General features: G+C 71.0%; 51 protein-coding genes and 1 pseudogene (1 of these 52 cut by a window edge). 22 read left to right on the top strand and 30 right to left on the bottom strand.

Going from position 1 to position 55,240, the window contains the following annotated elements:
- Nucleotides 1–1,217 carry the 5' portion of a glutamine--tRNA ligase/YqeY domain fusion protein gene (locus H0E84_RS09905; protein WP_180678489.1) on the bottom strand. Its footprint begins 571 nt before the window's first position, so only the first 1,217 of its 1,788 coding nucleotides appear in the window; the start codon lies at nt 1,215–1,217; its stop codon lies off the left edge, out of view.
- A 200-nt stretch (nt 1,218–1,417) separates the two neighbouring features.
- On the opposite strand from H0E84_RS09905, the gene H0E84_RS09900 reads away from it, so the two are divergent.
- Nucleotides 1,418–3,601 carry a diguanylate cyclase gene (locus H0E84_RS09900; RefSeq protein ID WP_180678488.1) on the top strand — a complete coding sequence of 728 codons (2,184 nt, stop codon included), beginning with the start codon at nt 1,418–1,420 and terminating at the stop codon, nt 3,599–3,601.
- 64 nt (nt 3,602–3,665) lie between these two features.
- Nucleotides 3,666–4,589: a DMT family transporter gene (locus tag H0E84_RS09895; protein WP_180678487.1), complete on the top strand. Its 924-nt coding sequence runs from the start codon at nt 3,666–3,668 to the stop codon at nt 4,587–4,589.
- 31 nt (nt 4,590–4,620) lie between these two features.
- Here the strand turns inward: H0E84_RS09895 and H0E84_RS09890 are convergent, their stop codons facing one another.
- The 6 genes from H0E84_RS09890 to H0E84_RS09865 form a co-directional block, all read right to left on the bottom strand.
- On the bottom strand, nt 4,621–5,265 hold the full coding sequence (locus H0E84_RS09890; protein ID WP_180678486.1) for a hypothetical protein: 645 nt from the start codon (nt 5,263–5,265) through the stop codon (nt 4,621–4,623).
- A 3-nt stretch (nt 5,266–5,268) separates the two neighbouring features.
- Nucleotides 5,269–5,682: a nucleoside diphosphate kinase regulator gene (gene rnk / locus H0E84_RS09885; RefSeq protein ID WP_180678485.1), complete on the bottom strand. Its 414-nt coding sequence runs from the start codon at nt 5,680–5,682 to the stop codon at nt 5,269–5,271.
- Between the two features lie 104 nt (nt 5,683–5,786).
- Entirely contained in the window at nt 5,787–6,731 is a 945-nt protein-coding gene (gene oxyR / locus H0E84_RS09880; RefSeq protein ID WP_180678484.1) for a DNA-binding transcriptional regulator OxyR, read from the bottom strand.
- Nucleotides 6,732–6,813: 82 nt separating this feature from the next.
- Complete coding sequence (gene ahpF, locus H0E84_RS09875) at nt 6,814–8,406, bottom strand: alkyl hydroperoxide reductase subunit F (protein ID WP_180678483.1); 1,593 nt, start codon at nt 8,404–8,406, stop codon at nt 6,814–6,816.
- A gap of 220 nt (nt 8,407–8,626) precedes the next feature.
- Nucleotides 8,627–9,190, bottom strand: coding sequence for an alkyl hydroperoxide reductase subunit C (ahpC, locus tag H0E84_RS09870; RefSeq protein WP_180678482.1), 564 nt, complete (start codon nt 9,188–9,190; stop codon nt 8,627–8,629).
- 125 nt (nt 9,191–9,315) lie between these two features.
- The gene (locus tag H0E84_RS09865) at nt 9,316–9,630 is read right to left on the bottom strand and encodes a hypothetical protein (protein ID WP_180678481.1); all 315 of its coding nucleotides are present in this window, start codon (nt 9,628–9,630) and stop codon (nt 9,316–9,318) included.
- Here H0E84_RS09865 and prmC point away from each other — a divergent pair.
- The gene (gene prmC / locus H0E84_RS09860) at nt 9,615–10,466 is read left to right on the top strand and encodes a peptide chain release factor N(5)-glutamine methyltransferase (RefSeq protein WP_180678480.1); all 852 of its coding nucleotides are present in this window, start codon (nt 9,615–9,617) and stop codon (nt 10,464–10,466) included. The genes H0E84_RS09865 and prmC overlap by 16 nt on opposite strands.
- A 39-nt stretch (nt 10,467–10,505) precedes the next feature.
- Nucleotides 10,506–11,447 carry a prolyl aminopeptidase gene (gene pip / locus H0E84_RS09855; RefSeq protein WP_180678479.1) on the top strand — a complete coding sequence of 314 codons (942 nt, stop codon included), beginning with the start codon at nt 10,506–10,508 and terminating at the stop codon, nt 11,445–11,447.
- Between the two features lie 20 nt (nt 11,448–11,467).
- On the opposite strand, the gene H0E84_RS09850 is transcribed toward pip, so the two are convergent.
- The 4 genes from H0E84_RS09850 to H0E84_RS09835 all read right to left on the bottom strand — a co-directional run bounded on the left by H0E84_RS09850 (nt 11,468) and on the right by H0E84_RS09835 (nt 14,490).
- On the bottom strand, nt 11,468–12,214 hold the full coding sequence (locus H0E84_RS09850; protein WP_180678478.1) for an energy transducer TonB: 747 nt from the start codon (nt 12,212–12,214) through the stop codon (nt 11,468–11,470).
- A 94-nt stretch (nt 12,215–12,308) separates the two neighbouring features.
- Nucleotides 12,309–12,866, bottom strand: coding sequence for an NUDIX hydrolase (locus H0E84_RS09845; protein WP_180678477.1), 558 nt, complete (start codon nt 12,864–12,866; stop codon nt 12,309–12,311).
- 146 nt (nt 12,867–13,012) lie between these two features.
- Nucleotides 13,013–13,927, bottom strand: a complete 915-nt coding sequence (locus H0E84_RS09840; protein ID WP_180678476.1) for a 5'-3' exonuclease — start codon at nt 13,925–13,927, stop codon at nt 13,013–13,015.
- Nucleotides 13,924–14,490, bottom strand: a complete 567-nt coding sequence (locus H0E84_RS09835; RefSeq protein ID WP_180678532.1) for a nitroreductase family protein — start codon at nt 14,488–14,490, stop codon at nt 13,924–13,926. Before H0E84_RS09835 ends, H0E84_RS09840 begins: the two co-directional genes overlap by 4 nt.
- 178 nt (nt 14,491–14,668) lie before the next feature.
- On the opposite strand from H0E84_RS09835, the gene H0E84_RS09830 reads away from it, so the two are divergent.
- The 3 genes from H0E84_RS09830 (at nt 14,669) to H0E84_RS09820 (ending at nt 20,423) form a co-directional block, all read left to right on the top strand.
- A complete protein-coding gene (locus H0E84_RS09830) occupies nt 14,669–17,008 on the top strand; it encodes a DUF1631 family protein (RefSeq protein ID WP_180678475.1) in 2,340 nt (779 codons plus the stop codon).
- A 130-nt stretch (nt 17,009–17,138) separates the two neighbouring features.
- Entirely contained in the window at nt 17,139–19,262 is a 2,124-nt protein-coding gene (locus H0E84_RS09825) for a DUF1631 family protein (protein ID WP_180678474.1), read from the top strand.
- A 57-nt stretch (nt 19,263–19,319) separates the two neighbouring features.
- Nucleotides 19,320–20,423 (top strand): NAD(P) transhydrogenase subunit alpha, encoded by a 1,104-nt coding sequence (locus H0E84_RS09820; protein ID WP_180678473.1) that lies wholly within the window; start codon nt 19,320–19,322, stop codon nt 20,421–20,423.
- Between the two features lie 28 nt (nt 20,424–20,451).
- Here the strand turns inward: H0E84_RS09820 and H0E84_RS09815 are convergent, their stop codons facing one another.
- The 3 genes from H0E84_RS09815 to H0E84_RS20475 are packed head-to-tail and all read right to left on the bottom strand — an operon-like array spanning nt 20,452 to nt 21,816.
- Complete coding sequence (locus H0E84_RS09815; protein ID WP_180678472.1) at nt 20,452–20,865, bottom strand: DUF3106 domain-containing protein; 414 nt, start codon at nt 20,863–20,865, stop codon at nt 20,452–20,454.
- 7 nt (nt 20,866–20,872) lie between these two features.
- Nucleotides 20,873–21,256, bottom strand: coding sequence for a hypothetical protein (locus tag H0E84_RS09810; RefSeq protein WP_180678471.1), 384 nt, complete (start codon nt 21,254–21,256; stop codon nt 20,873–20,875).
- A complete protein-coding gene (locus H0E84_RS20475) occupies nt 21,253–21,816 on the bottom strand; it encodes an RNA polymerase sigma factor (RefSeq protein ID WP_180678470.1) in 564 nt (187 codons plus the stop codon). Before H0E84_RS20475 ends, H0E84_RS09810 begins: the two co-directional genes overlap by 4 nt.
- A 210-nt stretch (nt 21,817–22,026) precedes the next feature.
- Here H0E84_RS20475 and H0E84_RS09800 point away from each other — a divergent pair, with 210 nt between their 5' ends.
- Both H0E84_RS09800 and H0E84_RS09795 read left to right on the top strand, forming a co-directional pair.
- Nucleotides 22,027–22,338 (top strand): NAD(P) transhydrogenase subunit alpha part 2, encoded by a 312-nt coding sequence (locus H0E84_RS09800; protein WP_180678469.1) that lies wholly within the window; start codon nt 22,027–22,029, stop codon nt 22,336–22,338.
- Complete coding sequence (locus H0E84_RS09795; protein WP_180678468.1) at nt 22,335–23,738, top strand: NAD(P)(+) transhydrogenase (Re/Si-specific) subunit beta; 1,404 nt, start codon at nt 22,335–22,337, stop codon at nt 23,736–23,738. The genes H0E84_RS09800 and H0E84_RS09795 overlap by 4 nt, the downstream gene beginning before the upstream one ends.
- Before the next feature lie 63 nt (nt 23,739–23,801).
- Here the strand turns inward: H0E84_RS09795 and H0E84_RS09790 are convergent, their stop codons facing one another.
- A complete protein-coding gene (locus H0E84_RS09790; RefSeq protein ID WP_180678467.1) occupies nt 23,802–24,716 on the bottom strand; it encodes a helix-turn-helix domain-containing protein in 915 nt (304 codons plus the stop codon).
- Between the two features lie 716 nt (nt 24,717–25,432).
- The gene (locus H0E84_RS09785) at nt 25,433–28,351 is read right to left on the bottom strand and encodes a TonB-dependent receptor plug domain-containing protein (protein ID WP_180678466.1); all 2,919 of its coding nucleotides are present in this window, start codon (nt 28,349–28,351) and stop codon (nt 25,433–25,435) included.
- A gap of 184 nt (nt 28,352–28,535) precedes the next feature.
- Here H0E84_RS09785 and H0E84_RS09780 point away from each other — a divergent pair, with 184 nt between their 5' ends.
- Nucleotides 28,536–29,519 carry a DUF1223 domain-containing protein gene (locus H0E84_RS09780; protein ID WP_180678465.1) on the top strand — a complete coding sequence of 328 codons (984 nt, stop codon included), beginning with the start codon at nt 28,536–28,538 and terminating at the stop codon, nt 29,517–29,519.
- Nucleotides 29,520–29,661: 142 nt separating this feature from the next.
- Here the strand turns inward: H0E84_RS09780 and H0E84_RS09775 are convergent, their stop codons facing one another.
- Complete coding sequence (locus H0E84_RS09775; protein ID WP_180678464.1) at nt 29,662–30,207, bottom strand: hypothetical protein; 546 nt, start codon at nt 30,205–30,207, stop codon at nt 29,662–29,664.
- Nucleotides 30,208–30,338: 131 nt separating this feature from the next.
- The gene (locus tag H0E84_RS09770; protein WP_180678463.1) at nt 30,339–30,818 is read right to left on the bottom strand and encodes a hypothetical protein; all 480 of its coding nucleotides are present in this window, start codon (nt 30,816–30,818) and stop codon (nt 30,339–30,341) included.
- 122 nt (nt 30,819–30,940) lie between these two features.
- On the opposite strand from H0E84_RS09770, the gene pdxR reads away from it, so the two are divergent.
- Complete coding sequence (gene pdxR, locus H0E84_RS09765; RefSeq protein ID WP_180678462.1) at nt 30,941–32,392, top strand: MocR-like pyridoxine biosynthesis transcription factor PdxR; 1,452 nt, start codon at nt 30,941–30,943, stop codon at nt 32,390–32,392.
- Here pdxR and H0E84_RS09760 read toward each other — a convergent pair.
- Nucleotides 32,384–32,797: a hypothetical protein gene (locus tag H0E84_RS09760; protein ID WP_180678461.1), complete on the bottom strand. Its 414-nt coding sequence runs from the start codon at nt 32,795–32,797 to the stop codon at nt 32,384–32,386. The two genes, pdxR and H0E84_RS09760, sit on opposite strands and share 9 nt — an antisense overlap.
- Nucleotides 32,798–32,896: 99 nt before the next feature.
- Here H0E84_RS09760 and sufT point away from each other — a divergent pair, with 99 nt between their 5' ends.
- The 5 genes and pseudogenes from sufT (at nt 32,897) to H0E84_RS09740 (ending at nt 38,950) form a co-directional block, all read left to right on the top strand.
- The gene (sufT, locus tag H0E84_RS09755; RefSeq protein ID WP_180678460.1) at nt 32,897–33,448 is read left to right on the top strand and encodes a putative Fe-S cluster assembly protein SufT; all 552 of its coding nucleotides are present in this window, start codon (nt 32,897–32,899) and stop codon (nt 33,446–33,448) included.
- 461 nt (nt 33,449–33,909) lie between these two features.
- Nucleotides 33,910–35,646 (top strand): annotated as a pseudogene (locus tag H0E84_RS09750) (S8 family peptidase); the annotation flags it as partial.
- Entirely contained in the window at nt 35,626–35,973 is a 348-nt protein-coding gene (locus H0E84_RS20470) for a PPC domain-containing protein (protein WP_345776302.1), read from the top strand. The pseudogene H0E84_RS09750 and the gene H0E84_RS20470, both read left to right, overlap by 21 nt.
- Before the next feature lie 169 nt (nt 35,974–36,142).
- On the top strand, nt 36,143–38,461 hold the full coding sequence (locus H0E84_RS09745; RefSeq protein WP_180678458.1) for a pre-peptidase C-terminal domain-containing protein: 2,319 nt from the start codon (nt 36,143–36,145) through the stop codon (nt 38,459–38,461).
- Between the two features lie 57 nt (nt 38,462–38,518).
- Nucleotides 38,519–38,950 carry a hypothetical protein gene (locus H0E84_RS09740; protein WP_180678457.1) on the top strand — a complete coding sequence of 144 codons (432 nt, stop codon included), beginning with the start codon at nt 38,519–38,521 and terminating at the stop codon, nt 38,948–38,950.
- Nucleotides 38,951–38,978: 28 nt separating this feature from the next.
- On the opposite strand, the gene H0E84_RS09735 is transcribed toward H0E84_RS09740, so the two are convergent.
- From H0E84_RS09735 to wrbA, 3 genes are all read right to left on the bottom strand, one after another.
- Nucleotides 38,979–39,470, bottom strand: a complete 492-nt coding sequence (locus H0E84_RS09735; RefSeq protein WP_180678456.1) for an asparaginase domain-containing protein — start codon at nt 39,468–39,470, stop codon at nt 38,979–38,981.
- A gap of 62 nt (nt 39,471–39,532) precedes the next feature.
- Complete coding sequence (locus tag H0E84_RS09730) at nt 39,533–39,877, bottom strand: DUF2069 domain-containing protein (protein WP_180678455.1); 345 nt, start codon at nt 39,875–39,877, stop codon at nt 39,533–39,535.
- Entirely contained in the window at nt 39,874–40,467 is a 594-nt protein-coding gene (wrbA, locus tag H0E84_RS09725; protein WP_180678454.1) for an NAD(P)H:quinone oxidoreductase, read from the bottom strand. The genes H0E84_RS09730 and wrbA overlap by 4 nt, the downstream gene beginning before the upstream one ends.
- A gap of 90 nt (nt 40,468–40,557) precedes the next feature.
- Between wrbA and H0E84_RS09720 the strand changes: the two genes are divergently transcribed.
- The 3 genes from H0E84_RS09720 to yccX are packed head-to-tail and all read left to right on the top strand — an operon-like array spanning nt 40,558 to nt 42,712.
- Nucleotides 40,558–41,832 (top strand): YihY family inner membrane protein, encoded by a 1,275-nt coding sequence (locus tag H0E84_RS09720; RefSeq protein WP_180678453.1) that lies wholly within the window; start codon nt 40,558–40,560, stop codon nt 41,830–41,832.
- Nucleotides 41,829–42,443, top strand: a complete 615-nt coding sequence (locus H0E84_RS09715; protein WP_180678452.1) for a TlpA family protein disulfide reductase — start codon at nt 41,829–41,831, stop codon at nt 42,441–42,443. Before H0E84_RS09720 ends, H0E84_RS09715 begins: the two co-directional genes overlap by 4 nt.
- Nucleotides 42,440–42,712: an acylphosphatase gene (gene yccX / locus H0E84_RS09710; RefSeq protein WP_180678451.1), complete on the top strand. Its 273-nt coding sequence runs from the start codon at nt 42,440–42,442 to the stop codon at nt 42,710–42,712. The genes H0E84_RS09715 and yccX overlap by 4 nt, the downstream gene beginning before the upstream one ends.
- A gap of 55 nt (nt 42,713–42,767) precedes the next feature.
- Here yccX and H0E84_RS09705 read toward each other — a convergent pair whose 3' ends face one another.
- Complete coding sequence (locus H0E84_RS09705; protein ID WP_180678450.1) at nt 42,768–43,430, bottom strand: NrsF family protein; 663 nt, start codon at nt 43,428–43,430, stop codon at nt 42,768–42,770.
- Complete coding sequence (locus H0E84_RS09700) at nt 43,423–43,959, bottom strand: RNA polymerase sigma factor (protein ID WP_180678449.1); 537 nt, start codon at nt 43,957–43,959, stop codon at nt 43,423–43,425. The genes H0E84_RS09705 and H0E84_RS09700 overlap by 8 nt, the downstream gene beginning before the upstream one ends.
- 388 nt (nt 43,960–44,347) lie before the next feature.
- Between H0E84_RS09700 and H0E84_RS09695 the strand changes: the two genes are divergently transcribed.
- The gene (locus H0E84_RS09695) at nt 44,348–44,980 is read left to right on the top strand and encodes a LysM peptidoglycan-binding domain-containing protein (protein ID WP_345776297.1); all 633 of its coding nucleotides are present in this window, start codon (nt 44,348–44,350) and stop codon (nt 44,978–44,980) included.
- Between the two features lie 69 nt (nt 44,981–45,049).
- On the opposite strand, the gene ppk2 is transcribed toward H0E84_RS09695, so the two are convergent.
- Nucleotides 45,050–45,838, bottom strand: coding sequence for a polyphosphate kinase 2 (ppk2, locus tag H0E84_RS09690; RefSeq protein ID WP_180678447.1), 789 nt, complete (start codon nt 45,836–45,838; stop codon nt 45,050–45,052).
- Between the two features lie 97 nt (nt 45,839–45,935).
- Nucleotides 45,936–46,457, bottom strand: a complete 522-nt coding sequence (gene moaB, locus H0E84_RS09685; protein WP_180678446.1) for a molybdenum cofactor biosynthesis protein B — start codon at nt 46,455–46,457, stop codon at nt 45,936–45,938.
- Between the two features lie 218 nt (nt 46,458–46,675).
- On the opposite strand from moaB, the gene H0E84_RS09680 reads away from it, so the two are divergent.
- The gene (locus tag H0E84_RS09680; protein WP_180678445.1) at nt 46,676–48,082 is read left to right on the top strand and encodes a zinc-dependent metalloprotease family protein; all 1,407 of its coding nucleotides are present in this window, start codon (nt 46,676–46,678) and stop codon (nt 48,080–48,082) included.
- A gap of 98 nt (nt 48,083–48,180) precedes the next feature.
- On the opposite strand, the gene H0E84_RS09675 is transcribed toward H0E84_RS09680, so the two are convergent.
- The 4 genes from H0E84_RS09675 to hemA form a co-directional block, all read right to left on the bottom strand.
- Nucleotides 48,181–49,890 (bottom strand): O-linked N-acetylglucosamine transferase, SPINDLY family protein, encoded by a 1,710-nt coding sequence (locus tag H0E84_RS09675; RefSeq protein ID WP_180678444.1) that lies wholly within the window; start codon nt 49,888–49,890, stop codon nt 48,181–48,183.
- Entirely contained in the window at nt 49,887–50,348 is a 462-nt protein-coding gene (locus tag H0E84_RS09670; protein ID WP_180678443.1) for a GNAT family N-acetyltransferase, read from the bottom strand. Before H0E84_RS09670 ends, H0E84_RS09675 begins: the two co-directional genes overlap by 4 nt.
- A 745-nt stretch (nt 50,349–51,093) precedes the next feature.
- Nucleotides 51,094–52,185, bottom strand: a complete 1,092-nt coding sequence (gene prfA / locus H0E84_RS09665; RefSeq protein WP_180678442.1) for a peptide chain release factor 1 — start codon at nt 52,183–52,185, stop codon at nt 51,094–51,096.
- On the bottom strand, nt 52,163–53,461 hold the full coding sequence (gene hemA / locus H0E84_RS09660) for a glutamyl-tRNA reductase (RefSeq protein ID WP_180678441.1): 1,299 nt from the start codon (nt 53,459–53,461) through the stop codon (nt 52,163–52,165). The genes prfA and hemA overlap by 23 nt, the downstream gene beginning before the upstream one ends.
- Before the next feature lie 77 nt (nt 53,462–53,538).
- On the opposite strand from hemA, the gene H0E84_RS09655 reads away from it, so the two are divergent.
- Nucleotides 53,539–55,240: tetratricopeptide repeat protein (locus tag H0E84_RS09655; protein WP_257644160.1), on the top strand; the 1,702-nt coding region annotated here is incomplete at its 3' end.

Here is a 55,240-nt window from a genome sequence, read left to right as displayed (position 1 = left end):
GCGAACGACAGGGTCTCCGCGTGGCCGTCCGGCAGGTTGGTCAGCACCAGCCGCAGCGGGTCGACCACCGCCATGCGCCGCTCCGCGTGCGCATCGAGGTCGTCGCGCAGCGCCCCCTCCAGCACCGAGAAGTCGATCACCGAATTCTGCTTGCTGATGCCGAGACGGTCGACGAACAGGCGCAGCGCCGCGGGCGTGTAGCCGCGCCGGCGCAGGCCCTGCAGGGTGTACATGCGCGGATCGTCCCAGCCGTCGACCAGGCCGTCGGCGACCAGCGCCGAGAGCTTGCGCTTGCTCATCACGGCGTAGTTGATGTTCAGCCGCGAGAACTCGATCTGCCGCGGCCTGCCGGCCTCGGACGGCAGGCCGCGCTCGAGCAGCGGGCGCAGCAGCCCCGGGTCGCCGGCGAGGTCGACACGCTCCACGCACCAGTCGTAGAGCGGGCGGTGGTCCTCGAACTCCAGCGTGCACAGCGAGTGGGTGATGCCCTCCACGGCGTCGCCGAGCGCGTGGGCGTAGTCGTACATCGGGTAGATCGGCCAGGCGTCGCCGGTGTTCTGGTGGGCCACCTTCTTGATGCGGTACAGCGCCGGATCGCGCAGGTTGATGTTGCCGCTGCTCATGTCGATCTTCGCGCGCAGGGTGCGCGCGCCGTCGGCGAATTCGCCCGCGCGCATGCGTCGGAACAGGTCGAGGTTCTCGTCCACGGCGCGATCGCGGAACGGCGACTCGCGGCCCGGCGCGGTGAGGGTGCCGCGGTACTCGCGCACCTGCTCGGCGCTGAGGTCGCAGACGAAGGCGTCGCCCTGGCGGATCAGTTTCTCGGCGGCGAGGTAGAAGACCTCGAAGTAGTCCGAGGCATGGCGCAGGCTGGCCCATTCGAATCCGAGCCAGCGCACGTCGTCCTGGATCGCCTCGACGAACTCGGGATCCTCCTTCGCCGGGTTGGTGTCGTCGAAACGCAGGTTGCAGCGCCCGCCGAACTCGGCGGCGAGCCCGAAGTCCAGGCAGATCGCCTTGGCGTGGCCGATATGCAGGTAGCCATTGGGCTCGGGCGGGAAGCGGGTACGGATGGCGCGGTGCCTCCCGCTGGCCAGGTCGTCGCGGACGATCTGGCGGACGAAGTCCTGCCGGCCCTCCACGGCAGCGGGATCGGGATCGGGAGCGGTGCGGGGGGAGGCCGACGGCGGTCGGGCGGGGGGGGCGGGGCTGCTCATGCGTCGGCTGCGGGGGAAAACGAACAGTGTAGGGCCTGCCTGCCGCTCTGCGGCGGATGCGGGAGAATGCGTACTGCGTCGGGTGCCATGTGTGACGGTATTATCATTTGTGGCACGCGTCTTGCGAGCAGCCAGGTAGACGGGGGGATCATGGATTTCAGCGATCGCGATGCGCAGGATGCAGGGTCCGGGGAGTCCGCGTGAGCCGAATCGGCCGCCGGCACCGCGATCACGATGCCGTGTTCCTGGCCGGCTTCGCGCTGCTGGTGTGCCTGCTCGCTGCAGCGGTGATCGCCGCCGGCGGCGAAAGTCCGGCGCAGGTCGCGGTTTCGCTGGCGCCGGGCGGCGGCGGCGAAGTAGTGGCCGACGGGCGCGTGCTGCGCCACGAAGGGGGGCGGGCGCAGCGGAGCCACGCCCGGCTGCGCTTCACCCTGGCGCCGGCGCAGCCGGAGACGCCGGGCCGGGTGCTGTGGCTGCCGCGCGAGCCGGTCGGAGCGCTGTGGATCGAGGCGGGCGACTGGCGCAGTCCGAGCCGCGGCTTCTTCGGCTCCGACGGCCAGGGCGTGCTCGCGTCCGGCTACCGGCTGCGGCTGCCGGCCCACTGGCAAGGGCCGCTGGAGCTGGATCTCCACGTCGAAGGCGGCGCGGCGGCTGCACTGCGTCCGCTGGTGCTCGACGACGACGAGGCCGCGCGTCTGGAGCAGCGTGCCGTGGCGATCGCCGCCACCGTGTATGCGGCGTTGCTGACGCTCTCGCTGCTGGCGCTGGCGCTCTACGGCGCGGCGCGCGACCGGACGTTCCTGCTGCTGTTCGCCTGCGCCACCCTGGCGCTGTTGATGCTGGCCGCGATCAACGGCCACCTGTACGCGATGCCGGTGCTGGGACTGTTCGCGGCCTGGCAGGCGCAGGGCATGTGGGCTCTGGTGTTCCTGTTCCTGGCCTGCTGGCTGAAGCTGGTTGAGCACTACGTCGGGGCGGATGGACTCGGCGCGGCCGTCACGCGCGCCTTGCGCGTCGCGGTGGGCATGCTGCTGCTGCTCGCCGCCATCTGCCTGCTCGATCTGCGCCTGCTCGATCCGGTGATGCAGCCGCTGGCGGCCCTGGGCTGGGTCGCAAGCGGACTGGGCGGCATGGCGCTGCTGATGGATGCCGGCCGCCGCCGCGTGGCGATGGCCTGGCCGCTGCTGCTGGTGGTGCTGGCTACGCTGCTGCTGGTGCTGCTGCGCCAGCTGGCAGGGCAGGGCGTGCTACCCGGGCTGGCGGCGATGCGCTACGGCTTCCAGGCCGGGGTTGTGGCCACCCTGATCGTGTTCGCGGTCGGCCTGGTGAGCCGGATCAGCGAATACCGGGACCAGCGCGACCACGACCGGCTGGCGCGCGCCGACACCGAGCGGCGGATGCAGCGCGAGGCCGCCCGCACGGATCTGGTCAACGCGCTGCAGGCCAAGCTGCGCACGCTCGCCCCGGGAGATATCGAGTGGACCGGGTTCCGCATGCTGTTCGACCAACTGTTGCCGCTGTTGCCGGTGGAGTCGATGGTGGCGGTGGCTCACGGCTTCCACGGCCGCGACCTGCTGGTCGTGCACCCGCACGGCGAGAAGGACCGGGTAGGCGCGGAGCTGCAGCCGAGGTTGCTGCCGCTCAAGCGCCAGGCCGCCAACGGCATCGCTCTGCAGCAGCCGCTGACCACGCCGGACTCCCTGGCGATCGAAGCGGTGATCCCGCTGCAGATCCGCACGCCTTCCTGGGGCGCGGTGCTGTTGCGGCGTCCCGGCGGGGACGGGTTCACCAGCGACGAAATGGCCCTGGCGACCGAATTCGTGCGCCTGACCCAGGTCCAGATCGACCAGGCGATCGCCGCGGTCAACCTGCGCCGGTCGGCCGAGCTCGATGCCCTGACCGGCAGCTTCAACCGCCGCTCGATCGACCAGTGGCTGACCCGCGCCTTCACCGAGGCCGAGCGCGACGACCAGCCGGTGTCGGTGCTGTTCGTCGACCTCGACCGCTTCAAGTCGGTCAACGACCGCTTCGGCCACGCCTGCGGCGATCATTGCCTGCGCGCCGCCGCGACGGCGCTGCGCGGCGCGCTCGGCGAGCGCGACATCTTCGGCCGCTACGGCGGCGAGGAGTTCATCGCGGTCCTACCGGGCCGCGGCGGCGCCGCGGCCCGGCAGGTCGGCGAGGACCTGCGCGCGGCGGTGGAGCGGCTGGTGATCGAATGGGAGGGTCAGGCGCTGCGCCTGACCGTCAGCGTGGGGGTGGCCACGCGGCGCGACGGCGAGCACAGTCCGGCGGCGACCATCGACCGCGCCGACAAGGCCCTGTATGCGGCGAAGCGCGGGGGACGCAACTGCGTGCACGTGGCGCCGGCGGTCTTCACCTGACGGCGCCCTCCCGCGGCGACTGCCGGCCTGCTAAGGTCGCGGCCTTTCCGTGCGGAAGCGGCGCATGCAGCAGGAACGCAACCACGACCGCGCCGCCCTGCTGTGGATGCTGGCGGGCGCCTCGCTGATCGGCACCAATGGCCTGATGGTCCGGTTCGCGGAGACGCCGCCGACGGTGTCGGCGTTCTACCGGGTGCTGTTCGGCGGCCTGCTGCTGTGGCTGGTCGTGGCGGCGCGACGCGATTGGCGGCCGCTGCCGACGCGCGCCTGGCTGTGGGTGCTGGCGCCGGCCACGGCGTTCGCGGCCGATCTGTGGCTTTGGCATCGCAGCATCCTGCTGGTCGGCCCGGGGCTGTCGACCCTGCTGGCCAACGTGCAGGTGTTCGCGATGGCGCTGGGCGGGGTGCTGCTGTACGGCGAACGCGTCGGGGTACGGTTCCTCGCCGGATTGCTGCTCGCGTTCTTCGGGTTGTGGCTGTTGCTGGGAGGCGAGTGGAGCAGTCTGCCGCGCGAGTACCGTTGGGGGGTGCTGCTGGGGCTGGCCACCGGCGTCTGCTACGCCGCCTACAACCTCGGGCTCAAGCGCGCGCAGCAGGAGGCGCGCCAGGCCACCGCCGGTGCCGCGCCGATCGCCCAGGTGCTGGCGCTCGCGTCGCTGGGCTGCGCACTGCTGCTCGGTGCGGCCGGCGTGGCCGAGGGGGTGTCGTTCGCGATCCCGTCCTGGCGCTCGCTGGCCTGGCTGCTGCTGCTGGCCGGCGTCGGCCACTGCCTGAGCTGGGTGCTGATCTCGCGGGCCATGCCGCACCTGCGGGTGGCGGTGGTCGGCCTGCTCCTGCTGCTGCAGCCGGTGGTGGCGTTCGTGCTCGACGTCGCGCTGCTCGACCGCGCCACCAGTCCGCGCGAGTGGCTGGGGCTCGCGTTGACCCTGGCCGGGATCTTCCTCGCCGGCCTGCGCGGCCGCGCGCGGCTGCCCGCCCAGCCGGCGTGAACCGCCGGCCCCCGTCTCCCCGGCAACGCGCTCAGCGCAGCTCGATCGCGCAGACGTAGACCAGCTCGCAGGCGCCCGCCCCGGTGTCGTCGCGGGTGAGCGAGCTGCGCCAGCGCCAGCCGTCGGCGGCCCGGGCCTCGATCAGCCAGCCGTCGATGCGCACGTCGTCGCCGGCGCGTACCCGCTGCAGCGCCGCCGCGGTGGCGGCATCGGAGGGGACCAGGTGCATGTTGGCGCTGCTGCGGGCGATCTCGCGCGCGGGGATCGGAGGTTCGCCGCGCCAGCGGTACCGGTAGAACCGCGCGGACTGGCTGATCCGCAGCCGGTCCAGCACGGCGTCCTCGCGCATGCGCTGCCAGCCCAGCGCGAGGTCGGTCGGAGAAAGCGCGGCCTCGCGTCCGCGCGCGTAGTCCTGGCGCCCGAGGACCCGCGCCTCCACGCTGAACCCGGCCAGCGGGGTGAGGGTCGCCGCCTCGAGCCGGACCGGGCGCAGGCCGGCCGGCACCTCGCTCTGCAGCGGCGCCGCGCCCGGCGCCGTCTGCGGCGGCGGCGGGCAGTGCGGCACTTCTCCGGCGGCCAGCGCGGGCGCGTCGGGTTGGCGGGGGGACTGCGGCGAAAACCACCAGCCGAGCGCCGCCAGCGCCAGGCCGAGCACGGCAAGCGCCCTCAGGCTCACGGCTCAGCCCTCGGCGCGTGGCGCCACGGCGGTCACGCGCAGGCGCAGCTTGCGCCCGCCGGGCGCATCCCAGTCGATGTGCTGACCGACCGCCAGCCCCAGCAGCGCGCTGCCGACCGGGGCCAGTACCGAGACCCGGCCGCTGGCCACGTCGGCCTCGCCGGGGTACACCAGCACCAGGCGATGGCGGGTGCCGCTGTGGACGTCCTCGCAGTCCACGGTCGAGTGCATGCCGACGACGTCGGAAGGCACGGCGGCAGCCGGTCGGACCTCGGCGCGGGCCAGTTCCGCCTGCAATGCGGCGGCGGCCGGATGCCTGCGCCAGGCCTCGGACTCGAGCAGCGCGTCCAGGCGCGCGGCATCGACGTCGGACACGACGATCGCTGGCGGCAGGCCGCCGGGGCTCTGGTCTGGCATGGCACGCTCCTCGAGGGGGCGCCGACGCCGGCGCACAACGATGCGGGCGGCGCATTCCGCGCCGCCCGACATGACGACAACCCTAGCCCCACTCCGGGAGGCGTTCAAGCCGAGGGCGGGGCCGCAGCGGGGGCATTCCCCCGCGGGCGATACTCGAACAGTTCCGGAGGCAGCCGCGCGAACACGTCCGCCAGCTGGTGGAGAAAGGCGTCCATCGCCGAACTCCGGCGCCACACCATGGCGATCCGGCGGCTGGGTCGGGAGTCCTGGAAGGCGAGCAGCCGGATCGAGCCCGAGCGCGCCACCGGCGGCTGGACCGCGAGGATCGGCAGCAGGGTCACGCCCACGTTGGCGGCCACCATCTGGCGCAGGGTTTCGAGGCTGGTGGCGCGGAACTCGCTGCGCTCGCCGGCACCGCCGAGGTGGCAGACCTCGAGCGCCTGTTCGCGCAGGCAGTGCCCGTCCTCCAGCAGCAGCAGGCGCTGGTCGGCCAGTTCCTCCATGCGCAGCGCGCTGCGCCCGGCGAGCGCGTGTCCCTCCGGGACCGCCAGCATGAAAGGCTCCTCGAACAGCGGTTCGCAGTGCAGCTGATCGTCGTCGACCGGCAGGGCCAGTACCGCCGCATCGAGACGACCGTCGCGCAGACGTCCCAGCAGGACGTCGCTCTTCTCCTCGACCAGCAGCAGTTCGAGCTTCGGGAAGCGCAGGCGCAGGCGCGGGATCACGTGCGGCAGCAGGTACGGGGCGAGGGTGGGGAAGATCCCCAGGCGCACGGTGCCCGACTCGGGGTCCTGCTCGCGGCGCGCGGCTTCCTTCATCTGCTCGACCTCGGCGACGATGCGCCGCGCCCGCTCGGCGGCTTCGCGCCCGGCCGGCGTGAGCATCACCTTGCGCGGTGCGCGTTCCACCAGCGACACCCCCAGTTCCTCCTCCAGCTTGCGGATCTGAGTGGACAGGGTCGGCTGGCTGACGAAGCACGCGGCGGCGGCGCGGCCGAAGTGCTTGTGGTCGGCCAGCGCGACCAGGTATTTGAGGTCGCGCAGGTTCATGCGGCCACCGGTCGCCGGATGCGACGCCAGCGGGACGGTTCGTCCCCGCCCCGCAGCATACGCCGCCGCCGCCCCGGCGCGGTCACGCCGCCTCGGGGGACGCGACTCTCGCCGCCGGAGCGCTGCTGCGGATCAGGTGGTCGAATGCCGCCAGCGCCGCGCGCGAGCCTTCGCCCATGGCGATCACGATCTGCTTGTACGGCACGGTGGTGCAGTCGCCGGCGGCGAAGACGCCGGGCACGCTGGTGCGGCCGTGATCGTCGACCACGATCTCCCCGCGCGGCGAAAGCTCCACGGCGCCGCGCAGCCATTCCGTATTGGGCAGCAGCCCGATCTGCACGAACACGCCGTCCAGCTCGACGCGGTGGCTGTCGCCGCCGACACGGTCGGTATAGACCAGCGCCTCCACTCTGCTGCCATCGCCGAGCACCTGCGTGGTCTGGGCGCTGGTGATCACCGTGACGTTGCCGAGGCTGCGCAGCTTGCGCTGCAGCACCTCGTCGGCGCGCAGCCCGCCTTCGAATTCGAGCAGGGTGACGTGGCGGACGATGCCGGCCAGGTCGATCGCCGCCTCGACGCCGGAGTTTCCGCCGCCGATCACCGCGACCCGCTTGCCCTTGAACAGCGGGCCGTCGCAGTGCGGGCAGTACGCCACGCCGCGGTTGCGATACTCGGCTTCGCCGGGCACGTCCATGGTGCGCCAGCGCGCCCCGGTGGACAGCACCACCGTCTTCGCCTTCAGCGACGCGCCGCTTGCGAGTTCCAGGGCGATCAGGCCGTCGTCGCCCATCGGCAGCAGCCGCTCGGCGCGCTGCAGATCCATGACGTCGACGTCGTACCGGCGCACGTGCTGCTCCAGCGCGGCCGCCATCTTCGGGCCTTCGGTCTCGGGTACCGAGACGAAGTTCTCGATCGACATCGTGTCCAGCACCTGGCCGCCGAAACGCTCCGATACCACCGCGGTGCGGATGCCCTTGCGCGCGGCGTAGATCGCCGCCGCCGCGCCCGCGGGGCCGCCGCCGACCACCAGCACGTCGAACGGCGGCCTGGCCGCGATCTCCTCGGCGGCGCGGCGCTCGGCGCCGGTGTCGAGCCGGGCCAGGACCTGTTCCAGGCTCATCCGGCCCTGCTCGAACGGCTCGCCGTTGAGGTACACAGCCGGCACCGACATGACCTGGCGTGCTTCGACCTCTTCCTGGAACAGCGCGCCGTCGATCGCGACGTGGTGGACATTGGGGTTGAGCACCGCCATCAGGTTGAGCGCCTGCACCACGTCCGGGCAGTTCTGGCAGGACAGCGAGTAGTAGGTCTCGAAGCGGTACTCGCCGTCGAGCTGGCGCACCTGCTGCTGGATCTCCGCCGCGGCCTTCGAGGGGTGCCCGCCGACCTGCAGCAGCGCAAGCACCAGCGAGGTGAACTCGTGGCCCATCGGCAGGCCGGCGAAGCGCAGGTCGATGTCGTGGCCGGGCGAGGACAGCGCGAACGAGGGTTTGCGTTCGGCATCGTCGCGGCGCACCTCCACGGTGATGAAGCCGCTCAGCGCCGCGAGGTCGTCGAGCAGCGAGAGCAGTTCGCGCGACTTGTCGCCGTCGTCCACGGAGGCGGTGACATGGATCGGGCGGACCACCCGTTCCAGGTACGCCTCGAGCTGGGTCTTGAGATCGGCATCCAACATGCGGAGGTCCTCGTGAAAACGGCGGGGCAATAGGGGCCCGCGACGCGCCCGCTCGAAGCGGCGCACCGGGTCTGGGGAGAGGAGTGGACCGGAACCGGCGCTGCGGCGGGCGGGCGGCGGCTGGCTGCCGGCGCCGGTTCCGGTCCACTCCCACCCCCGCGGACGGGGGGTGGGAGCGGGGCGAGGATCGGCTGGCGCCGACCGCTCGCGCGCGGTCGGATCAGATCTTGCCGACCAGGTCCAGCGACGGCTTCAGGGTCTTCTCGCCTTCCTTCCACTTGGCGGGACAGACCTCGCCCGGGTGCGCGGCGACGTACTGGGCAGCCTTGACCTTGCGCAGCAGCTCGGCGGCATCGCGGCCCACGCCCTCGGCGGTCACCTCCATCACCTGGATGCGGCCCTCGGGGTCGATCACGAAGGTGCCGCGGTCGGCCAGGCCCTGGCCCTCGCGCATCACCTCGAAGTTGTTGGTGATCGTGCCGGTGGGGTCGGCCACCATCGGGTACTGGATCTTGCCGATCGCCTCGGAGCTGTCGTGCCAGGCCTTGTGCGAGAAGTGGGTGTCGGTGGAAACGCTGTAGATCTCGACCCCCAGCTTCCTGAATTCGGCGTAGTGGTCGGCCAGGTCCTCGAGTTCGGTCGGGCAGACGAAGGTGAAGTCGGCCGGGTAGAACACGACCACCGACCACTGGCCGCGCAGATTGGCGTCGGTCACTTCGATGAACTCGCCGTTCTGGTAGGCGGTGGCGGCGAACGGCTTGATTTCGGTGTTGATCAACGACATGGACGTCCTCATCGTGGGGGTAAACGAAGCCCGCCGGACGTCCGGCGGGCATGAGCGCACAGGATAGAGGTAGCCTATTGATCTGTAAAATCGATAGGTTTTATCTGTTTGATAGATTTTATATATCATAGCTGCATCTCCATCGATGATTTCAATCGCTGGAACCGTTGCCATTTCTGCTGCGTTGCAGCAAAATGAACGCGTGGACCGGCCTTGCCGGGACAGCACAGGCGGCCCAGGGCCGCGACCAGTTCCGTGTCCCGTACTCCCTCCCACGCGCGATACGGAATCTTGAAGGCGGCTTCGGCCGCCTTCTTTTTGGCCACCGCCGTCCAGGGCGCTTCTTCTCGCCGCGGCTCGTCCCGGAGCCGCGCTGCCGAAAACCCGGACATGCAGCCGCGCGCTGCGGCAGACTCGATGCCCGATGAACGATGCACCATCCCTCCGGCTGGACACGTTGCTGCACCTGACTGCGCAGCGCATCGACGCCGCCGAGGCTCGGCACCTGCTCGCGCATGCCGTGGGCAGATCCGGGGCCTGGCTGTACGCGCACGGCGACGATCCCGTGCCGCCTGGGCTGGCCGCCGATTTCGAACGCCTGGTCGCGCGCCGCGAAGCCGGCGAGCCGGTGGCCTACCTCACCGGCCGCCGCGGTTTCTGGACGCTCGATCTGGCGGTCACCCCCGATACCCTGATCCCGCGCCCCGAAACCGAGCTGCTGGTGGAACTGGCGCTGCAGCGCCTGGCGGCCGACACGCCGCTCGCGGTGGCGGACCTGGGCACGGGCAGCGGCGCGGTCGCCCTGGCGATCGCCTGCGAGCGGCCGCGGACGCGGGTCGTGGCCACCGACCGCAGCGCCGCGGCGCTCGCCGTCGCCCGCGGCAACGCCGTGACCAACGCGCTCGAGAACGTCGAATTCCGCGCAGGCGACTGGTACGCGCCGCTGGCCGGGGAACGCTACGCGCTGATCGCCAGCAATCCGCCCTACATCGCCGCGGGCGATGCGCACCTCGGCCGCGGCGACCTGCGCTTCGAGCCGGAAACGGCCCTGGTGTCCGGCAGCGATGGGCTCGAAGCGATCGCCCGGATCGCCGCCGGCGCGCCGGCGCACCTGGGTCCCGGCGGCTGGCTGCTGCTCGAGCATGGCCACGAACAGGGCGCCGCGGTCCGCGCGATCCTGCGCCGCGAGGGACTGCTCGACGTCGATACCGTCGCCGACCTCGAGCGCCGCGAGCGGGTGACCCTGGCGCGCGCCGGCTCCGTGCCGGCGGGCTGATAGACTCGCGCCCCAGTTTTCTGCCGACGGAAGACCCCGATGCGCACGCTCTATCCCGAAATCGAGCCCTACGACACCGGCACCCTGCAGGTCGACGCCCGCCACGCGCTGCACTACGAGCAGTGCGGCAACCCGAAGGGCAAGCCGGTGGTGCTGCTGCACGGCGGGCCGGGCGGCGGATCGAGCGCCAAGATGCGCCGTTTCCACGATCCGGAGCGCTACCGTATCGTGCTGTTCGACCAGCGCGGCGCCGGTCGTTCCACCCCGCACGCCGACCTGGTCGACAACACCACCTGGCACCTGGTCGCGGATATCGAGGCGCTGCGCGAACACCTGGGCATCGAGGCCTGGCAGGTGTTCGGCGGATCCTGGGGCTCGACCCTGGCGTTGGCGTATGCGCAGACCCATGCCCGGCGCGTGACCGAACTGGTGCTGCGCGGCATCTTCATGCTGCGGCGCTGGGAGCTGGAATGGTTCTACCAGGAAGGCGCATCGCGGCTGTTCCCCGAGGCCTGGGAGCAGTACGTCGCCGCGATCCCGCCCGCCGAGCGCGACGACCTGATCGCCGCGTTCCATCGCCGCCTGACCTGCGACGACGAAGCGACCCGGCTCGCGGCGGCGCGCGCCTGGAGCGTCTGGGAAGGCGCCACCTCGTTCCTGCGCGTGGACCAGGACTTCGTCCACGGCCACGAAGATCCCCGCTTCGCCCTGGCCTTCGCCCGCATCGAGAACCACTACTTCGTCAACGGCGGCTTCTTCGAGGCCGACGACCAGCTGCTGCGCGACGCCTACCGCATCGTCGACATCCCCGGCGCCATCGTCCACGGCCGCTACGACGTGGTGTGCCCGGTGCAGAACGCCTGGGACCTGCACAAGGCCTGGCCGCGCGCGGAACTGGCGATCACGCCGACCTCGGGGCATTCCGCGTTCGAGCCGGAGAACGTCGACGCCCTGATCCAGGCGACCGACCGCTTCGCGTGAGCGTGGCCTGAGCCGTTGCGTTACGGGCGCGGCGAGGCGTCGGCGTCCGGGAGCACGAGCCTGGGTGCGCCCTCCGCACGGCTCGCGGCCTCGGCCTCGGCGAGAATCTCCTCGCGGGTCATTCCGTCCACGCGCGACCGCGCGTAGGCAGGCGACGGGGCGCCGTCGGGAAAGCGCTCGCGCATCTCGGCCTCGCTGCCGAGCCCGTCGACCGCGAGCTGCAGCAACGCCGTCAGCAGGACGGTGCGCTGCGCTTCGGGGAGCGGCGCCATCATCGTCGCCAGGCTGTCCTGCATCGCCTCCTCCGAACTGCCGTCGATGCGCGCCGCGGCAGGGCCGCCCGGGCGCGCACCGGGCGGCGGACCCATGCGCATCTCCGTCCAGGTCCTCACCGGGACCGGATCCCGCGCTTCCCCGGCCGCCTCGAACCGGTGCTGGCGGAGCATCCACACCGCCCATTCCGGGCTCGCGCCTGCGGGAGCCGTCTCCGCGACCTCGATGTCGCGGACCCGGCCCTGCGCGTCGATGGTGTAGTCCAGCTTCACGGCCGTGGCCATCCCGGCGCGACTCCAGCGCGCCTGGCGCGCTTCGGAGACGCGGCGCTTCATCTCGGCGGCGCGCGGCAGCCAGTATCGCTCCAGCGCGTCGGGGTGGACCTCGAGCGGCCCGGCCGGCGCGGCGCCCGGCTCGGCACCGGCCGCAGACGCGCCCGCCATGGGCCCGAGCGATGCGACGGCGAGGACGAGGAGGAGGATCGTCTTGTACATGCCAGCTCCCTGCGGCGTTGCGTCGGCGCCAAGGATACGCACCGGATGCGGGCCCGTCAGCGCGCGGCCTGCCGCGAAGCGCGGGGAGACGCGATCAGCCGGCGGGGGATCCGTCCGGATTGAACTCGATCATCCACAGCCCGGCCCAGAGCTTGAGGTCGAGTTCGAAACCCTCGGCGTGCCTGCGCATCAGCCAGGCCGGGGCATCGCGGCGCGGCACCGCGTGCACGGTGATGTCCTCGCTGCCGACGCCGCCGCCTTCGCCGACCTTGCGCAGGTCGCGCGCTCGGGCGAAGACGATGCGCTCGTTGCTCATCCCGGCGGTGGTGGGTCCGGTCAGCAGTACGTCGATGCGCCCGGGTTCCCAGCCGGTTTCCTCGATGAGTTCGCGGCGCGCGGCGGATTCGATCGAGTCGTCGTCGAGCTCGTCGCCGATCAGTCCCGCCGGCATCTCGATGGTGCGCGCTCCGAGCGGTACCCGGTACTGCTCGACGAACAGCACCTCGTCGGCCGGAGTGACCGCGATCACCAGCACCGCCATGCCGTCGCGGCCGTGGGTGCGCTCGCAGGACTCCCATTTGCCGCGCCGGACCATGCGCAGCCAGTCGCCCTGGTAGAGGATTTCGACGCCGTCCGCTGGATGCTCCTTCATCGACACATGCTAGCGCGCCCCGAACCGCAGGCGAAACGGGGCAGGCCTTTTGCCCGGGCCCGGGCCTGGTCCATCGGGCCGTCCGCGGCCTGCGCCACATGGCCCTCGATCACCCCGTGGACGACGTCGGCGGCGGTTGGGGGCGGTCAGGGCGCGAACGCGACGCCGGCCGCCTCGTGCAGGCGTCGCCGGGTCAGGGGTCCGAAGCGCAGGCGCTGGCACAGCGCCTGCAGCGCGGCGGCGTCGGCGGCGTTGCGGGCGAACGGCGCCGCCGCGCCGGCCAGCGGCGCATCCAGGGCGATGGTTGCCAGCTGGCGGCAGAGCAGCGCCTGCTCGCGGTGCGCGCGCAGGCGCTCGGCGGCGCGCGCCGCGCCGCGCAGCCTCAGGTACGGCACCTCGTCCACGCGCGCGAGCAGGACGTCGAGGCTGCCGAAGTGCCCGAGCAGCGCCGCCGCGGTCTTGGCGCCGATGCCGGGCACGCCGGGGATGTTGTCGATGCTGTCGCCGCACAGCGCCAGGTAGTCCGCCATCTGCCGCGCTTCCACGCCGTGGCGTGCGGTCACCCCGGCCACGCCCCAGCGCTGGCCACGGGCGAAATCCCACTGCTCGTCGGCGCCGTCGAGCAGTTGCGAGAGGTCCTTGTCGGCCGAGACGATCACGCCGCGGTGCCCGCTCGCGCGCGCCAGCTGCAGGGCGCTGCCGATCAGGTCGTCGGCCTCGTACTCGCTGTGCGCCAGCACCGTCAGCCCGAGTGCGAGGCACAGCGCCTTGCAGTGGACGAACTGACGCTTGAGCTCCTCGGGCGCGGGTGGCCGGTTGGCCTTGTAGGCGGGGTAGAGCGCGTTGCGGAAACAGCTGTCCAGCGCTTCGTCGAAGGCCACCACGATGTGGCGCGGCCGTTCGCGCTCCAGCAGCTCCAGCAGGAAGCGGGCGAATCCGTGCACGGCATTGGTCGGGCGCCCGTCGGCATCGTGGAACTCGTCCGGCATCGAATGCCAGGCGCGGAACACGTAGAGGCTCGCGTCGACCAGGTACAGCGCGGGCTGCGCGGCGGCGTTCATGCCGGCCGCCAGTCGCTCAGCAGGGCCGCAGGGTCGGGACGTTCGCGTTCCGGCGCCTCGGCCTGCGGCGTGCCGATGTGGATGAAGCCCGCCACGCGTTCCTGCTCGCCGAGGCCGAGCAGCGCGTGCGCCTCGGGGTCGTAGGCGGGCCAGCCGGTGAGCCACTGCGCGCCGTAGCCGCAGCCCTGGGCCGCCTGCAGCAGCGCGAAGCAGACGCAGCCGGCGCTGAGCAGCCGCTCCTGGGCGGGGATCTTGCCGTCCTCCGGGTCGAGCACCGCGATCACCGCGATCACCACCGGCGCGTGGGCGAAGCGCTGCCGGTCCTTGTCGACCAGCGCGGGGGCGGTTTCCGGGTCGCGGCGCAGGGCGATCGCGGCCAGCGCGTCGCCCAGCGCGGCGCGCGCCGCGCCGGCGATGCGAAGGAACCTGAACGGAACGCGCCGGCCGTGATCGGGCACGCGCACCGCCGCGCGCAGCATCCGCGCGAGGCCGGCGGCATCGGGGCCGGGCTCGCCGAGCTGGCGGGCCGGAACCGAGCGGCGCAGGTCGAGTTGCAGCGAGATGTCGGTGGCACTATTTGAGACGGGGTTCACAGACGTGGTTTTTACCTTTCAGGAATGTATGCTGACTCGGCGCACCCTCGCGCCACTCCGCTGCACATTGTCCCCCGAAATGGCGTCTACAGACGACACCGTCACGAAGTCCCGCGCCCGCGGCCCCGGTAGCCGCGCGGGCGAACGCGTGCTCGAATCGCTCAAGCGCGACGCCATCACCGAGCTGGTCGGGGTGCTGTCCGGCTTCTGGAGCTCGATCGAGGAGCAGGTGCGGCTGGCCGCGCTGGCAGGGCATGATTTCAGCGCCGCGCAGGAAGACCGCGTGGCGGTGATCGCCCTCAGCCATCGTGCGCTGGAGCTGGCCACCCGCTATCGCGAGGCGATCGAGGATGCGTTCGAGCGATGGCTGGAACCGCGCGAGGAGCACGATCGCGTGCAGTCGCTGGAGCTGATGTCCGAAGGCGAGCTCGAGATCCATCTCGCCGGCCAGCAGATCACCGAACTGCTCGAACATCAGTTCCTGCATCCGCTGGCGCAGCTCGACGAGCGCCTCGAGGCGCTGGCGGCGAGCCTGGGCATCGAGGGGCGGCCGCAGAACCCGCTGCGCCCGGACGTGGCGGTGTCGGCGTTCGTCAACCTGTTCCAGGCCGACGACCTGACGCCCGGCCTGCGGATGATGGTGTTCCACCAGTTCGACAAGCGCCTGCCCAAGGTGCTGGGCGAGGTCTACGCCAAGGCCAACGCCACGCTGCAGACCGCCGCCTTCGGCAGCGGCCAGCGCGCGGCGCCCGCGCGGCGTGGAGGATCGCAGCCCGGCGGCGCGCGCCCGCCCGAGCGCGCCGGACGCGCCGACGCGCCTGCCGAGGGCTGGGTGCCCGAAGGCGGAGTCGTCGAGCACGCGGCCGGCGAGGCGCGCGAGCAGGGCACCATGTCTGCCGACTTCGGTGGCGGCGGTGGCGGCGGCAGTGGTGGCAGTGGTGGCGGCCGCGGCGGCACCGCCGCGGGCCCGCGCCCGGGCATGGACGGCCAGCCGCTCCGCTACCGCGACATCGTCCGCGAACAGCTGCGCGCCTGGCGCGAGCACGGCGGCCTGCACGCCGTGCCGGCCGAGGGCGCCGACAGCGTCGCCGCCGAGGTCGGGGCCCTGGCAGATGCCGCCTCCGAGGCGGTCGGCCAGGTGCTGGGCACCGAGGACATGCTCAACATCGCTTCGCTGCTGCAGGGCGACGACCCGAGCCCCTACACCCGCGCCCTGGCCGGAGAGGACCAGCGCGCCCTGGCCGAGGTGATCCGCGCCGAGATCCTCGGCGGCGTACGTCAGCTCGGCTTCGACCCCGAGAAGACCCGTTTCAGCGCCGACGAGGAGGATGCCATCGATCTGGTCGGCATCCTGTTCCAGTCGCTGTTCACGGCCAACGACCTGCTGCAGCGCTCGCGTTCGCTGTACGGCAAGCTGGTCGTGCCTTACGTGAAGGTGGCACTGACCGACGATTCGCTGTTCAACCGCCGCAGCCACCCGGCACGGCAGCTGCTCGACGCCCTGACCGAGGCCTGCGACGGCAACACCGGCCAGACCGCGCAGGACCAGGAGACCCTGGACAAGGCCGAGCACGCGGTCGACCGCGTGGTCGAGGAGTACCAGGAGGACCAGGCGGTGTTCGAGCTGGCCGCCGCGGAGCTGCGCGATCAACTCGACCAGCAGCGCAAGCGCTCCGACATCGCCGAGAAGCGCGCCGCCGAGGCCATCCACGGCCGCGAGCGGCTGCAGATGGCACGGCGCAACGCCGAGAGCCTGGTGGCCTCGCGCATGGCCGACCGCGCGTTGACCGCGCCGGTCGGACATTTCCTCGACCAGCACTGGCGCCACTACCTTACCCAGACCTGGCTGCGCGACGGCCCCGAGTCGGAGCGCCACCACGCTGCGATCGGCCTGGGCGATGCGATGGTGCAGGTGGACGCCGATGCCGCGCAGGTGCGCGGCGCCGCGGTCGCCGACCAGCTGCTCGCGCTGCAGGTGCCGCTGGGCGAGTGCTATTCCAGCTGCGGACTGGACGCCACCGCCGCCCGCGACGCGATGGCCCGGATCATTTCCGCGCTGGCGATGCCGGACACCCCCCGCGCGGTGCGCACGCCCACCGGCGGCGAGATCGACGAGGACGACGGCGACGAGGCCATGCTGCCGTTGCGCCTGGCCGGCGGTACCGACGAGGTGGCCTGCGATCCGGCCATCGCCGCGCGCATGCGCAGGCTGCGGGTGGGCCAGGGCTTGCGGATGATCGACCGCGGCGGGCGCGAGACCGCGGCGCGGATCGCCTGGATCAGTCCGCTGACCTCGCGCTTCCTGATCGTCAACCGCCGCGGCGTGCGCAAGATGGTGGTCTCGCCGGAGGAGCTGGCACTGCTGGTCGCCTCCGGCAGGGTCGTGGTGCGCTCGGTGGACGCGCCCTTCGACGAGGCCATGAAGCAGCTCTGGCAGCGTCTCAACCAGGCGCATGCGCCGACGCAGAAGGCGGCAAACGCCGGATAGGTTCGCGGTTCGCCGCTGCGACTGAAGACGGCGCCCTTCAGGTTTCGGCATCGCGGCCGATCGGTTAAGGCAGGCGATTTTGTGATCGCTTACGCTATCGCATCGACTCAGGCCGCGGACCGACACCGACATGCCCAGCTCGCAGCATCCGGGCCCGCCCGCCGGGCCGCGCGCGGCGTCCGTCGCGCCGGCGCAGCTGCTGGAGCAACTGGAGCAGGGCATGGCCGGGCGGCTGCAGCCGGTCCTGGCCGAGACCCTGCGCGCCGCCTGCCAGGAGCTCGAGGCGCGCCGTCGCGCCGAGCCGGCGCTCGACCAGCTCGCCGACGACCTGACCAGCCTGAGCATTCTCTCCCGCTACATCGGCGTGTCCGAGCGGCGCTGGCGCAAGTGGTTCGCGCGCGGCTTCAACGGCTGGCCGCAGCCGCCCCGGCCGATGGCCGACGATGCCTACGCGCTGGTCTCCGACGACGAGCTGCAGTCGCAGCTGGTCGGCCAACCGGTGATCGAGGCGCTGGAGCGGCGCTTCTCCGATCCGCTGGACGTGATCGACAAGCGGCTGTGGTCGCTCGCCGCCCAGCTCGGTGGCCAGGTGCGGCCGCGCAACCCGGTGGCGCCGCGACACGTGGTGGAAGCCTTCCTGCATGCCTTCCCGGCCAACGAGGTCGATGCGCGAGTGCGGCTGGGCCTGTTGCGCCACTTCGAGCGGATCGCCGCGGCCTGCCTGACCGATGCCTACGCCTGGTGCAACGTGCTGCTCTCGGAGGCCGGTCATTCCATGGTCGGTACCGGCGACTACGCCCTGCTGATGGCCGGCCAGCCGGTCAGCGGCACGACCGGCGGCAAGGCCGATCTCTGGGCCGAGCACAATGCGCTGGCGCCTGCGGCCGGATCGACCTGGCGCGAACAGCCCGGGCAGAAGCGCGCCCCTCCCAGGCGCACACCCAGCGACGCGGTGCGCGGCAACGCGCTGCGCGAGCGCATGCGCGGGCTGCGCCCGCAGCCGCCGGCGGAGCGGCGGGCGATGCGGCTGGAGGAGTTCCTGGCGGTGCTTTCGCTGCTGCAGGGCGAACCGGATGCCACGGCACTCGCGCCCGGGCGCTGCGCGCAGGGCGTGCGCACCCGCCTGGCCGAAGTCGCCGCGCGTCTCGGCATCGATCCCGAGACCGCCGCCCCGGCGCCCGAACAGGACGATGCCGTGGAGCTGGTCGGCCGCCTGTTCGACGACCTCGCCGCCCGTCACGCGCTGGCGGGCGGGGCGGTCGGGCGGCTGTCGCGGCTGGTGCTGCCGTACCTGCGCCTGGCGCTCAGCGATCCGTACCTATTCGAGGCCCCGCAGGCGCCGGCCCTCGAGGTGCTGGACCGGCTGGTGGGGCTGTGGGACGCCAATCCGCGCATCAGCACCGTGGAGATCGAGCAGCACGAGCTTGCCGACGGGGTCGCCGACGACATCGCCGAGCACTACCACGGCGACGAGCAGGTCTTCGCCCGTGCGCTGGAGCAGCTCGAGCGGGCGCTGGAGCCGCTGCGCCGCCGTGCGGCGGTCGCCGAACGCCGCGCGGGGCAGGCGATCGAGGGACGCGAGCGGCTGCAGGCCGCGCGCGCCGAGGCCGATCGGCGCCTGGCGGAACGGCTGCGGGCGCCGATGCTGGACCGGGTGGGGGAATTCCTGCGCGAGCAGTGGCGGCAGGCGCTGGTGCAGGCCTGGCTGCGCGGCGGCGTGCAGTCGCAGCGTTTCGCCGACCTGCTCGCGCTGGGCGACGCGCTGGTGCGGATCGACGCCGACGCCGCGCACGCGCGCGGCCATGCGGTCGCCGATGCCCTGCTCGCGCTGGAAGCGCCGCTGCGCGCCTGCTACGTGGCCTGCGGACTGGACGAGGGCGGTGCGCAGGCGCTGCTGGCGCAATTGGTGGCCGAGTTGGCCAATCCCGATGCGCCGCGCGCCGCGCAGCGCTTCGAACCGCTGCTCGAAGGCGGGCTCGACCCGGCGGACCGCGATCCGGAGGAGGCCGTGCCTGCCGCCGTCGGACAGGTGGTCGTGCGCACCCTCGACGACGGCGCGGCGCAGGCGCTGCGCCTGGCCTGGCGCAGCCCGCTGAGCGGCGACCTGCTGCTGGTCAACGGCCAGGGCGGGCGCGAGCTGCTGCTCGGCGCCCGCGAGTTCGTGCGCATGCTCGAGGACGGGAGGCTGCGACTGCGCGCGGCGGAGGGCCCGGTAGAGGACGCCCTGCGCCGGCTCGAGGCCGCGCCCGGCTGAGCGCGACCGCGCGGGCGATTCGGTTAGGATGGTCGGCGAGGGGTCGCGGAGCCGAAGATGACGCTGAAGATCGGGATTGCGCGGGAGACCGCGCCGGGCGAGCGGCGCGTCGCCGTGACGCCGGAAACCTGCAGGAAACTGGTGGCCGCGGGGGCCGAGGTGCATGTCGAGCGCGGCAGCGGCGCAGGTGCGCATTTCCCCGACCTGGCCTACGAGGAGGCCGGCGCCGTCCTTGCAGACGGCGCGGCCGCCGCGGTCGCCGACGCCGATGCGGTGCTGTGCGTGCAGCCGCCGGCGGCCGCGGGCATCGCCGCGCTGAAAGAAGGTGCGGTGCTGGTCGGGATCCTGCAGCCGCAGCTCGACGAGGCGCGGGGCGCGGCGATCGCGCAGCGCGGCGTGGTGGCGTTCCCGCTCGAGCGCCTGCCGCGCACCACCCGCGCCCAGGCGATGGACGTGCTCAGCTCGCAGGCCGGCATGGCGGGCTACAAGGCGGTGCTGATCGCCGCGGTCCTCGCCCCGCGCTTCTTTCCCATGCTCACCACCGCCGCCGGCACCATCCGGCCTTCGAAGGTGCTGGTGATCGGCGCCGGCGTGGCCGGTCTGCAGGCGATCGCCACCGCCAGGCGGCTCGGCGCGCAGGTCGAAGGCTTCGACGTGCGTCCCGAGACGCGCGAGCAGATCGAGTCGCTGGGCGGACGCTTCCTCGACCTGGGGGTCAGCGCCGCGGGCGAGGGCGGCTACGCGCGCCAGCTCACCGACGAGGAGCGCGCCGAGCAGCAGCGCCGCCTCGGCGAGCACCTGCGCAGCGTCGACGTGGTGGTCTGCACCGCGGCCGTGCCGGGACGTCCGGCACCGCGAATCGTCACCGCGGAGATGGCCGCCGGCATGAAGCCCGGCAGCGTGATCGTCGATCTCGCCGCCGAGACCGGCGGAAACTGCGAGCTGACCCGCCGCGGCGAGACCGTCGAGCACGCCGGCGTGGTGGTGGCCGGTCCGCTCGATCTGGCCAGCCAGGGCGCACAGCACGCCAGCGAGATGTATGCGCGCAACGTGCTCAACTTCGTGCAGCTGCTGCTGAAGGACGGCGCCCTGGCGTTCGACTGGGACGACGAGCTGCTGGCCAGGACGGTCTGGCCGGAACGACCGGCCGCCGCCGGCTGAGGCCGCCGCGGGACCGCAGCGGTCGGGTTCACTCCTGCGGCCGGTTCTCCCGCAGCCACTGCTGCCGCTGTTCCGGGGTCATCGCGTTCCAGCGCTCGCGCAGCGCGCGGCGCTCGTCCTCGGGGAGCGCCCGCAGCTGCCGGAACAGCACCCGGGTCTGTTCCTGCCGCTCCGGACTCATGTGCTTCCAGCGCCGCATGCCGCGGTGGGCGCTGCGACGCTCCTCGGGGGTCATCCGCTGCCAGCGTTCGGCATGGCGCAGCATGTGCTCGCGCGCCTGCGGCTCGTCGTTCCAGCGGTCGCGCACCGGGGCGATCAGCGCTTCGCGCTGCTCGGCGTCGAGCTGGTCCCAGGCCGGGGGCGCCTGCCGCTCCGGCTGATCCCAGGCCGGGGCCGCCAGCGGTAGCGCCAGCAGGGCGATGAGGGTGATCGAATTGCGCATCGGCTCGTTACTCCATCGCCAGCGGCGCGGCCTCGGCGGAGGCCAGCCAGAGGAACATCTCGGGATCCTCCTCGAACGCCGCCAGGGCGTCCCGGTACGGATCGGGGTCGGCGACCGGCGCGGCCGCCGCCGGCGCCTGCACCACCGCGGTCGGGCTGGGCGCGGGCTCGTCGGGAGCGAGCGTGCCGATCCCGACCGCCAGCGCCAGCGCCGCGGCACCGGCGCCGGCAAGCGACCACCCCCACGGCCGGGGTCGAGCGCGTGCGGGGGCGGACGCCGGCCTCGGGCGCAGGCGCGCCAGCGTGTGCGGTGCGATGCGGTCCAGCGCCGCCTGGTGGCGCGCCCTGGCGGCGCGGTCGAAACGCGCGTCGTTCTCGGTGGGATCGGTCATCGGAATTCCTCCAGTCGTTTCTGCAGCGCCTCGCGGGCGCGAGAGAGGTGGGTCTTCACCGAGCCCTCGCTGCAGCCCATCGCCCTGGCGGTGGTGGCCACGTCGAGCTCCTCGAGCACCCGCAGGCCGAATGCCTCGCGCTGCCGGCGCGGCAGCTCGCGCAGCGCGGCGACGAGCTGCGCATAGGCCTCGCGCCCTTCGTGGGCGCGGGCCGGATCGGGGCCGGCGTCGGCCCAGTCCGGGCCTTCCTGCACGTCGTCGCCGCTGACCGCCATCCAGCTCAGCCGGAACATCCGGCGGCGCTGGATGTCGACGATGCGGCTGCGCAGCACGGTCCAGAACAGCGCGGTCCATTCCTCGGCAGGGCGCTCGCGATAGCCGAGCATGCGGGTCATCGCGTCCTGCACCGCGTCCAGCGCGTCGTCGCGGTTGCGCAGGCCGATCTCGGCGAAGCGAAACGCGCGGGCGCGAACCTGGGCGAAGAACACGTCGAGCGAGGCCGCCGCCGGCGCGGGCGCGGCAGCCGATGGCGATGCGGCGCTGGCGAAGGGGGCGTTCACCGACGCGAGCCCGGCGTCCCGGACGGGCCCGGGGCGCGGCGGGAGCGGGGCGTTGCGGTCATGGTCGAAATTGCCGTCCACCTGTGTCGGTCGGTCCGCTGCTGCCGGGGGTCACGTCCGTCAACGCCCGGGCAGGGCGCCGGTTGACCGGCTGGCATCGGGTTCATGTGCGGTTATGATGCAGCACAGACCGGATCCGGGGAGCGCTGCATGATCGACGGTTTCGTGGCCCTGTACATCTTCATGCTGGCGGCGATCGCCGGCCACGTGATCATCTCGCGGGTCCCGGTGATCCTGCATACCCCGCTGATGTCGGGGTCCAATTTCATCCACGGCATCGTGCTGATCGGGGCAATGGTGGTGCTGGGCCATGCCGACACCGCGTTGGAGAAGGCCATCGGCTTCCTCGCGGTGCTGATGGGCGCGGGCAATGCCGCAGGCGGCTACGTCGTGACCGAGCGCATGCTGGAGATGTTCAAGTCCAGCCGCAAGCCGGGCGCGGGCGCGGGAGACCGGGCATGACCGGGTCGCTGCCGGAGCTGCTGTCGCTGGCGGTGAAGGTGAGCTACCTGGTCGCCGCCACCCTGTTCCTGCTCGGGTTGCAGCGGATGGCCTCGCCACTGACCGCGCGCAGCGGCATCCTCTGGGCCGGCTACGGCATGGTGATCGCCACCGTGGCGACGTTCTTCCTGCCCGGCCTGCAGAACATCGGACTGATCCTGCTGGCGATCCTGATCGGCGCCGGCCTGGCCTGGTACTCCGGCAAGAAGGTCGCCATCACCGACATGCCGCAGATGGTGGCGCTGTACAACGGTCTGGGCGGCGGCTCGGCGGCGGCGATCGGAGCGGTCGAACTGTTGCGCTGGTCCGATGCCGGGGCGGCGCCGGGCATGGTGGTGCTGGTGCTGGCGGTGCTGGGCGCGCTGATCGGCGCGGTGGCGCTGTCGGGTTCGGTGATCGCGTGGGCCAAGCTCGACGGGCGCATGGACAAGCGCTACGCCTTCCGCGGCCAGCAGCTGTTCAATGGGGCGGTGTTCCTGGCCGCGCTGATGCTGGGCGGGGCGGTGATCCACTCGCTGGGCGTTCCGCTGGTGATCGCGTTCTTCGTGGCGGCGCTCATCCTGGGCGTGCTGATGACGCTGCCGATCGGCGGTGCCGACATGCCGGTGGTGATCTCGCTGTACAACGCCTTGACCGGCCTGGCCGTGGCCTTCGAGGGCTACGTGCTCGGCAACGAGGCGCTGATCATCGCCGGCACCATGGTCGGCGCGGCCGGCATGCTGCTGACCCGGCTGATGGCCAAGGCGATGAACCGCTCGATCCGGAGCGTGCTGTTCTCCAACTTCGGCGGTGGCGGCCAGGCGCAGGAGATCGCCGGCACCCAGAAGCCGATCGAGGCCGGCGACGTCGCGGCGATGATGGCCTTCGCCGACCGCGTGGTGATCGTGCCCGGCTACGGCATGGCGGTGGCCCAGGCGCAGCACAAGATCTGGGAGCTGACCCAGCGGCTCACCGAGCGCGGGGTCAAGGTGAAGTTCGCGATCCACCCGGTGGCCGGGCGCATGCCCGGGCACATGAACGTGCTGCTGGCCGAGGCCGGCGTGCCTTACGAGATGATCGCCGACATGGACGACATCAATCCGGAGTTCGCCAACACCGACGTGTCGCTGGTGATCGGCGCCAACGACGTGGTCAACCCGGTGGCGAAGACCGACCCGGCCAGCCCGATCTACGGCATGCCGATCCTCGACGTGGTGAATTCGAAGAACACCATCGTCATCAAGCGCGGCAAGGGCACCGGTTTCGCCGGCATCGAGAACGCGCTCTTCTACGCCGACAACACCCGGATGCTGTACGGCGACGGCTCCGAGATGGCCAATGCGCTGGTCAGCGAGCTCAAGGCGCTGGACGGAGGCCACTGACCGCGCGCGGCCGGCGGCACGTTCCGCGTCGGGCCGCATGCGACGGCGGACTCTGGGCTCCGGTCAGGCCGCCTGGGCGCAGGCCATTTCCGGCGCGCATGCCGTCCCGGCACGCAACGGCACCGGATCCGCGAGCCGCCGGGCCTGCGTGGTGGTCATGCCGAAGGTGCCCTTGAACGCGCGACAGAACGCGCTCTGGCTTTCGAAGCCGAGCGCGGCCGTGATCTCGCATACGGGCATCCGCGTTTCGCGCACCAGTTGCCATGCGCGCTCCGAGCGCAACCGCGCGGCGTATTCGGACGGCGTTTCGCCGAACACGTCGCGGTAGCTGCGGATCAGATGGCAAGGGGAGTAGTTCGCGCTGGCGGCCAGCTGCGCCAGGTCGACGCGTCCCTCGTCGTGCCGGCGGATCAGGTGCCGCACCCGCAGCAGCCGCATCAGCGTCTGCTGCCGGCGCAGCAAGGTGCGCCCGGCGCATCGCGGCAACAGCGCATGCAGGTCGCGCTGGTGCTCGGTCAGCGCCGCGCTCAGCATCCCGGCGACCGCGCCGACGTCCAGCGGGCACAGCTCCGGCCGCCGCGCCACGCGCGCGAGCCGTACGCCCAGCCGGCGCAGTGCGCGCGTGCAGCGCGATTCCGACGGCAACAGCCCGATCGCCGGTTCGCCGGGCCGTGCGCGCTGGTAACGCGCCCAGGCCGCGGGACTTCCGCACACCGCCAGCCAGCGCCCGTCGCGGCGGTTGCCCGCCTGCAGCGGGCCGTCGCGCCAGACCAGCAGTTCGCCCGGTCGCAACAGCCAGCGGCAGTCCGGCGCCTCCAGTTCGACCCCCTCCTTCAGCGGCAGCCAGAAGCTGATCCAGCGGGACGGAACCGCCAGCTGGAGATTGCGACCGCCGCCATGGCAGACGTGCAGCGAGTCGTCGGGCGCGGACAGGTCGAGCAGTTCGTGGGAACGCAACGGTCGATAGAGGATGGGCATGGCGGTGTTCCGCTTTCGGTGTCGGAGAATTTCGCTACGAAGCCCCGAGACGGCAATCGCGCGGTGGGCAACGGCAGCTCCGGCGGGACGAACCGTTCGTCCTGTGTGCCGAACGTCGGCCGGATATGCCGCGGCACGCAGATGCGTTGCTTCGCGTATGCCGCCGTCATTGCCAGACTAGCGACGACGGTGGCCCGGTTGAGGCGCCAATCCGGCGCGATTCGATGGGGCCAATCCGCGGCCTGGCCGGCGAGAACCGGACTGCCGAATGCAGCGCAGGCCCCCGGCGCCGCGCACGGAGCGGGCGGGCGCCGCCCGGAAATCGGTTTCCGCCACCGGATGCGGCCGGGACGCCCATCGCGCCACGGCCATCGCCGCGTCGATCGGTATCGGGGGCGTTCATGTCGTTCGCGCCCCGGAGCTGGGAGAAGAACAAAAAAAAGCCCGGACGGACCGGGCGATGTCCACAGATGGTGGTGGCGGTTCCTTTGGAATGATGATCGCGACGGGGAGAATCGCTGGAACCGACTGCCAGCCTTGCCGGAGAGAGAGACGAGCAATGCGGACCGGCATAGCGTGCCGCGGGTTCTCCGCGGAGGTTGTCCTTCGCGACCGGCCTTGCTGGCGCCTGTGCGTGCTTGCGATGTGCATCCGCGCGCACGAGAAGCAGCGACGGCCTCTCGGGCCGTCGCTGCGGGTTGCTGTGGATCGGCGGCCTAGAAGTTGACGGTAACGCCGAGCGTGTAGTACCTGCCGATCGAGTCGTAGAACTGCGGATAGGTATTGCCGCTGTTCTCGCTGGTCGAGCCGATGGTGTTGCCAACGATGGGCGGCTTCTTGTCGGCGAGGTTGTTCACCGAGAGCGAGATCTCCGTGTTGAAGGGCGTCCTGTACTTCGCGCTCAGGTCGAAGTAGTTGTAGGCGGGGATTTCGCGGTAGTCCTCGAACCAGTTGCCGGTATCGGGTTCGACCTCGAGCCTGCTGGTATGGCGCCAAGCCAGCGAGAGGGCCATGTCGTTGACGTTCCAGGTGGTACGGAAGGACGACTTGAACTCCGAGTTCGGGGTGCAGCTCGTGCTGTAGTAGCCCAGGCAGTCGCGGTTGACGGAGGCGGGCGTGGCCTGGAAGTCGTTGCTGGTGTACCGGGTCGCATCCAGGGCGAAATCGAGGCGGCCCCATGCGTCGGCCAGGTCGAGGCCGTAGCGGATGCCGAGATCGAAGCCGTCGCGCTTCAGGCGGCCCTGGTTGGTCGTCTGCTGGAAGATGCCGGGGGAAGAGGAGCCGTTGAACGTGCCCGTGATCGGAGATCGGCCGATCAGCTCGCAGAACGCGTTGAACTCGCGGTTCGGATTGAGCTCCTGGCTGTAGCAGCCATTGAGCACGTCGAGCTCGCTGGGGAACGAGATCATGTCCTCCATCTCGATCTTCCAGTAGTCGAGCGTGACGGCAAGGCTTCCCGACGGCGTCCAGATCAGGCCGATCGTCTCGCTGTCTGCGGTTTCGCGCGTCAGCAGGGGGTTGCCGCCCCCCAGCGTGTTGACCTGTCCCGCGGAGGGCTGCGGCAGCGCGCCGATGTTCGCCACCGGCACGCCGGTGAGCCGGCACAGGTTCGAGAGCGTTCCCGGCGTGTTGGCCTCGGCCTGGTTGATCGCGCCGCCGCCGCATGGATCGGTATCCAGGTTGCCCAGGCCCGTCACGACCGGTGCGAAGAGTTCGTTGATGTTGGGCGCGCGGTTCGCGCGCTGGATCATTCCGCGGAACCGCAGGGAGTCGACCGGCGTCCACTCGAGACCGATCTTGTGGCTCCCGTACTCGTCGCTGGTGCCGGCGCTGGTCTTGAAGTCGGAGCGCCGGTAGCCCGCTTCCAGCGACAGGGAGTTGATTCCGGGAAGTCCGCTGACGAGGGGCACGATGACTTCCGCGTAGACTTCCTGAAGCCGGAAGCCGCCATGGCGATCCGGTGTAGGCGCGCCGGTGCCCATCACTTCGCCCAGGACCTGCGAAGCCGCGTCGGATCTGGTCGAGGCCGTGGTCCGGCGATGCTCGTAGCCTGCCGCGATACCGATCGGGTAGTCGCTCCACGGGCTTTGGAATCCGCCGAGGTCGCCGGAAACGTTGAGCCCGGCGTTCTCCTGCTCGACCTTCTGGAGCGAGAACGAGTCCAGGTTGAAGAAGCCGACCATTTCCGGCGTGATGGAGCCTTCCGCTCCCCAGATGTCGAGCGGGACGCAGCCGTTGGAGGGATTCAGGCATTCGTTCGGGTCGACCGCGAGCAGCGCCTGCAGGGTCTTGGAGAACGATCCCCAGTTGTCGCGTACCTGAAGCTGCTCGGATTCGCCATGCGACCAGAACGCGTCGTAGCGCCAATTGTCGCTGATGTCGCCGCGCATTCCCGCGGTGACCTGGAACGTCTTCGTGTCGAAGCTGTTGAGACGCGGCCCGAGTTCGGTCAGGCGGCGGCCGACGGTGAGGTTCTCGACCAGGGTGGTGTTGCCCGCGACGCAGTCCGCGGCGGCGATGTCGTAGGCGGCGCACAACTGCTGCCTGGCAGGCTCGGGAATGAACGGGTTGCCGATCGGGATGTCGACCGCCTCGAGGAACAGCCCGCTGGGCGCGAGCGTCGAGTCGACCTGCGAGCGCGTGTAGTTGGCCTGTCCGTAGACTTCGGCGTGGCGGTTGATCTCGAAGCGGCCCAGAGCGGTGATCTGGTAGCGATCGAGCGAGGTCTGGTAATAGTTCACCGGATTGAAGTTGTAGGTCTGGATGCTGTCGACGATCTCGCCGGTCGCGGGATCGATCTGGCCGACCCCGCTCCTCACCCCGGTGCTCGGATCGACCGCGCCCCAGACGCCCGGCGGCCCGATTATCAGCGAGGGGACCGTGGTGCCGGAGCCCACCGCGGCGCCGGAGCTGGAAGAGCGCGAGGCCTCGCCCCATGGGCGATCGCCCTGCCGAACCGGATCGGTCTTGGTGTACCCGAAGTTCATCACGACGTTGCCGCGGCCGTCGTGACTATTGGCGCCGATGGTGATGTCGGTCTTCTGGCGCGCACCGTCGCCATGCTTCGACTGGCCATAGGAGCTCGAGATCTCGACGCCTTCGAAGTCCCTTCTGAGGATGAAGTTGGCCACGCCGGCGATGGCGTCGGCACCGTACACGGTGGATGCGCCGCCGGTCAGGACGTCCACGCTCTGCAGCAGCGCAAGCGGAATCGTGTTGGTATCCACCACACCGAAGAGATCGAAGGGGACCGGGCGCCTGCCATCGACCAGCACCAGGGTGCGGTTGGGGCCGAGCCCGCGCAGATCGATGGTCGCCGCGCCGGAGGTGCCGTTGTTCATGCCGGGCCCCATCGACGGCACCACGCTGGGCAGCTGCTTGACGAAGTCCTCGACCGAAACCGGCTGCGCCTGCATGAACTCCTCGCGCTCGACGCTGAGCACGGGGCTGTTGGTGGTGAGGCCGGGCGTGGTGATGCGGCTTCCGGTGACGGTGATGGCATCCAGCGTCGTCGCGCTCGACTCCTCGGAAGCAGGCGTCGCGTCCTGCGCGAAGGCGCTGCCGGCGCCTCCCGTCATACCGGTGACGAGTGCGAGCACGACTGCATCGCGCAGCCGGGTGGTTTTGAAGGTCATGTTTCTCTCCGATTGGGTTAGCACGGCGCGGGGCCGTCGGTGCGACGGGGCCACTTCGACCAGGTGCACGCTGAAATTACGAATTCTTAACCAGGTGGATTGCGCAGGCCGCGACCGAGTCGGTGTGCGCAGGTCGGCAAGAAAAAAAGCGGCGCACCCAGCGGACGGGCAGGAACCCGAATCCATGCGCGCGAGCGTGTTTTCGCTGGGAAAAGCACATGGCCATGGCGCGCAACGTGCCTACAGTGAAGTCGTTTTCGGTGAAGCGACTGGGAGTTCGGCGGTGCAGCGATTCACGCTTTTGCCCCTCGTCGTGGCCTGTGCTCTGCCGCTGGCCGCGATGGCGGACTCCGCCTGTCGCGCCAGCAGCAGCCCCGGGGTCACGCCGCTGGTGGAGCTGTATACCGCCGAGGGCTGCAGCGACTGCCCGAAGGCCGACGCATGGCTGACGGAAACGGCATCGGCCATGGCCGCCGAAGACGCGAGCTTCCTCGCGTTCCACGTGGACTACTGGGATTCGATCGGGTGGCCGGATCGGTTCTCGGCCGGGATCCATTCCGACCGGCAGCGGCTGCGGGTGGCGCAGTCCGGGAAACGGGTGGTCTACACGCCGCAGGTGATGATCGGCGAAGCCACGACCGTCGACTGGCAGCGGCCCGGTCGCGGTGCGCGGGCGGCGACCGGCGGGCGCAACGAATTTGGCCGCGTCCTGGATGCCGCGCGCAGCAGGGATGCGAATGTCCGATTGGACATGGCCGTCCTCGGGGCGGACGACGAGGCGCTGCTGGTCCGGCTGGACGCGAGCGGCGCCGCACGCGACGACGTCGGTCGGGACGTCTGGATCTGGCTGGCACTGTACGAGGATGGCCTGGTCAGCCGCGTTTCCGCCGGCGAGAACCAGGGAAGGACCCTGCGCCACGACAGGGTGGTCAGGGCGCTGAAAGGGCCGTGGCGCCTGTCTGCGGACGGCTTTTCACAGGAGATCCGGCTTGAGGTTCCGCAGGACGCGGAGACCGCGAGCGCGGGACTCGTTGCGTTCGTCGAGGCGGCCGAGACCGGCAGGAGCCTGCAATCGCTCGGGTTGCGACTGGACGCCTGTGTCGGCGACGGCATCGCGGAAGGTGGACGCGAGCGGTCGACCGCGCCGGCGGATGCGGGCCGCCGCTGACCGGTCTCGCCGCTGCGTCCGGGCCTCCTGTCGGCCCTGCACTGCCGTTGACGGGCCGCTGGTCTCGTCGGTGCGATTGGTCTCGTCGGTGCGCTGCGGCTGTCCCCGCGGCGGGGCAGGGGCTCGGCGGGCGCGCAGCGCATCAGGCATCCGACTCTCCGGTGGCACGGATCGGCGCCGCGGCCGCCGGATACGGCGCGGGATCGATGTGTGCCGCGCGCCGTGCGGCGAGGGCGCAAGGAATGCCGACCAGCAGCATGTGGGCGAGCAGATGCGAGACCTGCATCCATTCCCAGCGCGGTGGTCCGATCCCGGCCGCCGACAGCGGAACCACGACGAAATTCATCGACAGGTACAGCGCGACGCCGTAGAGGGCGCCGTAGCGGAGCGGATGGCGCACCAGCGGCGGCCAGCGCCGGCTCGCCAGACCGTAGAGGCAGGCCATCGCAAACGCGATCGCGTAGTGCGAGACCAGGCCGAGCAGCGCGGTCGCGGCGCCACCGGCGATCGCGGATTCCCGCCCCAGCCAGCCCGCGGCGATGCTGTGCAGGATCCGCAGCGGACCCACGCCCATGGCGGCCCACAGGCTGCAGATGTAGATCAGATCGAGCGTCCCGGCGACCAGGCCGCCGAGCGCCAGGTGGCGGAAGCGGTAGCCCGCGGTGGACCGACCGGAGACTTGCGTCATCGTCGTCATCCCTTGTCTCGCTGTGCGCCAATGGACATTGCAGGCGTCTCCGGCGGTGGCGGCAAGCGCCACGCGTGGACCGTACAGCGGAGCCAATCCGGCCGCGCGCTGCGGGCGGCTTCGTGCCGTCGTCAGGCGTGGCGCCCCGGCAGCCGTGCGAACAAGGCGCAGGGCACGCCGATCAGGAACATGTAGGCCAGCAGGCAGACGAGGGTCCAGTCGGGTCGGACGAATGCCGGTGCCGAGGTCAGCACCGGCACCGCGAGGCCGAAGATCGCCAGGTAGGCGGCCGCGCCGTACAGTGCGCCGCCCAGCAGCGGACGGCGCAGCAGCGCACCGTGGCGCCGGGCCAGCCCCCGGTAGCCGGCCGCCAGCGCGCACATCAGCCCGGTGTACAGCAGGACCCCGAACAGCGCGGTCGCGGTACCGCCGGAATAGGCCGCCGGCCCGAGCAGCCAGGCAGCGATGGCCTGCAGCACGCGGCCCGCAGGCATGCCCTCGGCCGCCCAGAATGCGATCGCCACCGCCAGGTCCAGGGTGGCGGCGACGATGCCGCAGAGCAGGACCGGGCGATGCCGGAACGAAGGGGCCGCGGCGAGCGGCGAAGTCATGGGGAAGGTGCGCATCATCGATTCACGGCCGGGAAGGATTGGCCCTATGGGGCCGCAGTCGATTGGTACTATCAAGGACCAATCGGCTCGGGCCAACTGGGGCCAATTCCGGGTTTCAAGCAATGCATCTGGATCTCGACACCCATGGCCCGCTCCATGCGCAACTGACCCGCGCCCTGAAGACGGCGATCCTCGACGGACAGCTGGCGCGCGGCAGCCGGCTGCCGGCGACCCGTTGGCTGGCGACAGAACTGGGCCTGTCGCGCAATACCGTCCTGGCCGCCTACGAACAGCTGCGCGCCGAAGGATTCGTCGATGCGCGGGTCGGGTCGGGGAGCTTCGTCGCGCTGTCGCCACCGCAGCCGCTGCCGCCGGGCGGCCCGGACGCGGATCGCGTCGCCCCGCAGTCGGCGTATGCGCGCCGGGCGCGCCTGTACCACGGCCGGCTGCCCGGGGGACACATCCCCGGCGTGCGCCACTCGTTCCAGTACGGCGTGCCCCTGGTCAATCCGGCGCTGACCACGGCGTGGGCGCGGGCGCTGTCGCGGGCCGCACGCTATACCGATCCCAGCTATCCGCCGACGCAGGGTGCGCCGGCGCTGCGGGAGGCGGTCTGCGATTATCTGGCCCGCCGCCGCGGCGTTCGCGTGGCGGCGTCCGAGGTGCTGATCGTCGCAGGGACCCAGCAGGCGCTGTCGCTGAGCGCGCGCGTGCTGCTCGACGTCGGCGACGCAGCGGCGATCGAGGAGCCGCACTACACTGCCATCCGTATGGCGCTGCAGGTGCACGGTGCGCGCCTGTTGCCGGTGCCGGTGGACGCCCAGGGCCTGTGTTGCGACCTGTTGCCGGAACGCGAGGCTCCGAAGCTGCTTTGCGTCACGCCCTCGCACCAGTTTCCCACCGGTGCGGTGATGTCGCTGCCCCGGCGCATGGCCCTGCTCGAGTACGCGCGTCGGCATCGGAGCTGGATCTTCGAAGACGACTACGACGGCGAGTTTCGCTACGACGCCCGGCCGCTGGCGGCGCTGCGCTCGCTGGACGACGCCGGCCGGGTGATCTACGTCGGCACGTTCTCCAAGGCGCTGTACCCTGCGCTGCGGCTCGGCTATCTGGTGATGCCGCCGGCGCTGCGCGGGGATTTCCTGGCCGCGAAGCGGATGGCGGATTTCGGCACGGCGGCGATCGAGCAGGCTGCGCTGGCGGCCTTCATCGCCGACGGCGGTTTCGAGCGCCACCTGCGCCGCAGCGCAAAGGCCCTGCGCCAGCGCCGCGCCGCACTGCTGGAAGGGCTGCACGCCTGCAGTGCTGGCCGCCTGGAGATCGCCGATTCGCGCGCCGGGATGCACCTGGCGGTGTGGCTGCGCGGCGTCGGGCGCGACGCGGGCGAAGCGCTGATCGCGCGCGCGCAGGCCCGCGGCCTGGGTCTGTATTCGATCGCGCCCTACTACCTGGAGCCGCCGCAGCGGGCCGGCCTGCTGATGGGCTATGCCGGGCTGTCGACCGTCGAGATCGGGCAGGCGCTGGCGGTATTCCGGACCTGCCTGGACGAGCTGCTTCCCGCCGCCTCAGCGTGAGGCGACGGCCGCGATCACCAGCCCGGCGCCGAGCCAGGCGATCTCCACCGGGTCGTTGGCCAGCCGCGACAAGGTCCATGCATGGCCGGCGCCGAGCTTGAGCGCCGAGGCCCAGGGCAGCAGCCCGAACATCTTCCCCAGATGGGCGGCGGCGATGAACCAGTTGGCCAGCAGGATCGTCACGGCGGCGGCCAGCACGCCCCAGAGCGCGCGCGCCGCACCGGCGGGCACCCGCGCCATGCGCAGCAGCAGCGCGGCATCCAGCGCCGCCACCACCGCCATCCAGCTGGACTGGCGGCCCGTGGCCGTCGCCAGCATGATCCACAGCGCGGCACAGCCGGCGGTTCCCAGCAGCAGCAGGACGAAGGCGAACCAGGGGGACGCCGGTGCGGATCTCTTGCGCATGCAGTAGCGGCGGGGCGGGGGGTGTCAGCATAACGTCTGGGCCGCGCGGCGATACAATGGACGCCTTGCGCGCTCAGGCGCCGCCCCCATGTCGCCATCATGTACTCCAGCAGCAGCGAACCCGTCCGCTTCGAACGCGACTGCGCCGCGGTGCTGGTGCCGCAGGGCGATGCCGTGACCCTGCCCGCCGGCAGCATCGGTTACATCACACAGGCGCTGGGCGGCAGCTACACGGTCTTCATCGAGGGCAACCTGTTCCGCATCGCCGGCCCCGACGCCGATGCGCTCGGCAAGGAACCGCCGCGGCCGCTGCAACTGCCGGACGATGCCGACGACGACGCGGTCGAGCAGCTGGTATGGAAGCAGCTGCGCACCTGCTTCGATCCCGAGATCCCCATCAACGTGGTCGACCTGGGCCTGGTCTACGAGGCGGAAGTGAAGCCTGCGGCGGGCGGCGGGCGCATGGTCGAGGTGAAGATGACCCTCACCGCGCCCGGTTGCGGCATGGGGGAGATCCTGGTCGACGACGTGCGCAACAAGCTCGAGATGATCCCGACCGTGACCGAAGCCGATGTCGAGCTGGTGTTCGACCCGCCGTGGAACCGCTCGATGATGTCCGAGGCCGCGCGCCTGGAAACCGGGATGTTCTGAAGCCCGGGGTTCGACGCCCCCGGCCTGCCGGCCAGATTGCGGACGGGCTGGCCCGGGATCCTGCCGGACGTCCGCTGCACTGGCCGATGCCGTTTGTCGCCTGTTCCCGACTGCCGCGTCGCCGTTGCGCGCGGGGCGCAATCGATTCCCCCGCCGCAGGTCGTCCGCGGCGCGTACGCGCACGCCGCCCCGGGCGTTCGATGCCCGCACGACAATAGTTGCGGTTGCAAGGGTTTAATGTTTCAAATTGTGATGTAGATTAAATTTTAACTGTAACCGGCCACGCTTTGGCCGCTTGCTTTCCCACTGAATGGTCGCTTAGCGTCAGTTTGTGGACAGGATTGTCATGTCCACGTTCATGACGGGACGCTGTGCGACGTTCTCGCTCCATGACGCGCACCGTTGCCCCGACTCTGCCGCTCCGCGGCTTTTCTTTTTTCCGTTTCCGGGGGTAACACACGATGTCCGATGTCTCGAAATGCCGTTTCCGCATGCGCGCGCTGGCGGCCGCCACCGCGATCGCCATGTCCTCGATGGTCGCCGTCCCGGCCCTTGCCGGAGAGCGAATCAACCTGGGAGGGCTGCAGGCCTCCGAGCTGCACGACCGCTTCATCGTCAAGTACCGCGACGGCAGCCCCGAGCTGGCCGGCAGGGGCGCGCTGGAGGCGAGCCTCAAGGGGGCGGCGCGCGCCGTGCCCGCGCGCGGCGGCGCGCTCGGCATCACCCAGGTGCGGCGGATGACCATGGGCGCCGACGTGGTCAAGACCGACCGCAAGCTCGACCGCGTCGAGGCCGAATCGCTCATGCGTCAGCTCGCCGCCAATCCCAACGTCGAGTACGTCGAGGTCGACAAGCTCAACAAGCTGTTCCTGACCCCGAACGACCCCAATTTCGGCCAGCAGTACGGGTTCGGCACCGGGGCCGGCGGCATCCGCGCCACCGAGGCCTGGGACGTCACCAGCGGCAGCGGCACCGTGGTGGCGGTACTGGATACCGGCATCACCAACCACCCCGATCTCAATGCCAACATCCTGCCGGGCTACGACTTCATCGTCGATACGTTCGTCTCGCGCGACGGCAACGGACGCGACTCGGACCCGAGCGACCCGGGCGACTGGATCGCCGCCAACGAATGCGGCGGCCTGCATGCCGCGCAGCCCTCGAGCTGGCACGGCACCCACGTCACCGGCACCGTCGCCGCCGTCACCAACAACAACGTCGGCGTCGCCGGCACCGCCTTCAACGCCAAGGTCGTCCCGGTGCGCGTGCTCGGCCGCTGCGGCGGATACGACTCGGACATCGCCGATGCCGTCATCTGGGCGTCGGGGGGCTCGGTCAGCGGCGTGCCGGCGAACGCCAATCCGGCCGAGGCGATCAACCTCAGCCTCGGCGGCGGCGGCTCCTGCGGTTCCACCATGCAGAGCGCGATCAATGGTGCGGTCGGCCGCGGCACCACCGTGGTGATCGCCGCGGGCAACAGCAATGCCAACGTGTCCGGGTTCTCGCCGGCCAACTGCAACAACGTCGTCGCGGTGGCTTCCAACACCAGCACCGGAGCGCGTTCTGGCTTCTCCAACTACGGCGCGCTGATCGACGTCTCGGCGCCGGGCTCGAGCATCATGTCGACGCTCAACAGCGGCAGCACCACGCCCGGTAGCGCCAGCTACGCCTCCTACAACGGGACCTCGATGGCGGCGCCGCACGTGGCCGGCGTGGTGGCGCTGATGCAGTCGGTGGCCAATCCGGCGCTGACCCCGGCGCAGGTGGAGTCGACGCTGAAGAGCACGGCGCGCGCATTTCCCTCGACGCCGTCGCAGCCGATCGGCGCCGGCATCGTCAACGCCAAGGCCGCGGTGGACGCCGCTGGCGGCGGCGGGCCCGATCCGGATCCCGACGGCGAGCTGGAGAACGGCGTGCCGGTGAGCGGCATCTCCGGCGGCAGTGGCAGCACCCAGTACTGGACCATCGAGGTCCCGGCGGGCGCCACCAACCTCAGCATCGCGATCGCGGGCGGCAGCGGCGACGCCGATCTGTACGTGCGCCGCGGTTCGCAGCCGACCACCTCCACCTACGACTGCCGTCCGTACCGCAACGGCAACAACGAGACCTGCACTTTCGCCACGCCACAGGCGGGCACCTACCACATCATGCTGCGCGGCTACTCGGCCTACTCCGGCGTGACGCTCACCGGCAGCTACAGCGGTGGCGGTGGCGGCGGCAACCAGCTGCAGAACGGCGTACCGGTGACCGGGATCTCCGGCGCCAGCGGCAGCACCCGGTTCTGGATCGTCGACGTGCCGGCCGGCAGGAGCAGCCTCAACATCGCCATCTCCGGCGGTAGCGGCGATGCCGACCTGTACGTGCGTCGCGGCTCGCAGCCGACCACCTCGGCCTACGACTGCCGTCCGTACCGGACCGGGAACAACGAGAGCTGCGCGTTCTCGAACCCGCAGGCCGGGACCTGGCACGTGATGCTGCGCGGCTACAGCGCGTATTCGGGCGTGAGCCTGGTAGGCAACTTCTGAGGTCCCGAGGGCGGCGGCCCGGCGCCGTGCCGGGCCGCTTTCCGCAAGGCAAGGCCGCCGTTCCCGGCGGCTGCGCCTTTACGGAGACTGAATGAAAGCTCTGGCACCCTCGCGCTGGGGGATGCCGGCTCACACGGCGCAAAGCCGACGAACCTGGGGAAGGAATCTGATGAAACGACTCATAGCGTTATTCAGTGCCGGCGTCCTGCTGGCCGGAGCCGCGACGGCCTCGCCGCGCGATGCGCGGCCGGCGGCCTTCGACCATCGACTTCCGGCCGAGCACACGGTCGAAGTGCGCAGCATGCCGGCGGTGGACGCGGCCAAGCTGCGCGCCGAGGACATGCAGCGGGCCGCGGTCCGCCGCGACGCACCGGTGCGTTTCGCCACGCCGCACCCGGTCGACATCACGCCGCTCGATGCAGGGGACTGGGACGAAATCGGCAGCGACATGCTGGTCTGGCGCCTGCGTCTGGAGTCGAAGGGCGCACTCTCGCTGAATTTCGGCTTCTCGGAGTACGCCATGCCGGCCGGCGGCCGCATGCTGCTGTATCCGGCCGGCCTGGGGAGGAATGCGGATCCTGCCGCGATCCGGACCTTCACCGAAGCCGACAACAAGCGACACGGCAGGCTGTGGACCCCCGTGGTGCCGGGCGACCATGCGGTGATCGAGGTGGTGGTCCCGCGCGCGAAGCTCGGCGAGCTGAAGCTGCGCCTGACCAGCGTCAACCACGACTACATCGGCTTCGGCGACCTCGCGCGCCGCGGCGCCATGGAGCAGGCCCAGGGCATTTCCGGTTCCTGCAACATCGACGTGGTGTGCCCGGCCGGCGACGACTGGCGCGACCAGATTCCGGCGTCCGGCGCCTATTCGCGCTTCGGCACGTTCTACTGCAGTGGCTCGCTGGTCAACAACACCGCCAACGACCAGAAGATGTATTTCCTGACCGCGCACCACTGCGGCATGGGCACCGCCGACGCAGCCGCGTCGATCGTGGTGTACTGGAACTACGAGAATTCCTACTGCCGTACCCCCGGCAGCACCGAGAGCGGCCAGAACGGCGACGGCAGCCTGGCCCAGAACCAGACCGGCGCGGTGCCGCGCGCCACCTGGTCGACCTCCGACTTCACCCTGCTGGAACTGGACGACCCCGCCGATCCCGAGTTCGACCTGTACTGGGCCGGCTGGGACCGGCGCGACACCAGCTTCGACGGCGCCACCGCCATCCACCACCCGCGCGTGGCCGAGAAGCGCATCACCCATTCGTCGAACCCGCTGGTGATCAGCGGCTACTTCGGATCGGGCAGCGATCACCTGCACGTGTTCTGGGACCAGCCGGGCACCACCGAAGGCGGCTCCTCGGGCTCTCCGCTGTACAGCCCGGAGGGGCGCGTGATCGGCCAGCTGCACGGCGGTCTCGCCTCGTGCAGCACGTCCGGCGACGACCACAGCGACTACTACGGTCGCGTGTACACGTCATGGGCCGGCGGCGGCACCGACGCCACCCGCCTGAGCAACTGGCTCGACCCGGTCGGCACCGGCGCCGAGTTCATCGACGGCATCGGCGCCAACGGCGGCGGCGAGCCCGGCGATCCGGTGGCGGGCTTCACCTACGCGGTCGACAACGACGCGCTGACGGTCACCTTCACCGACACATCGAGCGACGACGACGGCACCATCGTCTCGCACGACTGGGATTTCGGCGACGGCACCGGCTCCTCCGAGGCCGATCCGGTCAAGACCTACGACGCGCCGGGCGTGTACACCGTGAGCCTCACCGTGACCGACGACGAAGGCAATACCGGCAGCACCAGCCAGGCCATCGAGGTCGGGGACCTGGGGCCGGACGCCACGGAGATCTTCAACCTTCAGCCGGTCACCGGCCTGTCCGGCGCGGCCGGCGACGAACTGCTGTACAGCCTGGCGGTTCCCGAGGGCGTCGAGGGGGCGCTGGCCTTCATCAGCTCCGGCGGCAGCGGCGACATCACGATGTACGTCAGTTTCGAGGCCGAGCCGGACGCCGACGCGTACGACTACGTCTCGCAGCGCCCGGGCAACAACGAAACGATCCGCATCGCGGCGCCGCAGGCGGGCACGTACTACGTCAAGCTGGTCGGGGTGCGGGCCTTCAGCCGCGTCACCCTGCAAGCGCGCCATGCCGAACCAGAAACCGGTCCGGGCGACGGTGAACTCGAGAACGGCGTGCCGGTTACGGACATCGCAGGCGACGCCGGCAGCGAGCAGTTCTGGACCATCGAGGTGCCCGCCGGCACGGCCACGCTGACGGTCGCGATGACCGGCGGCACCGGCGACCCCGATCTTTATGTGCGGCACGGCGCGCAGCCGAACACCACCACGTACGACTGCCGGCCCTACCTGTCCGGCAGCAACGAGACCTGCGCCATCGATTCCCCGCAGGCGGGAACCTGGCACGTCCTGATCCGCGGCTATACCGCCTTTTCGGGCGTGACGTTGACCGGCAGCTATTGACCGGTCGATCGAACCGCTCCCGTCCGGGCTTGCCCGGGCGGGAGTTGCGGTCTCCCCATGATCCCGACGACGGCAGTCCATGCCATTCTGTTCGCGCTGGCCCTCACCCTGGGGGCCGGCCCTGCGGGAGCGGAGGAGACCATGGCGGCGACGGTGGGCGAATTGCCGGGCCCCGGCCCATACCAGCGGTTCATCGTGAAATACCGCAGCGACAGCGCTCCCGGGCGCGATCCGCGCGCCGTGCAATCGCGTCTGGACCGTGCGGTCGCCGCAAGCGGACTGATGCTCTCCGACGAGGACACGCCGTTGGCGCTGCAGTGGCAGCGCAGGCTGGCGGTTCAGGCCGACGTGCTGCAGGCCGAGCGTCCACTCGACCGCGCCGAAGCGCGGCGGCTGCTGGAAGCATTGGCCGCCGATCCCGATGTCGAATACGTGGAGGTCGATGCGCTGATGCGCGCCGGCCCCGGCCCGATGCAGCGCCCCGACTGAGCGCGGCGCCGGTCGGCGGTTGCGGCCCCTAGCCGGCGTCGGCCTCGAAGCGGTTGGCGGCGACGTTCTTGCGCACGCGCGCCGGATCCCAGATCCGCCCGTTCATGGCGATGTACACGCCCGCTGCGAGCGATTGCACCGCGCCGACGGCGGTGCCGATGTTGAACTCGGCGTCGGAGCCGCGGAAGCGCGCCGGGTTCAGGGCGCCGGTCAGAACGATGGTCTTGCCGCCCACCGACGCGAGCGCCTGCGCCGTCTGCACCATCGAGTCGGTGCCGTGGGTGACCAGTACGTGGCGCGCCGGCTGCGCCGCCACGGTGGCACGCACCAGCTCGCGGTCGGCGTCGGTGATGTGCAGCGAATCCTTGCGCAGGATCGGGATCACCCGGAAGCGGAACGCCACCCCCAGTTCCTCGAGGATGCGTCCGATCTGCGGCTCGCCGACCTGGTAGTCCGACTTGTCGTCGAAATACACCTTGTCGATGGTGCCGCCGGTGGTGACGATCAGCAGTTCTTCCATTGCATGCGCGCGCAGGGATGGCCAGCGCGCATTCTAGGGCTTCGTCGCCGGCCGCGCGCTCATCAACGGCGGCGCGCGAATCGCGTCGAGAGCCCCGGCCAGCTGGCCGCGGCGATCACTGCCAGCGCCAGCGCGATCTCGATCCCGGCCAGCAGCCGCGCCTGCGGCAGGCTCCACGCATCCATCACCCCGTGGGAGAACCACAGCAGTCCCCCCACCCCGGACCAGAACGCCGCGCGTGCGCTGCCGCGCAGCACCAGCGTCATCAGCAGCAGCGGCGGGCCCACGAACACCAGGATCGCCGCGGCCAGGTGGCCGCCACCGAGGTAGCGCACCGCGAACAGCGCCGCCAATGCGGCCAGCGCCGCCGCCAGCGGCAGGCGAGGGCCCGGCCAGCGCGCACTCATGGCGCCAGCCGCGCCGCGAGCTCCGCGACGCGCCGGCCCAGCGCGCGCGCCAGCGCCGCCTCGTCGTCGCTGGGCGCCGGTTCGTCGTCGCCGCCCGCGACGTGACTGGCGCCGTACGGGGTGCCGCCACCGCGGGTCGAGTGGAGCGCCGGCTCGGTATAGGGAATTCCCACCACGTAGCAGCCGTGATGCAGCAACGGCACCATCATCGACAGCAGCGTCGATTCCTGGCCGCCGTGCTGGGTGGCGGTGGAGGTGAACACCGCCGCCGGCTTGCCGACCAGGGTGCCGCTGGCCCATTCCGCGCCGAGACCGTCGATGAAGTGCTTCAGTGGCGCCGCCATGTTGCCGAAGCGCGTCGGGCTGCCGAGGACCAGGCCGGCGCACTCGGCCAGGTCCCGCCGCTCGACGTAGGGCGCGCCCTCCGCGGGCACCGGCGGGCTCGCGGTCTGCGTCGTCGTCGCCACCGGCGGTACCGTCCGCAGCCTCGCGGTCATGCCCGCGGCCTCGCCGACGCCGCGCGCGACCTGGCGCGCGAGCGCCGCGACCGAGCCGCCGCGGCTGTAGTAGAGCACCAGGATGTCCGGCATCGCGTTCTCCGACCAGGCGCAAGAGGATAGAACATGCCGCGCCAGCCGCGCGCGCCGCCGCCTCGCGCGTCTTCGGGTACTCTCGGCGCGATGGAACCGCTGGACACCCTGTACCGCTGGACCGACCGCCTCGTCGACCGCGCCCGCGCGCGCTCGTTCATGCGGTTCCTGGGGCGGCGGTTCCTCGCCGATCGCCTGTTCGAGGTGGCCGGGGCGCTGGCGTTCACCACGGTGTTCGCGCTGGTGCCGCTGTCGATGGTGGTGTTCGGCGTGCTTTCGGCATTCCCGGTGTTCGACACCTGGAGCCAGCAGCTGAGCGACTACATCTTCTCCAACTTCGTGCCCAGCTCGGCGCGCGCGGTGCAGGGCTACCTGCTGCAGTTCTCGCAGAACACCGGCCAGCTCACCACCATCGGCGTGATCGCGCTGGTGGTCTCGGTGCTGATCACCCTGCACGGCATCGAGAACGCCTTCAACCGGATCTGGCGGGTCGGGACGGCGCGCCCGCAGTTCTCGCGGTTCCTGGTGTACTGGACGGTGCTCACGCTCGGGGCGCTGGTGGCGAGCGCCAGCCTCGCGATCTCCACCCGCTTCTTCGCGCTGGGGATCTTCAGCACCACGTCCGGGCAGTGGCTGCAGGGCGTGCTGCTGGCGATGGCGCCGTTGACGATTGAGCTGGTGGCGTTCGCGGCGATCTATCGGGTGGTGCCGCACCGCACGGTGAAATGGCGGCATGCCTTCGCCGGCGCGCTGCTCGCCGCGGTACTGCTGGAGATCGCCAAGCGCCTGATCGGCCTGTACCTGGGCAGCTTCGACGCCTACCAGAAGATCTACGGCCAGGTCGCCTTCATCCCGATCCTGCTGCTGTGGATCTACTTCGCCTGGGTGGCGATCCTGCTCGGTGCGTCCTTCGCGTCGTCGATCTCGGCCTTCCGCTACCAGCCCGCAGCCATGCGCCTGCCGGTGGGCTACGAGATCTTCGGCCTGGTGCGTCTGCTGGGCCGGTTCGCGGAGGCGCGCCGCCGCGGCCGTGGGCTGCACAGCGACGAGATCCTCGAGCTCGAGCCCTGCCTGACCGACACCCTGGTCCAGGAGATGCTCGCGCAGCTGGCGGAGATCGGCGTGGTCGCGCGCGCCGAGTCGGGCGAGTGGCTGCTGGCGCGCGATCTCGACCGCCTGACCCTGGGCGAACTCTACGAAGCATGCCACCTGCGCATTCCCATCGCCGAAGCGCACCTGCCATGCCGCGAAGATGCGCTCGGCGTGGCCGCGCTGGCCGCGGTCGACGACCTGCGCGTGCCGCTCCGCGACCTGCTCAGGCGCCGCGTCGGCGACCTGTACCCCACCGTGAAGGAGTCCACATGACCCTGCCAAGGCTGTTGCTGCTCGTATGCGCGCTCGCGCTGGCGATCGCGTGCCGCCGCGAGCCCGAAGCCGGCACCGACCCGGCGCCGGCGCGGCTGGACCAGCCGCCGGCGGAGGAGACGGCGCAGGCGCGGGAAGTCGGCGACGATGCCGGCGGACCCGTCGATGCTCCTGGCGATGCGCCTGCCGGGACACCGGCGCTGCGGGTCACCACCGTCGACGGCGCCGCCTACGACCTCGCCGACCATCGCGGCAAGTGGGTGGTGGTCAACTTCTGGGCCACATGGTGCGCGCCTTGCCTGAAGGAGATGCCGGAGCTGTCGGCGCTCGGGGCGATGCGCGAGCACGTGGAGGTGATCGGGCTGGCCTACGAGGAAATCGAGCCCGACGCCATGCGTGCCTTCCTGGAGAAGCATCCGGTCCTCTATCCGATCGCGATCGTCGACGTCTACGCCCCGCCCGCCGATTTCGATACCCCGCGCGGGCTGCCGATGACCTACCTGATCGCCCCGGACGGCATCGTCGCCAGGCAGTTCCTCGGCCCGGTGACGGCGCACGAGATCGAGACGGCGATCGCCGCCGCGGGCGGTCCGGAAGCGGCACCGTCGTGAGCGCGGCCGCCCGCTTTCTGATCGGCGGAAGGGTGCAGGGCGTGTTCTTCCGCGCTTCCACCCGCCAGCAGGCGCAACGGCTGGGACTGCGCGGCTACGCGAAGAACCTGCCGGATGGGCGGGTGGAGGTTCTGGCCGCCGGCGAACCCGACGCCCTCGACGCGCTGGAACGTTGGCTGCAGCATGGCCCGCCGATGGCGCGGGTGGATGCCCTCCGGCGCGAGCCGGCGAGCGCCGACGAGGCCGGCGAGGGATTCAAGGCCGGTTGACCGCCTGCGTCAATGCGGCCGTGCGCGCATCGCCGGACGGGCGAGCGCGGGCCGCTCAGCGCCGCGCGTGGCCGATCCAGGCGAACAGGTGCCGGCCGAAGGCCAGGCTCAGCAGCGACAGCACCGCCACCGTGCCGGCATGCCACAGCAGCACCATCGGCATGCTTTCGCCGTCATGGATCAGGCTGACGCCGGCCGCCGACAGGGCCGCCGCGCTCAGGGTCGCCAGCAGCGCGGTCGGCGCCGGTCTGACCGCCCCGGCATGGCGCACCATGAGCAGCATCGCCAGCCCCAGCGGCAGGCTGACCAGGGCGATCTCCCAGGCGCACGTGGCGCTGTCGGCATCGAACGCGAAGGCCTCGGCGCCGAGGCGGGAGTAGTCGCGCAGGCAGCCCCAGCCCAGCCCTGCCAGCCACAGCGCCAGCGCCGGCAGCGGCAGCCAAGCCCACGCCGCCGGGCGCCCAGGCACGCTGATCTGGAACGCGGCGTAGGCGGCCAGCACCCCGATCAGCACGCTCGCGAGCCATTCGGCCGCGGCGGCCGGCTCGGCCAGTGCCTCCAGCTGACCGGGGCGCAGGCCGGTGCCGGCGACGATCAGGACCAGGATCGCCGCTGCCAGCGCCAGCCAGAGCAGGGTGCGCCGCCCTGGGGAGGCCAGGCGCCGCACCGGCGTCGCGCGCGCGGCGAGCTGTTCGATCAGGCGGTCGGTATCAGTCATGACGGGAGCTCCTCAAGAGTACGCGCCTGAGCGACTTCAACGCGCGATGGCAGGCGACCTTGAGCGAGCCCACGCTCTGCCCGCTGCGCTCGGCCGCCTCCTGCAGCGACAGTTCCTGCAGGCGCAGCAGCTGCACCGCCTCGCGCTGCCGCTCCGGCAGCGCGTCCACCGCCTGGCGCAGGTCGCGGGCGGCCCGTTCGTGCGCGCTGGCATCCGGGGGGCCGTGGCCGTCGTCGGCGGGCTCGGCGGACATCTGCACGGCCTGCGACTCGTGCCGCAGACGGCGTGCGCGCCGACGCAGCAGATCGATGCATCGCCGGTTGGCGATCGTGCCCAGCCATGGCCTGAGCGGACGTCCGCCCTCGTAGGTGTGGCGGATCCCGTGGACGGCCAGCAGGATGTCCTGCAGCGCGTCCTCGATTTCCTCTCCGCGTCCCAGGTGGCGGCACACGATCGTCCGCAACCAGGGCGTGACCGCCTGCAGCAGCGCATGGTAGGCGGCGCGATCGCCGTCCTGGGCGCGCAGCATCAACGCTTCCCAGCATCCATCGCCCGCGGCTGCGTCGCCGGTGGATGGGGAGGGGTGCGTTTGCGTGGGCTCGGAGGGCATCGGGAGCGCGCGCGGAGGTCCTGGCGAAGGGGCGGCGGTGGCCCATCATGCCACGCGCCTCGGCCGGGCCAGCCCTCGCTGCACGGCAGTGGTCGGTCCATGCCCACCGCCCGGCACGGCCGATCGGGTCGAGTCCTCCTGCCCTGGGCCGGGCATCGCAAGAGGCCGAGCGCCGAGCGCATCGACGGGCGGGCGTAACCATTCGCGCCCCCCGGCGAACTCTTCCATGTGGGTCGGTCGTCCGGTCCGGCCCAACCCCCCCCCGACTCCTGGCCCACCGGACAGCCAGCAGACAAGGAGAGACTACGTGCAATTCGCCATCGTCAGCCCCCCGGCCCAATACGTGCGTCCCGATCAGACCCATGGCAACCCCGGCCAGACGCATGTCGTCGAGCGAGGAGACACGCTCTACGGCATCGCCCGCCAGTACGGGGTGCCGCCTCAGGAGCTGATCGCCGCCAATCCGCAGATCGCCAATCCGGACCTGATCTATCCCGGGGATACTGTCCATGTTCCGGTGCCGCATGCCGAGGAGCCGGTCTGCAGCGCTCCGCCACCCCCGTGCGCGGCCGAGCCTCCGCACGCGTTCGTGCGGCCGTGCACCCCCATCGCCCGGGTGATCCATCCGGTGCTGGAGCCGCCGACGCCGGCGGTGCGACAGCCGGTGGAGCGTCCGGATGGACCCTCCGGGAGCGGCCCGAGCGCGATCGCGACCCTGATCGAGCAGCTGGCCGGGCGCTTGGTCGATCTCATCGGCCGGCCGGAGCCGGGACCGGAGCGGCCGGTGTACGTGCCGCCCTTCACTCCCGATGCGGTTCGCCTGGGCGAGCCGCAGGAGGCTGCCGTCTCGCCCTGGATCGTGCAGAGGGGGCCGCTGGACGACCTCGATCCGGACATCGCATCCCGGCTCCCGCGGGCGGATGGCCGGATGGCCGTGTAGCGTCGTGGCCGGTTGCCGGAGCGTCGAGGACGGGCGCGGCGGCCCAGGCGCGCGCGCGCGCCCTGGCGCTCACTCGCCTTCCGGCTGCGGACAGCTGGGGATCGGCTTCAATATCCCGTAGCGCTCGCGCTTCGGCGCCCCGGCCAGCGACGGAAACTCCGGCCGGCGGCGCGGCACCCGCACGTCGGGCAGCCGGTCGAGCAGATGCCGGATCAGGGTCAGCCGGCCGATCTTCTGGTCGTTGAAGTCGACCAGCGTCCACGGCGCATTCTTCGTGTGCGTGGCCTTCAGCATCGCCTCGCGGGCGCGGGTGTAGTCGGCGTAGCGGCGCCGCGCCTCGAGGTCGATCGGCGAGAGCTTCCACGCCTTGAGCGGGTCTTCCAGGCGCTCGGCGAAGCGCTCCTCCTGCTTCTCCTGGTCGCAGGTCAGCCAGTACTTGAACAGCAGGATGCCGTCGTCGGTGAGCATTTTCTCGAACGCCGGCGCCTGCTGCAGGAACAATCGCACCTGCGCCGGCGTGGCGAAGCCCATCACCCGCTCGACGCCGGCGCGGTTGTACCAGCTGCGGTCGAACAGGGTGATCTCGCCGGCGGCCGGCAGGTGCGCGATGTAACGCTGGAAGTACCACTGGGTCTGCTCGCGCTCGCTCGGCTTCGGCAGCGCGGCGACGCGGTACTGGCGGGTGTCGAGGTGCTCGGTGATGGCCTTGATGCTGCCGCCCTTGCCGGCGGTGTCGCGCCCCTCCATCACGATCACGATGCGCTTGCCGGCATGGCGTACCCAGCGCGCCAGCGCCACCAGCTCCAGCTGCAGCGGCTCGAGCAGTTTTTCGTACTGCTTGCGCTTGAGTTCGCTCATCGGGCGCTGCCGCCGCATGCCGCGTCCCTGCGCGGGGCCGCCGCGGCGACAGCGGCCACGGCCGCGCCGGGCAGCAGCGGGGTCCGGTCGATGGCCATCACGACTCCTTCAGGCGCGGGCGCAGCGTGGCGAGGTTGCAGGGGCGGGTCCGGGCATCGAGCTGGTCGCGGACGATGCGCTCCCACGCGGTGCGGCAGGCGGAGGTGGAGCCCGGCAGGCAGAACACGAAGGTGCCGTTGGCCAGCCCGGCGAAGGCACGCGACTGCAGCGACGAGGTGCCGATCTCCTCGAAGGAGATCGCGCGGAAGAGTTCGCCGAAGCCCGGCATCTGCTTGTCCAGCAGCGGCAGCAGCGCCTCCGGCGTGGAATCGCGCCCGGTGAAACCGGTGCCGCCGGTGACCAGCACGCCGTCGACGTTCTCGTCGGCGATCCATTGCGACACCTTCGCGCGCATCCGGTACCGGTCGTCGGTCAACAGGGCGCGGTCAGCGAGCCTATGGCCGGCGGCCTCCAGCGATTCTACGAGGTAATCGCCGGAGCCGTCCTCGGCCAGGCTGCGGCTGTCCGAGACGGTCAGCACGCAGATCGAAAGCGGGATGAAATCGCGTCGGGCGGTCATGCGGTCAGGTGGTTGCAGCGGTCCGGCGATCTTCGCACGACCGTCGCTCGCATGGCGCCTTGGCCGAGGCGGAGCTCCTCGTAAAGACAAAATTTCATTGGCTTGTTCCAGGTCGCGTACCGGCTTGACAGAGAGTTTATATTCGTATAGTCAGGGGCGGCGGTTGGATTCCGTGCGAAACCGCCAAGTGGGCACGCTTGTATCAGGAGAGCCGAGTCATGAAGACATGCATCCTCTGCTGTATTTTCCTCTTGTTGTGCAGCTTTGAAGCCCAAGCGTCGCAAGGCCCCCTTGTGAATTCGGCCCCGCGATTTCTTGATGTGTATGCGTCGCGCAGTCATCTGAGCAAGGCCGATGAAGCCGCGATCGAGCGGCAGCGGCGTTCCGATTCAAGCATCGACTGGGTGATACCCATCAAGGTCGATCCGAACGCGCTGAACTTCGATCGTTTCGATGCGTTTCTCTACGATCTTCACGTCCTCATCCAGAAAAGTGCTGAGCAGGGGCCGGAGAGCCAGTTCGGTGAGATCTGGCACGGTGAGGTCTCGTTGCCGGGAGATCCGCCCGGTCGGGGTGATCATGGCGGGCTTCGTGATGTCCAGCTCATCCGCGCCGAAGACGGAAGAATATACGGAACCATCAGAATCGGTGAGCTGGTTTATTCATTGAATAACCTCTCGTCGGGCAACCAGATTCTTACGAAGCAAGACCTATCCAGGCTCAACGACAGTTCCAACGATGTAATTTATCCGGAGAACAGCATAAGAATGATTCCAGCGGAAGAGCCCGATGGAAGAATAAATCAATGGTTTCAGCCATCGATACCGCCGATTGGGCCTCCATCGCCTCCGCCCGAACGAATTCATGTGATTCGGATTGCGATCGCCTTCAGTCCTGCTGCAGAAGGTGACGATCAGGCGGTTTTGCTGGAGCAAGTTCAGGCTGCAGTGAGCGCCGCCAATGCAAGCTTCTTTCCTAGCGATGTCATGGCTCAACTGCAGATTGCAGCTTATGCTCGCCCATCGTATGCCGAAACTTCCTTGGCGCGGACGTTGAGTGATCTCCGGCAGGGATCATCTGGTCCGCTCTGGTTGGCGCATCGTGCGCGCGACGACCAATACGCGGACGTGCTCGCAATGGTGGTTGCTGGAAAGAACACATGGGAATGTGGCGGCGTGCAGCAGATCGGGTCTACGAAGGCAACTGCATTGCTTGTCGTGAGAAGGGGCTGTCTTGGCCAGGGTACGCTCGCTCACGAACTTGGTCACTTGATGGGTGCAAACCACAACCCTGAGAATGTCGCTATGCCTTCACCCTACCCCTACGGCCATGGTTATCGTCGGGATACCCAAGCGGGCAACCCGGGGTGGAGCACCATCATGGCCAACGGGAACTGTGCAGTCGGTTGCCCTAGACTGAATCGCTGGTCCAACCCTTCGAAAAAGCGACCTAACGGCGAGCCGATGGGTACCGTCGCAGTTCACAATAACGCGCGTGTCCTAACCGAGACGAAGTCGATCGTCTCGGAGTTCTATCCCAATCCACCTAAGCAGCAAGGCGACACTTCCACGCCTCCTGTGTGGCTCTACACGCCGCAAGGGTCCCGGATCCTGACCGATCTGTAGCCGGTCAGGACCAGCTGGAGGCAAGCGCGAAATCTCTGGAAAGCATCGCGTTCTGGAGAACCGACCGGGTCAGGGCTGAGTGGAATGCGAAAGAAACATCAGGCTTTGGATTGAAGCGACGACCGCGCGACCATCGCCTCGACGAGCCGGACGAAGTCTTGTGCGAAGCCGTCCATGTCGAACAGCCCGGAACGGTTGCGCCGCGTTTCCACCTCGCGGCGCAGGGCGGTGAGCCGCGCGGTGTCGTTGCCCAGTGTCGACGCCAGCGCCAAGAACGCCGCGTCGTCGCCGACGTTGAGGGGGGCCATGCCGAGATGATGATTGAGGCTGGCGGCGACGCGCGCGGCGAAGGTGTCGCCGGGACGGGTGAGGACCGGGCAGCCGGCCCACAGCGCATCGGAGGCGGTGGTGTGCGCGTTGTAGGGATTGCAGTCCAGGAACAGGTCGGCCACCTGCAGGCGGGCGAGATAGGCGGCCTGCGGCTGTTTGGCCATGAACACCAGCCGCCGGGCATCGATGCCGGCGCCGGTCGCAGCCTCGCGCAGGCGATCGTCGGCCCGTCCCGGACCGGACAGCAGCCACAGCACGCTTCCCGGCACGTCCCGAAGCACCGCCAGCAGCCGCGCGAACGAGGCCGGGTTGAGCTTGTAGCTGTTGTTGAAGCAGCAGAACACGGTGCCCTCCGCGGGCAGCCCGCACTCGGCGCGCGACGGCGGCATCGGGATCTCGCGCCGGATGTCCGACGGCTGGAAGCAGCGCGGCAGCCAGGCGACGGCCTCGGAGAAATGCGGCGCCAGCGTCTCCGGCAGCACGGTGCGATCGGCGAGGACGTAGTCGATCCAGGGCGCGCCGGAGGTGCCCGGATACGCAAGCCAGTTCACCTGTACCGGCGCCGGCCGCATCGCCAGCACTTCGGGCCGGCCGCCGCCGCCCCAGCCGCGCAGATCGAACAGTACCTCGATGCCGGCCGCGCGGATGCACCGGGCGATCGCGCCGTGGGCCTGGCCGGACACGTCGTGCAGCCGGTGCGCCGCCTGCCGCAGCCGTTCGCGGATCGCACTGCCGTCGTCGGCGTCGAGGGCGAAGAGGTGCGGTTCGACCTCGCGACGCGCCCCCAGCGCCTCGAAGAACGCGGCGGTGAGCAGCCCGGTCGGGTGCGCGCCGAACCCGTTGGACAGGAAGCCGACGCGCAGCGGGCCGGGCACGGGCGGCGGGGCCGGCGGCAGCGGGCGCACCCGCGCAGCGATCGCGCGTGCACGCAGCCGCGCACAGACCAGCTGCTCGTCGGCGCCGGCGTCCTCGCTGAGGAAGGCGAACGGCTCGATCGCGCCATGGCCGGCGCGGACCGCATCGCGCACCTGGCGCGACAGCCGGTCGAGATCGCGCCAGTCGCACAGGCGTCGGCGCCAGGCCAGCAGATGGGCGGCGATCAGCGGATGGTCCGGGGCCAGCGCGTGGGCTTTGGCGTAGGCATCGTTGGCGCCCTCCGGATCCCGGGCATCCTCGAGCACATGACCCAGCCACACGGCGATCCCGGCGTGCTGCGGCGCCCGCCGCGCGGCGGCGCGGAGGTTGTCCGCGGCGTCGGCATGCCGGCCCAGCATCCACAGCGCGCGGCCCAGCCGCGCCAGCGCCTCGGGGTGCCCCGGGGCCAGCTGCAGCGCGCGCTGCGCGGCGCCGCCGCCGCGGCGGGCATCGCCGGCCTCGAGCTCGGCATCGGACAGCACGATCCAGGCCATGGCGTCGCCGGGCTGTCGCTGCACGCCGAGCCGCGCCCGGACGAGCGGATCCTCCGGCGTGGCGCTCATGCCGGTGCGGGCGCCAGCGGCAGGTGGAAGCGCAGGGTCTCCTGGAAGGGCTGCCAGCCGCTGGCGCGGTACAGGGCTTGGGCGGCCTGGTTGTCGGGGGTGGTTTCCAGTTCCAGGCGCAGCGCGCCCTGCTCGCGACCGAACGCGGCGGCCGCCGCCAGCAGGGCCCGCCCGACGCCGCCGCCGCGGAGCGCGGGGTCGACGAAGAGATCGTTGAGCACCCAGGTCCGCGCCGCACGTACCGAGGAGAACATCGGGTAGAGCTGGGTGAAGCCGGCGGCCTTGCCTGTGCGTTCGGCGAGCAACACCGCCGACTCCCCGCGCTGCAGGCGCTGCCGCAGGAATTCGCGGGCCAGGCCCGGGTCGGCGGGCTGGGAATAGAACGTCCGGTAGCCGTCGAACAGCGGCACCAGGGCGTCGAGGTCTTCCAGCGTGGCGCGGCGGACGGAGACGGTCATGCGCGGTCCTTCGTCGGAAAGGGCCAGCATCGTCGCTCGCGGGCGCCACCCTTGTCACCCGTTCCGACTTTTGCGGCGGCACATCCGTTGAAGCACGGATGCTTGCGAAGGTCGCATGCTCGCAAAAATCGATGCATGGCAAGCGGAAGTCGTTCTTCGCTTCCCGGCTCGAACAGCAGGTTGGTTCGTAGTCTCCGGAGCCAGCGGCGCACGGGCCGGGGAATGCTCCGCGGCTCGGTCGGGCCATCCCTGGCCCGACTCGCCGCCGCACCGGTCATTCGCTTTCGGATCTCCGGCAGCCCATTTCCCCGAAGCCAACCAACGTCTCAGCGGGAGTCGCGCCGGGGGTGTTGCGGAGAGCTGCACATGGATGTGCAGCGGCCCTGAGTCCGGCCATGGATGGCCGGACCGAAGGGCGGAGCAAGACCCCCGGTGCGGCTCACGCCCCGCGCAGCCAACCGAAGGCGCTCTTCCAAAGAACCAGCTGGCAGACGCGGCTATTCATTGGCGCAGAACCGTGGCGACGGTGATGGATCCCCGCAGCGGATGGGGCTGCCTGGCGCGGCCGGACCGAACGGCGGAGCAACACCCCCGGCGCGGCTCCCGCCCCGCGCGGCCAACCGAAGGCGCTTCTCCAAGGAGCATCTGCCCAAAGCGGCTACTCACTAGCGCCGCCCCGTGGCGGCGGTGATGGATCGCCGCTGGGGCTGCCGGGCGCGGCGACGGTCAAGCCCGCCGCACTGGACTACCCGGCGCTGCCGTCCGCTAGGCGCGCGAGCTCCTCGGCCTGGTGCTCCTGGCCGAGGCGCTCGATCAGCGGATCCAGCGCGCCTTCGAGCACATTGGGCAGATCGTAGAGCGTCAGGCCCTCGACGCGGTGGTCGGTGATCCGGCCCTGTGGATAGTTATAGGTGCGGATGCGCTGGCTGCGGTCGCCGCTGCCCACCTGCAGCTTGCGGCTCTGCGCGGTGGCGGCGGCGCGCTTCTCGGCCTCGGCTTCGACCAGCATCGCCTTGAGCCGCGTCATCGCCTTGTCGCGATTGGCGTGCTGCGACCGCTCGGTCTGCGACTCCACCACGATCCCGCTCGGCGCGTGGGTGATGCGGATCGCCGAATCGGTCTTGTTGACATGCTGTCCCCCCGCGCCGGACGAACGGAAGGTGTCCACTTTCAGGTCCGCCGGATTGATCTCCACCGGCTCCGCCTCCTCGGCCACCGGGATGATCGCCACCGTCGCCGCCGAGGTATGGATGCGGCCCTGCGACTCGGTCGCCGGCACCCGCTGCACGCGATGCGTCCCGGACTCGAACTTCAGCCGCGCATAGGCCCCCTGGCCATCGACGCGGGCGATCACCTCGCGGAATCCGCCGTGCTCCCCCGGGCTCGCGGATTCGACCTCCACGCGCCAGCCCCGGCGCTCGGCGTAGCGCATGTACATGCGCAGCAGGTCGCCGGCGAAGATCGCCGCCTCGTCGCCGCCGGTGCCGGCGCGGATCTCCAGATACAGGCCGCCCTCGTCGCGCGCGTCCTTCGGCACCAGCATCGCCATCAGCGCGGCTTCCAGATTCTCCAGGCGTTCCTGCGTCGCGGAGATCTCCTCCTCCGCCAGTTCGCCCAGCTCCGGATCGCCGCGCATCGCCTCGGCGGCGGCCAAGTCGGCGCGGGCGCGGGCCTCGTCGGCCAGCGCGGCGGCCAGCGGCTCGAGCTGCGCGAACTCCCGCGAACAGGCGCGGAAGCGCCCCTGGTCGCCGGCGATGTCCGGGTCGGCCAGCAGCCGCTCCAGTTCCTCGCGGCGCTCCGCCAGCGCCTCGAGCTTACGGCGCAGGGTCGGCAGCATCGCGTCGGGTGTCGTCGGCCTGGCGCAACGCCCGCTCCAGGGCCTGCGCGAGTTCCAGGTTGCCGCTGGCGGCGGCCTCCCGCACCGCCGCGGTCGGCGCGTGCAGGAGTCGATTGGTCAGGGTATGGGCGAGCAGTTCCATCACTTCTTCCGGGTCGCGGCCGGTGGCCAACTGCTGTCGCGCCCTTGCCAGCGCCTCGGCGCGCGCCGCGTCGCCGTGGGCGCGCAGGCGCCGCAGCGGTTCGTTCAGCGGGCCGGAAGCGAGGGATTCGGCGTAGCGCGCGACCTGCAGTTCGATGATCGCCTCGGCCGCGTCGGCGGCCTCTCGGCGGCTGCGGCGGTTGTCCTCGACCGAGCGCTCGAGATCGTCGACGGTATAGAGGTACGCGTCGCGCAGCTCCGCCACGTCCGCGGCGATGTCCCGCGGCACCGCAAGGTCCAGCAGCAGCATCGGCCGGTGGCGGCGCGCCAGCAGCGCGGCCTCGACCTGGCTGCGATGCAGGACCGGCTCGCGGCTGGCGGTGGCCGAGAACACCACGTCGGACTGCGACAGGTGGCGGCCGAGCTCCTCCAGCGGCAACGCCACGCCGCCATGGCGCGAAGCCAGGTCCTGGGCGTGGGCCAGGGTGCGGTTGGCCACCAGCAGGCGTTTCACGTCGGCCCGGACCAGATGGCGCGCGGCCAGCTCGATGGTCTCGCCGGCGCCGATCAGCAGCACCGTGGCGTCTTCCAGCCGGGTGAACGAGTCCTGCGCCAGGCGCACCGCCACCGAGGCCACCGAGACCGGGCTGTTGCCGATGCGGGTCTCGCTGCGCACGCGCTTGGCGGTGACGAAGGCGTGCTGGAACAGCCGGTCGAGCTGGCTGCCGAGGGCGCCGGCGCCGCGCGCCGCGGTCCAGGCCTGCTTCACCTGGCCGAGGATCTGCGGTTCTCCCAGCACCAGCGAGTCCAGACCCGTGGAGACGCGGAACAGGTGCCGCACCGCGTCGCGGTCGCGGTGGCGGTACAGATAGGCGTGCAGGTCCTGGCCCGAGCCCGGGCGGCCCTCGCTCCCGGGATGGGTGGCGAGCCAGTCGGCCATGGCGGCGCCGTCGTCGTCGGCCACCGCGTAGAGCTCGGTGCGGTTGCAGGTGGACAGCAGTACCGCCTCGCGCACCTGCGGCAGCGCGCGCACCGCCGCCAGCGCCTGCGGCAGCGCGCTTTCCGCGAACGCCACCCGCTCGCGCAGGGCGACCGGCGCGCTCTGGTGGTTGATGCCGAGGGCGAAAATACTCATGACGGCGGGCGTCGTCCGTTCAGGTGCTTGCGATAAGCTTGCTGTCGATCGCCCATTTTACGGCCCGGCCGCTTCCGATGCCCGCAATTTCACTCCTCTCCCGTGGTTCGGCCATGGCCGGACCGCTTTTCGCGCTGCTCGCCGTACTGCTGGCGCTGCCGGTCCCGGCCGCATCCGTCGCCCCCGATGCCGGCGGGCAGGACGACGTGCTCGCGGCCACCCTGTCCGGCGAGTACGCGCTGCAGGCGGGGCGGTTGGGCGAGGCCGCCGACTGGTACCTGCGTGCCGCGCGCGCCGCCGACGGCGATCCGGCACTGGCCGAACGTGCCGCGCGCATCGCCCTGCTGGCCAACGACGACGAGCTGGCGGGGGCGGCGATCCGGCTATGGAAGCGGTACGCGCCCGACTCCCTGGCGATGCGCTCGGCGCAGGCCACCTGGCTGTTGCGCGGCGGCCGCGAACGTGCCGCGCGCAGGGAACTCGAGCAGCTGCTGCGCGACCCCGATCCGGACGGCTGGCGCCATGCCCTGGCGGCGCTGGGCAGCGGCACCCGCGACCCCGACGCGTCTGCCAAGGTGCTGGGACGGCTGGTGGCGTCGGGAGCGATCCCCGACCAGCTGCAGGCCTGGCTGGCGTTCGGCGGGCTGGCGCAGCGCTTCGGCGAGCCGAGGCTGGCCGAAAGCATCGTCGCCGAAGTGGTGGAGCGGTTCCCCGACGAGCCGCGGGTGGCGCTGCTGCGCGCCAGCCAGCTGCGCGAGGCCGGCGACGACGACGGCGCACGTGCCGCGCTGGCGGCGATCGAGCGCCAGGCGCTGGTCTCGCCGGAGCTGCGCCTGGCCATCGCCGCCGAGTACGACAGCCTGGGGGATCCCGCCGCGTCCGCAAGGGTGATGACGCTGGGGCCGCAGGACGAGCGCAGCTATGGCCTGCGCGCCACGCTGCTGGTCAAGGCCGAGGACCGCGAGGGACTCGGCGAGGTCTACGAGGAACTGCGCGGCAGCGCCGGGCAGCCCGATCCCGGGGGGCGCCTGCTGCTGGGGCAGATCGCCGAGTACCTCGAACGCCACGACGATGCCCTCGAGTGGTACCGCAGCGTTCCCGGCGGTCCGCAGCGCCAGGTCGCACGCCTTCGCGCCACCAAGGTGCTGCACGACCTGGAGCGCACCGAGGAGGCCTACGCGGCGTTGCGCGCGCTGCAGACCGACGCCGACGTCGACGAGGTCCTGCGCCGCGACGCCTATCTGATGGAGGCGGAACTGCGTGCCGACGACGACGATGCCGAGGGCGAGCGCGAGACCTACGCGCGCGGCCTGGCCGCGCATCCGGACGAAGGTGGACTGCTGTACGCGCGCGCGCTGATGTGGGAGCGCCGCGACGACATTCCGCGGGCCGAGGCCGACCTGCGCCGCATCCTGGTGGCCGAACCCGAGAACGTCGCCGCGCTCAACGCGCTCGGCTACACCCTGGCCGACCGCACCACGCGCTACGCCGAGGCGCTGGAGCTGATCGACCGCGCGCGGGTCGCCGAGCCGGACAACGCCGCCATCATCGACAGCTACGGCTGGGTGCTGTACCGGCTCGGCCGCCACCAGGAGGCGCTGGCCGAGCTGCAGCGCGCCTGGCGGATGATGAAGGACCCGGAGATCGGCGCGCACATCGGCGAGGTGCTGTGGGCGATGGGGCGCCGCGACGAGGCCCGCGAGTATTTCGAGAAGGCGCGCGAACTCGATCCGGAGAACCGATCGCTGCTGCGCGCCCTGCGCGAGACCGGAGCGGACG

Origin of the sequence: Luteimonas salinisoli, from assembly GCF_013425525.1 — a bacterium.
In the GTDB taxonomy this organism is placed as follows: Bacteria; Pseudomonadota; Gammaproteobacteria; order Xanthomonadales; family Xanthomonadaceae; genus Luteimonas; species Luteimonas salinisoli.
This window is presented reverse-complemented; position numbering and strand designations above follow the sequence as displayed.

What these genes read in the sequence shown, in the direction of transcription:
- sufT (WP_180678460.1), top strand. Translation starts at nt 32,897, where the DNA reads ATGTACTCCAGCAGCAGCGAACCCGTCCGCTTCGAACGCGACTGCGCC.
- H0E84_RS09815 (WP_180678472.1), bottom strand. Translation starts at nt 20,865, where the DNA reads ATGCGCAATTCGATCACCCTCATCGCCCTGCTGGCGCTACCGCTGGCG.
- H0E84_RS09820 (WP_180678473.1), top strand. Translation starts at nt 19,320, where the DNA reads ATGACGCTGAAGATCGGGATTGCGCGGGAGACCGCGCCGGGCGAGCGG.
- prfA (WP_180678442.1), bottom strand. Translation starts at nt 52,185, where the DNA reads ATGCTGCCGACCCTGCGCCGTAAGCTCGAGGCGCTGGCGGAGCGCCGC.
- ahpC (WP_180678482.1), bottom strand. Translation starts at nt 9,190, where the DNA reads ATGTCGTTGATCAACACCGAAATCAAGCCGTTCGCCGCCACCGCCTAC.
- ahpF (WP_180678483.1), bottom strand. Translation starts at nt 8,406, where the DNA reads ATGTTGGATGCCGATCTCAAGACCCAGCTCGAGGCGTACCTGGAACGG.
- H0E84_RS09785 (WP_180678466.1), bottom strand. Translation starts at nt 28,351, where the DNA reads ATGACCTTCAAAACCACCCGGCTGCGCGATGCAGTCGTGCTCGCACTC.
- wrbA (WP_180678454.1), bottom strand. Translation starts at nt 40,467, where the DNA reads ATGCCGGACATCCTGGTGCTCTACTACAGCCGCGGCGGCTCGGTCGCG.
- H0E84_RS09720 (WP_180678453.1), top strand. Translation starts at nt 40,558, where the DNA reads ATGGAACCGCTGGACACCCTGTACCGCTGGACCGACCGCCTCGTCGAC.
- H0E84_RS09840 (WP_180678476.1), bottom strand. Translation starts at nt 13,927, where the DNA reads ATGAACGCCGCCGCGCAGCCCGCGCTGTACCTGGTCGACGCGAGCCTC.
- prmC (WP_180678480.1), top strand. Translation starts at nt 9,615, where the DNA reads ATGAACGATGCACCATCCCTCCGGCTGGACACGTTGCTGCACCTGACT.
- H0E84_RS09680 (WP_180678445.1), top strand. Translation starts at nt 46,676, where the DNA reads ATGAAGACATGCATCCTCTGCTGTATTTTCCTCTTGTTGTGCAGCTTT.
- H0E84_RS09770 (WP_180678463.1), bottom strand. Translation starts at nt 30,818, where the DNA reads ATGACTTCGCCGCTCGCCGCGGCCCCTTCGTTCCGGCATCGCCCGGTC.
- moaB (WP_180678446.1), bottom strand. Translation starts at nt 46,457, where the DNA reads ATGACCGCCCGACGCGATTTCATCCCGCTTTCGATCTGCGTGCTGACC.
- H0E84_RS09745 (WP_180678458.1), top strand. Translation starts at nt 36,143, where the DNA reads ATGAAACGACTCATAGCGTTATTCAGTGCCGGCGTCCTGCTGGCCGGA.
- H0E84_RS09865 (WP_180678481.1), bottom strand. Translation starts at nt 9,630, where the DNA reads ATGGTGCATCGTTCATCGGGCATCGAGTCTGCCGCAGCGCGCGGCTGC.
- oxyR (WP_180678484.1), bottom strand. Translation starts at nt 6,731, where the DNA reads ATGAACCTGCGCGACCTCAAATACCTGGTCGCGCTGGCCGACCACAAG.
- hemA (WP_180678441.1), bottom strand. Translation starts at nt 53,461, where the DNA reads ATGAGTATTTTCGCCCTCGGCATCAACCACCAGAGCGCGCCGGTCGCC.
- pdxR (WP_180678462.1), top strand. Translation starts at nt 30,941, where the DNA reads ATGCATCTGGATCTCGACACCCATGGCCCGCTCCATGCGCAACTGACC.
- H0E84_RS09825 (WP_180678474.1), top strand. Translation starts at nt 17,139, where the DNA reads ATGCCCAGCTCGCAGCATCCGGGCCCGCCCGCCGGGCCGCGCGCGGCG.
- rnk (WP_180678485.1), bottom strand. Translation starts at nt 5,682, where the DNA reads ATGCCAGACCAGAGCCCCGGCGGCCTGCCGCCAGCGATCGTCGTGTCC.
- H0E84_RS09790 (WP_180678467.1), bottom strand. Translation starts at nt 24,716, where the DNA reads ATGCCCATCCTCTATCGACCGTTGCGTTCCCACGAACTGCTCGACCTG.
- H0E84_RS09670 (WP_180678443.1), bottom strand. Translation starts at nt 50,348, where the DNA reads ATGACCGTCTCCGTCCGCCGCGCCACGCTGGAAGACCTCGACGCCCTG.
- H0E84_RS09700 (WP_180678449.1), bottom strand. Translation starts at nt 43,959, where the DNA reads ATGCTGCGCGCCCAGGACGGCGATCGCGCCGCCTACCATGCGCTGCTG.
- H0E84_RS09775 (WP_180678464.1), bottom strand. Translation starts at nt 30,207, where the DNA reads ATGACGCAAGTCTCCGGTCGGTCCACCGCGGGCTACCGCTTCCGCCAC.
- H0E84_RS09800 (WP_180678469.1), top strand. Translation starts at nt 22,027, where the DNA reads ATGATCGACGGTTTCGTGGCCCTGTACATCTTCATGCTGGCGGCGATC.
- H0E84_RS09850 (WP_180678478.1), bottom strand. Translation starts at nt 12,214, where the DNA reads ATGTACAAGACGATCCTCCTCCTCGTCCTCGCCGTCGCATCGCTCGGG.
- pip (WP_180678479.1), top strand. Translation starts at nt 10,506, where the DNA reads ATGCGCACGCTCTATCCCGAAATCGAGCCCTACGACACCGGCACCCTG.
- ppk2 (WP_180678447.1), bottom strand. Translation starts at nt 45,838, where the DNA reads ATGAGCGAACTCAAGCGCAAGCAGTACGAAAAACTGCTCGAGCCGCTG.
- H0E84_RS09730 (WP_180678455.1), bottom strand. Translation starts at nt 39,877, where the DNA reads ATGAGTGCGCGCTGGCCGGGCCCTCGCCTGCCGCTGGCGGCGGCGCTG.
- H0E84_RS09735 (WP_180678456.1), bottom strand. Translation starts at nt 39,470, where the DNA reads ATGGAAGAACTGCTGATCGTCACCACCGGCGGCACCATCGACAAGGTG.
- H0E84_RS09780 (WP_180678465.1), top strand. Translation starts at nt 28,536, where the DNA reads ATGCGCGCGAGCGTGTTTTCGCTGGGAAAAGCACATGGCCATGGCGCG.
- H0E84_RS09715 (WP_180678452.1), top strand. Translation starts at nt 41,829, where the DNA reads ATGACCCTGCCAAGGCTGTTGCTGCTCGTATGCGCGCTCGCGCTGGCG.
- H0E84_RS09845 (WP_180678477.1), bottom strand. Translation starts at nt 12,866, where the DNA reads ATGAAGGAGCATCCAGCGGACGGCGTCGAAATCCTCTACCAGGGCGAC.
- H0E84_RS09705 (WP_180678450.1), bottom strand. Translation starts at nt 43,430, where the DNA reads ATGACTGATACCGACCGCCTGATCGAACAGCTCGCCGCGCGCGCGACG.
- H0E84_RS09895 (WP_180678487.1), top strand. Translation starts at nt 3,666, where the DNA reads ATGCAGCAGGAACGCAACCACGACCGCGCCGCCCTGCTGTGGATGCTG.
- H0E84_RS09810 (WP_180678471.1), bottom strand. Translation starts at nt 21,256, where the DNA reads ATGACCGATCCCACCGAGAACGACGCGCGTTTCGACCGCGCCGCCAGG.
- H0E84_RS09795 (WP_180678468.1), top strand. Translation starts at nt 22,335, where the DNA reads ATGACCGGGTCGCTGCCGGAGCTGCTGTCGCTGGCGGTGAAGGTGAGC.
- H0E84_RS09760 (WP_180678461.1), bottom strand. Translation starts at nt 32,797, where the DNA reads ATGCGCAAGAGATCCGCACCGGCGTCCCCCTGGTTCGCCTTCGTCCTG.
- H0E84_RS09675 (WP_180678444.1), bottom strand. Translation starts at nt 49,890, where the DNA reads ATGAGCGCCACGCCGGAGGATCCGCTCGTCCGGGCGCGGCTCGGCGTG.
- H0E84_RS09740 (WP_180678457.1), top strand. Translation starts at nt 38,519, where the DNA reads ATGATCCCGACGACGGCAGTCCATGCCATTCTGTTCGCGCTGGCCCTC.